Below are 56,784 nucleotides of genomic sequence, written 5' to 3'. Positions count from 1 at the left end.
GGGCCGCCCCCAGGTAAGCCGCAGGATCGAGCAGTTCGGCGTGGTCCTGCAGCGGGCCCTCCGTGGACAGGGCCTCGTCGAGCGCCTTGCGGTCGAGGTGGGCGGCCAGGCGCTCGGCGAGCAGCCGGCCGCCGGTCAGCTCGGCGTTGGCCCGCATCCGGTCGGGGAAGACCCGCAGCCCGGCCACCAGCTCGGCGGCGGTCTCGGCCGCGCCGCCCGTCAGGCGCAGCGCCTCGCGCAGGGGCAGCCACTCCGCCTGCCAGGCCCCCGCGGCCCGCTCGTGCTCGCCGACCTGCCCGAGGATCTGCGCGTACGCGGGCACCTGGAACGCGGCCGACCGGACCAGGACGGACAGGGCGGGATTGCGTTTCTGCGGCATGGCCGACGAGGAGCCGGCCGACGACTCGGCCACCTCCCCCACCTCGGTCTGGGCCATGAGGACGATGTCGGTGGCCGGTTTGCCGAGCGCGCGGGCCGTGGCGGTGAGCGCCGCGCCGAGCTCGGTGACGGGAGAGCGCTCCGCGTGCCACGGCATCGGGGGCGCCGCCAGCCCGATCTCCTCGGCGAACACCTCGGCCAGCAGCAGCGCCGTGCCCGCATCGGCACCCCGCGAGCCCGCTGCCGGGGAAGACGCGCCGGATGCCGGGGAAGAAGCGCCCGCGTGCTCGGCGAACGCGGCCAGGGTGCCGGCCGCGCCGCCCAGCTGGGCCGGCAGCCGCAGCTCCCGGAGCCGGGCGCGGGCGCGCATGAGACCGGCCAGCCACCCCGCCGCCTTCAGCCCGAACGTGGTCGGCACCGCCTGCTGCCCCAGCGTCCGCGCGGCCATCACCGTGTCCCGGTGCCGCTCGGCCAGCTCGCTGAGATCCCGCATGATCGCGCTCAGATCGCCCACGATGCCGCGGATCGCCCGCGTGGCCACCAGCATGGCGGCGCTGTCCAGGATGTCCTGGCTGGTCGCCCCCCGGTGCACGGACGACGCCGCGCCCGGCACGGCCCGCCGCAGGTCGGCCACCAGGGGCACGACCGGGTTGGCCGACTGACGGGCCCGCCGGGCCAGGTCGGCCGGGTCGAGCACCAGCGTGGCGGCCGTCCTGTCGATGGCCGCGGCCGCCTCGGAAGGGATGAGGTCCAGCCGTGCCTGGGCGCGGGCGAGCGCCCCCTCGGCCTCCAGCATGGCCCGCAGCCAGGCCGCGTCCGAGGTGATCGCCTCCGCCCGCGTCCCCGCCCAGACCGGGGCGAGCAAGCCGCCGTCAGAACCCACGCGGTCCACCTCCTCAGTCAAGCCATCATTCACGGCAGGCCCACGTAGTTCTCGGCCAGGGTGGTCGCCGCCGCCTCCGACGAGGTCACGTAGTCCAGGTACGACAGCTGCAGCCGCCGCGCGTACGGGTCCTCGTCCTCGAACGTGTGCAGCAGCGTCGTCATCCACCACGAGAAGTGCTGCGCCCGCCACACCCGCTTCAGGCACGCGTCGGAGTAGCCGTCGAGCAGCCCGGTCGAGCCGTCCGCGAAGTACGCGGCCAGCGCCTCGGTCAGCACGCGGACATCGGCCACGGCCAGGTTGAGCCCCTTGGCGCCGGTCGGCGGCACGATGTGGGCGGCGTCGCCGGCGAGGTAGAGCCGCCCGTACTGCATGGGCTCGGCCACGAACGCCCGCATCGGCGTGACGCCCTTCTCCATGATCTCGCCGGTCGTCAGCGTGAAGCCGGGCACGCTCTCCAGCCGGGCCTTCAGCTCGGCCCAGATCTGCTCGTCCGGCCAGTCCTCGACCCGCGCGTCCGCCGGGACCTGCAGGTAGAAGCGGCTGACGGTGGGCGAGCGCATGCTGTGCAGGGCGAAGCCGCGCTCGGTCCTGGTGTAGATCAGCTCTTCCGACGAGGGCGCCACTCTGGCCAGGATGCCCAGCCAGGCGAAGGGATAGTCCCGCTCGTAAACGCTCAGAACGCCCTCGGGGATGGCCGGCCTGGACACGCCGTGGAAGCCGTCGCACCCGGCGATCACGTCGCAGTCGAGCCGCTCGCCGCCGGAAGTCAGATAGGGATCGGACTCCAGCGAGTGCGCCGCCACGTCCTCGACCTCGAACCTGATGTCGCCGCCCGCCGCCAGCCTGGCCGCGATCAGGTCCTTGACCACCTCCTGCTGCCCGTACACGGTGATGGACCTGCCCGGCACGAGCTTCTCGAACGCGATGCGGTGGCCCGCGCCCCCGTACCTGAGCTCGATGCCGTGGTGCGGCAGCCCCTCGCGCAGCAGGCGCTCGCCGACGCCCGCCTCGACCAGCGTGTCCACCGTGCCCTGCTCCAGCACCCCGGCCCGCACCCGCCGCTCGACGTAGTCGCGGCTGCGCTTCTCCAGCACCACGGAGGTGATGCCGCGCAGGTGGAGCAAGTGGGAAAGGAGCAGCCCGGCGGGGCCTGCCCCGATGATCCCAACCTGAGTTCGCATGAGGGAAGCATGCTGCTTTGACCGCGATTGGCCGAGATCCTCCTTCCACTCAGTGGAAGAATGGCTCCATGGCAGGCGGGGCCCGGGAGGGCGGGCGCTCGGTGACGTCCAAGGTGCTGGCCATCCTGGGCGCGTTCGACTCCGCCCATCCGCAGCTCACGCTGACCGACGTGGCCCGGCGCAGCGGGCTGCCGCTGAGCACGGCGCACCGGCTGGTCGCCGAGCTGGAGGAGTGGCAGGCGCTGAGCCGCGCGCCCGACGGGCGGCTGCGGGTCGGGCTGCGGCTGTGGGAGCTGGGCCAGCTCGCGCCCGGCCGGCTCCACGACCTGGCCCATCCGTGGCTGCAGGAGCTGTTCGCGACCACGCGCGAGAACGTGCACCTGGCCGTGCGCGACGGGCTCGAGGTGCTGTACGTGGACAAGGTGTACGGCCGGCGGGCGGTGCCGATCGTGTCGCGGACGGGCGGCCGGCTGCCGATGCACCCGACGGGCGTGGGCAAGGCGCTGCTGGCGTACGAGCCGGACTGGTTCGTGAAGTCCTACCTGGCGCGCAAGCTCGAACGGCCCACCCCGCACACGATCACCGAGCCGGGCCGGCTGGCCAGGGAGCTGGCCGTCGTGCGGGCCCAGGGGTACGCGCTGACGTACGAGGAGATGACCCTGGGCACCTGCTCGGCGGCCGCGCCGATCCTGGTGGACGGACGGCCCGTGGCGGCCCTGGGCATCGTGCTGTCCTCACGGCGCGCCCGCGAGCTGCCCCAGCTGATCGACCCCCTGCTGAGCACCGCGGCGGCGATCGCGGCGGCTATTCCCCCAGCCGCTGGATCCGGTCCTTGAACAGGGTCGTGGCGATGGCCGCCTTGTGCGGCTGCCCCTTGAGGAACGCCTGCGCGAAGCTCTTCGCCTGCTCGTAGGTGACCTTGGCCGGCATGGGCGGCTCGTTCGGGTTCACGTCCACGTCCACCAGCGCCGGGCCGTCGTGCGCGAGCGCCTGGCCGATCGCCATGGCGACGTCCTCCGACTTGGTGACCTTGGCCCCGAACCCGCCGCACGACCTCGCCCAGGCCGAGAAGTCGGCCTCCGGCTCGGGGAAGCGCACCCCGTGCTCCGGGTAGCCGAGCACCATCTGCTCCCACAGGATCTGCCCGAGCGAGTTGTTGTTGTTGATGATCACCTTGACCGGCAGCCGCTGCTGGACCGCCGTCAGGAACTCGCCCATCAGCATCGTGAACCCGCCGTCTCCGACGTACGCGATGACCTGCCGTCCGGGGTAGGCGTGCTGCATGGCGATGGCGTACGGCAGCCCGGGGGCCATCGTCGCCAGCGTCCCGGACAGGTAGAACTGGCGCTCGCCGCGGATCGTCCAGTGCCGGGCGGCCCAGGTGGCGATGGTGCCGCTGTCGCAGGTCATGATGGCGTCGTCGGTGGCGAGCTCGTCCACGATGGACACGACGTACTGGGGCGCGATGGGATCCCGGTCCGGGTTCTCCAGGGCGTCCATGTCGGCCCGCCACTTGTCCATCATCTCCTGATATTTCCGCAGGTGGGCGTGGCGGTCCCGGGCGGTGAGCAGCGGCAGCAGCGCCCGCAGCCCCTCCTTCGCGTCGCACACCACGGGCACGTCGGTCGCGATCCGCGCCCCCGCCCTGGTCGGGTCCGCCTCGAACTGCACCACCCGCGCCTGCTCCGGCAGGAACTTGGAGTAGGGGAAGTTCGTGCCGACCATGAAGAGCACGTCGGTCTCGTCCATCAGCTCCTCGCTCGGCCGGGTGCCGAGCAGCCCGATCCCGCCCGTCGTGTACGGCGAGTCGTCCGGGATGACCGCCTTGCCGGGCAGGGTCTTGGCCACGGGCGCGCCGAGCGCCTCGGCCACGGCCAGCACCTCCTGCCGGGCGTGCAGCGCCCCCTGCCCGACGAGCATGGCGGGGCGCCGGGCGTTGTTGAGCACCTCGGCCGCCCATTCGATGTCCTCCTGGCGCGGCAGGCCGGACGGGCGCAGGTAGAGAGGCGCGGTCTCCGGCGGCCGCGCGGGTGCCACGGTCCGGTACGGGGCCATCCCCGCCTCGGCCACCTGCAGGTCGTTGGGCAGCGTGAGATGGGCGACCCCGCGCCGCGCGTAGGCGGTCCTGATCGCCAGGTCCACCAGCGAGGGCAGCTGCGCCGGGTTGGTGATCATCATGTTGTACTCGGCCACGTCCTCGTACAACCGGTCGAGGTGCACCTCCTGCTGGTAGCCCGTGCCCAGCACGGACGTCTCCTGCATGCCCGTGATCGCCAGCACGGGCACGTGGTCCAGCTTGGCGTCGTAGAGGCCGTTGAGCAGGTGGATGCCGCCGGGCCCCGAAGTGGCCAGGCACACGCCGATCCGGCCGGTGGCCTTGGCGTAGCCGGTGGCCATGAAGGCGGCCGCCTCCTCGTGGTGGACGAGGACGAAGCGCACCCGGTCGCGGTGGCGCCGCAGCCCTTCCATGATGCCGTTGATGCCGTCACCCGGCATGCCGAAAACGGTGTCGACACCCCACTCGGCGAGCCGCTCTACCAGGGATTCCGCTGCGATTCGAGCCATGGGAGCCGCTCTACCCCGCTCCGCAGGTCGCAGACGCTTTTACCAGATTCCTTGTCATTTCTAGGCATTCGCGGGTAGAGGGGCGTCATGCGCATTCTGGTCACGGGAGCAACGGGCACGCTGGGCGGCGCCTTGGTGCCCGCACTGCTCAGGTCGGGCCACCGGGTGCGGGCGCTGAGCCGTACCAAGCGCGAGACCCACGGGAACGTCGAGTGGATGTGGGGCGACCTCGTCTCCGGCAACGGCCTCGCGGAGGCCGTACGCGACGTGGACGTCATCGCGCACCTGGCCACCGGCGGCCGCAAGGGCCGCGGCGCCGTGGACGTGGCCGGGACGCGCAAGCTCGTCGCCGTCGCCCGCCAGGCGGGGTACCCGCACCTGTTGTACGTCTCGTGCGTCGGGTCCGACAGCGTGGCCAGCGGCCATCTCCGGCACAAGCTGGAGGCCGAACGGCTGATCTCGGAGAGCGAGCTGGGCTGGACGATCCTGCGCTCCACCCACTTCCAGCAGACGCTCGACCGGCGGCTGAGCGACTTCGAGTCGCTCCCCGTGCTCGCCGTGGACCGCTCGATGCCCTGGCAGCCGGTCCACACGGGCGAGGTGGCGGCCCGCCTCAACGAGCTGATCGCCGCGGGCCCCGCGATGGACGAGATCGAGTACGGCGGCCCCCAGGTGCTCAACACCGACGAACTGGTCAGGACCTGGCTGGAGGCCAAGGGCCTGCACCGCCCCTGCCTGCCCGTGCGCTTCCCCGGCAGCCTGTACGCGGCCCAGCGCGCCGGCGAGCTGCTGACCGACGCCGAGCCCAAGGGCCGGATCACCTGGCACGACCACCTCTTCCCGCAGCCGGTCGAGGTTTCCGACGACTTCGCCTCGGAGCACACCGCTTCGCCCACCAGCCCCGCCAACCAGCCGGAGCAGGACCCCGACCTGCACGTCTACGGAGGCGACGAGGGCTACGAGCGCCCCACCCGCGGCTGACTCCTTTACGTAGTCGTTACGTAACGCCCCCTTGATGGGCATTCGGCTACCTATGTACGGTCCTTTCATTGCCACTTAACAACTTGTTCAGTGCAGCCAATCGAGAGGTTCGATGACGGAGTCGGAGAACGCCCGCTTGGGTGCGCGAATCCGCGCCTACCGCAACATGCGCCGCATGACCGTGCGCGCACTCGCGGCGGAGGCCAGGGCGAGCGCGAGCTTCATCAGCCAGCTGGAGCGCGGGCAGACCAGCTCCAGCATCGGGATGCTCAGGCGAATCGCCTCGGCTCTCGGGCTCACGGTCGCGGATCTGTTCAACGAGGAGGACGAGGTCGGCCACCGGGTGGTGCGCCGCGACGCGCGTCCGGAGCTGCACACGGCTCCCGGCACGCGCAAGTTCCTGATCTCCCAGCGCCCGCTCCAGAACGTGGAGGTGTACGCCGGGGAATTCGATCCGGGCTCGTCCACCGGGGACGAACCGTACACCCACGGCGACTCCCAGGAGATCTTCCTGGTCATCCGCGGGCGGATCACTCTCTGGCTCGGACCCAACGGCTCTGCCGCCGCACACGTGCTGGAGCCCGGGGACAGCGTGGAGTACCGCACGTCGGTCCCCCACCGGATCGTCAACGAGAGTGACGAGACCGCCGAGGTCCTCTGGGTGGTCGCCCCACCTACTACATCCTCCTGAACCCCAGCTATACCTGCAACAAGGGGGTAACCCATGCCGAAGCACCCAGCGCGACTGGCCGCCATGGCCGGCGTCGCGGCTTCGCTCCTGCTCGCGACCGCCTGCGGAGCCGGCTCGGCGGCGCCCGCCTCGATCGATCTCGGATCGGGGCCCGCCAAGTCGGGCACGATCAAGAAGGACGCCCTGAGCGGCCTCAACATGACCTTCGTCTCCTACGGAGGCGTCTACCAGGAGGGCCAGCAGAAGGCGGCGGTGGACCCGTTCGCCCAGGAGTCGGGCGCCAAGATCCTCCAGGACGGCCCGACCGACTACGCCAAGATCAAGGCCCAGGTCGACTCCTCCAACGTCACCTGGGACGTGATCGACGCCGACTCCATCTGGGCCGATGCCCAGTGCGGCAAGCTGCTCCAGCCGCTGGACTACTCGATCATCGACAAGTCCAAGGTCCCCGAGGGCCTGTCCGGCCAGTGCACCGTCCCCGCGATGCAGTACGGCATGGTGCTCGCCTACAACAAGGACAAGTTCGGCGCCAACCCGCCCAAGGGCTGGAAGGACTTCTTCGACACGACGAAGTTCCCCGGCAAGCGCGCCATCTCCGGCAACCCCGGCGACTCGGCGCCCGGCCCGTTCGAGGGCGCGCTGATCGCCGACGGCGTGGCGCCCGACCAGCTCTACCCGCTGGACGTCGACCGGGCGACCAAGAAGCTGCAGTCGGTCCGCTCCAACCTGGTCTTCTGGAAGACCGGCGCCGAGGCCCAGCAGCTGCTGGAGTCCGGCGAGGTGGACATGGGGATGGTCTGGAGCGGCCGGGCCTACGCCGCCGTCAAGAACGGCGCGCCGTTCCAGATCGCCTGGGACCAGTGGATGCCGGTCATGGACTCGCTGGCCGTGCCGAAGAACGCCAAGAACCCGAAGGCGTCGATGGCGCTGATCAACTACTACCTGGGTGCTCAGCAGCAGGCCAAGCTGACGGAGCTGACCTCGTACTCGCCGATCAACACCGACGCCAAGCCGAGCCTCGACCAGACCGGCCAGGCGTTCCTGACCACCGCTCCGGGCGTCCCGGAGAAGGCACTCAAGATCGACTCCAAGTGGTGGGCCGAACACCAGCCGGAGATGATCGAGAAGTGGTCGGCCTGGCTCGGCGGCTGATCGCGGATGGCCTCCACCCTGCAGGCGGTAGCCCCGCCCGCCGCCGCCAGGCAGTCGGCGGACCCTGAGCGCCGCCCGGCGCTCCTGGTCCTGCCGGCGCTGGTGGCGCTCGCCGTCTTCTTCCTGTTTCCGCTGATCTCGATGGTGATCAGCGCGTTCACCGATCCGGTGCCCGGTCTGGGGAACTTCACCTGGTTCTTCAGCGAGTCCCAGAACCTGCGGGTGCTCGGGCGCACGTTCACCACCGCCCTGTGGGTGACGGTGGTCGCGCTGATCCTGTCGTACCCGTACGCGTACGCCATGACGATCGCCGGCCCGCGGGCCAGGGCTGTGCTGACGCTGCTGGTGCTGGTGCCGTTCTGGACCAGCCTGATGGTGCGGACCTTCGCGTGGGTGATCCTGCTGCAGGACACCGGCGTGGTGAATGACCTGCTCGGGACCATCGGGCTGGGTCCGTTCAGCCTGATCCGCACCCAGACGGGCGTCGTGATCGGGATGGTGCAGCTGCTGATGCCGTTCATGGTGCTGCCGCTCTACGCGGTGATGAGCGGGATCGACCGGCGGCTGCTCACCGCGGCGGGCAGCATGGGAGCGCGGCCCGTCAAGGCGTTCCTCGACGTCTACGTGCCGCTGTCGCTGCCCGGGGTGTCGGCGGGGTGCCTGACCGTGTTCATCAGCGCGCTCGGGTTCTACGTCACGCCCGCGCTGCTCGGCTCACCCACCGACGCGCTGCTCTCCCAGCAGATCTTCACGCAGGTCAACGGCCTGCTGAAGTGGGGGCGCGGCGGCGCCATGGGCGTGGTCCTGCTCGGGCTCACGCTGGCCATGATCGCGCTGCTGGCGGTCACGCTGCGCCGCGCAGGGAAGAAGGTGACCGGATGAGCGCCCGGGTGGGACGCGGGGCGCTGTGGGCGTTCTGCGCGCTGGTCGGCGTCTGGCTGGTGGCCCCCGCGCTGATCGTGGTGCCGCTCAGCTTCACCTCGAAGGCGTCGCTCAAGTTCCCGCCGGACGGCTGGTCCACCCGCTGGTACGAGCACTTCTTCGGCGACCCGGCCTGGATGTCGGCCCTGTGGACCTCGCTCGAGGTGGGCCTGCTGGTCACCGTCGTCGCCACCACGCTCGGCACGGCGGCGGCGCTCGGCCTGACCCGGGCCAGGATGCGCGGGCTCGCGCTGGTCCAGGGGTCGATGCTGGCCCCGATGATCGTGCCCGGGGTCGTGCTGGCCATCGGCGTCTACGCCGTGTTCCTGAAGCTGCAGCTCGTCGGGACTCTCATGGGCTTCGTCATGGCGCACACCGTGCTGGCGCTGCCGTTCGTGATGATCCCGGTGACCGCGTCGCTGAGCGGGTTCGACCGGCGGCTGGAGAGCGCGGCGGCCAGCCTGGGCGCGGGCCGCTGGACCACCTTCCGCACCGTGACGCTGCCGCTGGTCGCCCCCGGCGTGGCCGCGGGCGCGCTGTTCGCGTTCGTCACGAGCTTCGACGAGGTGGTCGTCTCGCTGTTCATCCAGAGCCCCTACCTGCAGACCCTGCCGGTGAAGATGTACGCGAGCGTCACCCGCGAGACCGACCCGACCATCGCCGCGGCGGCCACGATGATCATCGTGCTGACCACGAGCCTCGTCCTGATCGCCACCTTCTTCGTCGCCAGGAGGTCACGTGCCCACCAGTAACGATCTCGCCGCCCGCGGCGCCGGCATCGAGCTGACCGGACTGACCAAGCGCTACGGCGACTTCGTCGCCGTGGACGACGTCTCGCTGTCGATCAAGCCGGGCGAGTTCATCACGCTGCTCGGGCCGAGCGGCTCGGGCAAGACGACCACTCTGAACATCATCGCCGGCTTCGACCACCCCACCACCGGCGAGCTGACCGTGGACGGGACCGCCATCGCCGCGACGCCCGCCCACAAACGGGACATGGGCATGGTCTTCCAGCACTACGCCCTGTTCCCGCACATGACGGTCGCCGAGAACATCGCGTACCCGCTCAAACAGCGCAAGGTGCCCAAGGCCCGCCGCGCCGAGCTGGTCGCGGCCGCGCTGGCCACCGTCCACCTCGGCGAGTACGGCCACCGCTACCCGCGCGAGCTGTCCGGCGGCCAGCAGCAGCGCGTGGCCGTGGCCCGCGCCATCGTCTACAGCCCGCGCGTGCTGCTGATGGACGAGCCCCTGGGCGCGCTGGACAAGAAGCTGCGCGACTGGCTCCAGCTCGAGATCAAGCGCATCCACGGCGAGCTCGGCACCACGTTCGTGTACGTCACGCACGACCAGGACGAGGCGCTGGTGCTGTCGGACCGGATCGCGGTCTTCAACCGCGGCCGCATCGAGCAGGTCGGGCCCGCCGAGGAGCTGTACGAGCGGCCCGCCACGCTGTTCGTGGCCCGCTTCCTCGGCGAGTCGACGATCCTGCGCGGCGACGTCACGCCCGACGGCATCGGCGTGTGCGCGCGGCTGCTGCGGGCGCCCGGCAGTCTGCCCGACAGCCTGCCCGACGGGGCGGGCGCGCTCGTCGTACGCCCGGAGCGGCTGGCCGTGCGCGAGGCGGGTTTCTCCCCCGATCCGGAATGGAACGCCCTGCCGGCCACCGTCACCGGCGAGATTTACCTGGGCTCCAGCAGGAAGCTGGAGCTGAGGCTGCCCGACGGCTCGTCCGCGCTGGTGCGCGAGCAGGCCGGCAGCCTCAGCGACGCCCGTGGCGGCGACGAGGTCACCCTCACGTGGCGCGTCGCCGACTCCGTCCTGCTGCCCGACTCGCCCGATGTGGAGGCTGTGCTCACGTGAAAGGCATCCCGCTCACCAAGGACTTCGCCAACGGCGGCGTCTCGTTCTGGTACCGGCAGATCGGCCTGCCGGACCGGCGTCCCCCGCTGCCGGGGTCGCGCTCGTACGACGTGGCCATCGTCGGCGGCGGCTACACCGGCCTGTGGACCGCGTACTACCTGAAGAAGGCCGAGCCGGGGCTGCGGATCGCGATCCTGGAGAAGGAGTTCGCCGGGTTCGGCGCGTCGGGGCGCAACGGCGGGTGGCTGTCGGCGGAGTTCGCCGGGTCGCGCAAGCGGCACGCCAAGGCGCGCGGCCGGCAGGCGATGATCGACCTGCAGCACGCGATGTTCGATGCCGTGGACGAGGTCATCGAGGTGACCCGCGAGGAGGCCATCGACGCCGACATCCACAAGGGCGGCCTCATCCACGTCGCGACGAACCCGGCCCAGCGGCGCCGGCTGCGCGCTGAGCTCGATGACCTGCGCACCTGGGGGTACGGCGAGAGCGACCTGCGGCTGATGGACCGCGACGAGCAGCGCGAGCGCGTGCAGGTGGCCGGCACCCTGGAGGCCACCTACTCGCCGCACTGCGCCCGCATCCAGCCCGCCAAGCTGGCCGTCGGCCTGGCCGAGGCGGTCGCCCGGCTCGGGGTGGACATCTTCGAGGACACCACGGTCACGAAGATCATCCCGCGGCGGGACGGCAGCCAGGCGGCGGCGGTCACCACGCGCGGGGCGGTCACGGCGGACTACGTCATCCGCGCCACCGAGGGCTTCACCGCCTCGCTGGCCGGGCAGCACCGGCAGTGGCTGCCGATGAACAGCTCCATGATCGTCACCGAGCCGCTGCCGCCCGAGGTGTGGAAGCACATCGGCTGGCAGGGCAACGAGCTGATCGGGGACGAGGCGCACGCCTACATCTACGCGCAGCGCACCGCCGACGACCGCATCGCGATCGGCGGCCGGGGCGTGCCCTACCGGTACGGCTCGCGTACCGACGTGCGGGGCGCCACCCAGCCGCAGACGGTCGCGCTGCTGTGGCGGATGCTGGTCAAGCTCTTCCCCGCGGCGGCGGACGCGCGGATCCAGCACTCCTGGTGCGGCGTGCTGGGCGTGCCGCGCGACTGGTGCTCGACGGTGCACCTGGACCACGCGACCGGCCTCGGCTGGGCGGGCGGCTACGTCGGCAGCGGCGTCACCACCACCAACCTGGCCGGCCGCACCCTGCGCGACCTGGTGCTGCGCCAGGACACCGAGCTGACGGCCCTGCCCTGGGTGGGCCGCCAGGTGCGCCAGTGGGAGCCCGAGCCGCTGCGGTGGACGGGGGTGCAGCTCATCTACGCGCTCTTCCGCGCCGCCGACCGGCAGGAGAACGACCACGGCACCACGACGTCGCCGTTCGCGCGGCTGGCGAACCTGATCTCCGGCCGCTGACGCGCCTCCCCCGGAGCGTGCTCAACGCTCCGGGGACCCGGCACGTGCTCAGCGCTCTGAAGGCCCGGCTCCGCGCCAGGGGTCGTAGTCGACCTCCAGCGGCTCCTGCGGCGGCCGCTCGGCCTCCGGCACGTGCTGGAGGTTGACCCGGATGCGATACCACACGCTGCTGCGCCCCCGCATGCCATCGACCAGCACGTCGGCGGGCTCCAGCCGGGCCGCGACCTCCGGATGGCGGGCCTTCCACCGCTCGAACCCGGCCAGCGCCTCGTCCTTGTGCTCCGCCCGCGCGATCTCGATGACGGGCATGGTCTGCTGCCGGCCCCCCGTGCCCTTGGGTGGCTTGGGCGCGGGCCCGAGCTCCTCGGCCAGCGCCAAGAGCCCGTCGAGCGAGCCCGGATGCAGGTCCATGTCCTCCCACGGGTCGCCGGCCTCGGCCAGCCGCTTGGCCACGGTGTCGATCGTGAACGCCTCGGGGCGGCAGCCGGGCACCTCGTCCCAGGTCAACGGCGTCGAGACCCGGGCGTCGGGCACGGCCCGCACGGAGTAGGCGGAGGCCACGGTGCGGTCGTAGGCATTCTGGTTGAAGTCGACGAACACGCCGTGCCGCTCCTCCTTCCACCACCGGCTGGTGGCCAGCTCGGGCGCGCGCCGCTCGACCTCGCGGGCCACCGTCTCGGCCGCCTTGCGCACCTTCGCGAACGGCCAGCGCCGCTCGATGCGGGCGTAGACGTGGAACCCTCGCGAACCGGACGTCTTGGGCCAGGCGACCAGCCCGTGGTCGGCCAGCACCTCGCGCGCCACCTGCGCGGTGGCCAGCACGTCGGCCCACTCGACGCCCGGCACCGGGTCGAGGTCGATGCGCAGCTCGTCGGGCCTGGACAGGTCGTCGGCGCGCACCGGATGGGGGTTGAGGTCGACGCACCCGAGGTTGACCACCCACAGCAGCTGGGCCAGGTCGGTGCAGACGACCTCCTCCGCGCTCAGCCCCGAGCGGTATTTCAGCTCGGCCACCTCGATCCAGTCGGGCCGCTTGGCCGGGGCGCGCTTCTGGAAGAACGCCTCCTGCTCGATGCCGTGCACGAACCGCTTGAGCACCATCGGCCGCCCGTGGACGCCCCGCAGCGCCGCCTCGCCCACGGCCTGGTAGAAGCGGATCAGGTCGAGCTTGGTGTGGCCGGACTGCGGGAAGACCACCTTGTCGGGGCTGGTGACGCGGACCTCGTGACCCGCGACCTCGATGTCAGGCATACGGTCACGATACGCGGGGCCACCGACAAGGCTCGGAGCACTGGTGCGGCGGGCGCTAAAGCTCAACGGGCGCGAAGGCTCAGGGCGCCAGCTCGGCGCGGCGGGCGCGGCTGCGCGACTCCAGGTAGGCCAGGCCGAGCTGCCGGTGCCTGGCGATGGCCGCCCGATTGTGGTCGAGCGCCTGCTCCGTACGCCCGAGCCGGAGCGCCAGCTCGGCCAGCACGTCCTGCACGCAGCCCAGGGCCGCGCTGCCCGTGCCCAGGACGATGGGCTGGTCGGCGATCGGCAGCAGCCGCTCGTACATCTCCCCGGGGTCGGGGGTGCCGAGCTGGGCGGCCACCAGACCCCAGACCGGGAAGAAGAAGTCGGCCGACCAGTCCTCCCGCAGCTCCACGCCCCACCGCCCGAGGAGTTGTCGCGCCTGTTCGGTGTGGCCGACGTCCAGGGAGGCCAGGATGGCGAGCGGGCGCACCATGCTCATGAGCGGCTGATCGCCCGCGGCCACCAGCTCGTCCAAGAGCTCCGCCACCCGGCCCTGGCCGCGCCGGCAGGTGTAGAGGACGCCGAGGCGGCGCGCCTCCTGGCCCCACAGGCTCGCCCCGAAAGAGATCTTGGGGAAGTGCTCGGCCAGCGCCTCCGCCTCCGCCCATCGGCCGTGCAGGGCGTGGTCGGCGGTCTGCGCGACGCGGACCATGGCCTCCAGCTCGGGCCGGGCGACCTCGTGCAGCAGCTGCTCGCAGCGGGCCAGGTCCCTGCTCCACTCGGCCAGCTCGCCCGCGCGCAGCAGGCACGACATGCGCAGCACCCGCGCCACCAGCCTGGCCTCCCTGGGCAGGCCGGGGACGGCCAGCATCTCCTCGGCCGCCGCCAGCCGCTCGGGGTTGCGGCCGGGTACGAAGCTCGCGATCACGTAGTTGTTGAGCGCCCTGGCCAGCAACATGGGGTCACCGGAGCGGCGGGCCAGGCCGACCGCGTCGAGCGCCAGCCGCTCGCCCTCGGCGCGCCGGGGGCCGTAGTGCAGCTCGATGCCGAGCGTGCCCAGGAGCGCGGCCCTGGACCGGTCGTCGAGGTCGCCCGCCAGGAGGTCCTCCAGGATCGCGACCATATCCTCGTCCACGATGCCGTACGGGCGCCAGTTCCACACCGACAGGCCGCCGAACACCGAGACCGCCGCCACCAGCGCGTCCCGGTCGCCGAGCCGCTGGGCCTGGGCGACGGCCTCGGTCAGGTCGCGGTAGGTGCCTTCGGCGTCGCCCGTGGTGCGCCGGGCCTGGCCCAGCTCGGTGAGCACGCGGCAGCGCTCGGGCGAGTCGCCGGGCGGCAGGTGGTCGAGCGCCAGCTCCCACAGCTGCACGGCCTCCTGGTAGCCGTGGCGTTCCGCGGCCTGCGCGGCGGCCCGGGCGGCGTACGTGACGGCCTTGGGCGCGCCGCCCAACCGGGCCGCGGCGGCGAAGTGGCCGGCCAGGATCGCCGGGTCGGCGCCGGGCAGGGTCTCCAGGTGCCCGGCGGCCCGCAGGTGCAGGCGGGCGCGGTCGAGCCGGGTGAGGCCCTGGTCGAGCGCCTGCCGTACGAGGGCGTGGGAGAAGCGGTAGTCGGCGGCCCCGGCCGGCAGCTCGGCCAGCAGCCCGGCGGCCAGCGCGGGCTCCAGCCGCGACATGACCTCCTCGACGGGGCGGTCCACGAGGGCGGTCAGCAGGTCCAGCTCCACCTCCCGGCCCGCGACCGCGGCGGCTCCGAGCAGGTCCCGGGTGGGCTCGGGGAGGCGGGCCAGGCGGCGTTCGATGACGTCGCGGGCTCCGGGCGGGACGAGGTGGCGCTCGCGTTCCGGCAGGCGGAGCAGCTCCGTCAGGTAGAACGGGTTGCCGCCCGAGCGGTCGAGCAGCTCCTGCGGATCGGCCGCCACGTCGCGCAGGAGCAGGTAGTCGCGCACGCCCGAGGCGTCGAACGGCGCCAGCGGCAGCCGGCGGCCCTCCCTGGCCAGCGCGCCCAGGGTCTCGCGCAGCTGCTCGGGGTGGTCGCCCGGCTCGGGCCTGAGCGTGGCCACGACGAGCGCGGAGGTCCTGGCCAGCTCGCCGGCGACGTGGCCGAGCAGCTTCAGCGAGGAGGCGTCGGCCCAGTGCAGGTCCTCCAGCACCACGAGCAGGGGGCCGGTCCGCAGCTCCGCCAGCACGGCGTCGTACAGGTCGAACAGCTCGGCCTGCGGGGACGGCGGGATCAGGCCCGCGCGGGTCCACGGCCAGAACGCGGGGGCCGTGCCGCCGTCGAGGCAGCGGCCCCACTCCACCCGGAAGCCCCTGGCCGTGGCCAGGTCGGCGACGGCCCTGGCCAGGCTCGTCTTCCCGATGCCCGCCTCGCCGGTGACCAACGCCAGCCCGCCCCTGCCGTGTCGGGCCCGCGCCAGCAACTCCTCCAGGATCCGCAGCTCACCCTCCCTGGCCACGAGCCTGTCGGATCCCGGCCCTGCGGGAACGGGCGCGGGAGCGGGGTCCTGAATGTGCGCCGGGTTGAGCTTGGGGCCCGGGTCGAGCTCGGGCGCCTGCTCGAACACCGCCTGCTCCAGCCGCCTCAGCTCGGGCCCCGGCTCGATGCCCAGCTCGTCGGCGAGCAGAGCCCGCACCTTGCGCAGCGCCGCGAGCGCGTCGGCCTGGCGGCCCGCCCGGTACAGCCCGAGCACCAGCAGCCCCCACGCCCGCTCCCGGTACGGGTGCGCCTCCGTCAGCGCCTCCAGGTCGGGCACGCTGGCCTCGCCGAGCGCCAGCCGGGCCTCCAGCCGGTCCTCCTCGGCCACGAGCCGCAGCTCGTCCAGCCGCGCGGACGCCGCCGGCGCCAGATCGGGGAACTCGGCCAGCGGCTCCCCCCGCCACAGCGCGAGCGCCCGGTCGAGCGTCCGCGCACCCTCCGCGTGCCGCCCCTGCCTGACCAGGCGCGCCCCGTCGACGGCCCACGCGGCGAAGCGGCCCACGTCCGTCTGGCCGGGCGTGACGTCCAGCACGTAGCCGGGCTCGCGGGTGAGCAGCACCCGGGGCGGCGTGCGCGGCTTGCGGTCCGGCTCCAGCACCCGCCGCAGATGCGAGACGTACGCCTGCAGCGTCGCCGTGGCCTTGGCCGGCGCCTCCCCCGCCCACAGCTCCTCGATCAGCCGGTCGAGCGGCACAACGCGGCCGGGCTCGAGCGCCAGCCTGGCCAGGACCGCCCGCTGCTTGCGGGTGCCGAGGTCGATCCGGTTGCCGTCGCCGTCGTCCACCTCAAGCGGACCGAACAGTCTGAACTCCACGAACCCCAAGTCAACCTCAAATACTTCCCAAGTGCCGAAACGCATGCTTGATCCATGAACGAACTGAAGAACTTGACCACCGGCCGCGTGCTCCTCCCCGGCGACGAGGGTTTCGACGAGGCGCGCAGGCCGTGGAACCTGGCCGTCGACCAGCGGGTGCGCGCGGTCGTCGAAGCGGCCGACGCCGACGACGTGGCGGCCGCGGTCGGCTACGCCCGCCTGCACGGGCTGGCGGTGACCGCGCAGCCGAGCGGCCACGGCGCCTCCGGCGACACCGAGGGCACGATCCTGCTGCGGACCGGCGGCCTGGGCGGAGTGGAGATCGACAACGGGGTGGCGCGCGTCGGCGCGGGTGTGAAGTGGGGCGAGGTGCTGGCGGCGGCGAGCCCGCTCGGGCTGACCGGCCTCGCGGGCAGCTCCCCCGTGGTCAGCGTGACCGGGTACACGCTGGGTGGCGGGCTGAGCTGGTTCAGCAGGAAGTACGGCTTCGCCGCCGACAGCGTGCGGGCCTTCGACGCGGTGGACGCCGGGGGCCGGCGGATCCGGGTGACGGCCGAGCGGGACCCCGAGCTGTTCTGGGCGCTGCGGGGCGGCGGCGGCGACTTCGCGGTCGTGACGGCGATGGAGTTCGACCTGCGGCCCGCCCCCTTCCTGTACGGCGGGCGGATCACGTGGCCGATCGAGCGGGCGCCCGAGGTGCTGGCCGCCTACCGCGAGGTCACCGCGACCGCGCCGGACGAGCTGACGGTCTGGTTCGACCTGCTGCAGATCCCCGGCGGGCCGGGGTTCGTCATGATCGACAGCACGTACCTGGGCCGGGACCCGGGCACGCTGCTGCGGCCCTTCGAGCTGATCGGCGGCGCACTCAGTGACAACCGGCGGCTGCTGCCGGTCGCCGAGCTGGGCTCCATCTGCGACGAACCCACCGATCCCCAGCCCGGCACCAGCCGGTGCGAGCTGCTGACCGGGCTCGACGACCAGGTGGCCGGCGTGCTGCTGGGCGAGCCGATCGACCCGATGATCAGCGTGCAGATCCGGCACCTGGGCGGCGCACTGTCCAGGCCCGCCGACGGGGGCGGCGCCGCGGGGCACCTGGACGAGCCGTACCTGATCTACGCGATCGGCGCGCCCACTGAGGCCACGGCCGAGCGCCTGGAGCGGCTGGGCAAGGCGCTGGTGCCGTTCAGCAGCGGGCGCAGGCCGTACACGATGCTGCACGGCGGCGAGCAGGCCGCGGCGGCGTTCCCGAGCGAGTCGCTGGCCCGGCTCCGCGACCTCAAGCGCTCCCGCGACCCGCACGGCGTCATCCGAGCCAACTTCCCCGTGCTGGGGTAGAGCCGGGCGGCGCCGCTCAGGACCGGATCTGGTGCGTGATGGACGGGTCGGTGATCGCGGTGTCGGCGGCCAGGAGGAACGCCTTCGACAGGACGATCGACAACATGCCGCCGTCCTCCTCGAAGGGCAGGAAGACCGGGTCGCCGGAACCGCGGCGCGGGACGATGCACAAATAGGCGTCGTTGGGTTCCATGAGGATGTTGCCCGAGCCGAGGTGGATCTTGTAGGTGCGCAGGTCACCGCGGACGCGCAGGAACCGGTCGGCGACGGTGCAGCGGTCGGCGATGGCCAGGCGCGGCAACAGCCGGGCCAGCGCGTCACGGCGGATGCGGGCGGTCTCGGTCAGGTCGCCGAAGCCGTAGGACTGCCAGTACTCGCCGTCGCCCTCGGGGTCCAGGCCGGTGGAGGTGACGCCGACAGCCAGGTCGGCGTCACGCAGCACCTCCGACAACGTCAACGGGGCCACCTCGGCCAGCGGGACTCGGCGCCCGCGGGCGTCGGTGAAGTGGAGATCGCCGCTGACGCAGATGGACACCGTGCCCAGGTCATCTCGCTCGAACGAACCCTCATCCAGATGAAAGCCCCAGTGGGCGACCAGGCCGCCGGGGAGCTCCTTGGTGGCTTCGGCCTGGTCGGAGCCGTACTCCCAGCCCCAGTGGCCCAGTGACATCCCGGTCCAGCCGCGTCCGGTCAGCAACGCCTTCGCCTGGCCGTAACGCAGCAGATGACCGGTGAAGCGGCGCGAGTGGTCGAGAGTCTCCTCTTCGGCGGGGGTCAGCAGGTAGACCTCGCGGAAGGCCTGCTTGAACGGCTGGCGCAAGCCGTACTCCATGAGGTGGTCGCGCCAGGCGCGCACTTCTTCCATGCTGTGGGAGATGGGGTGCCAGAGGAGCACCGGGGTGTCAGAGTTGGGCCGGATGCGGCGCCCTGCCGGGTCGGTCAGCTCCCAGGTGCCGTCCACGAGCACCGGACGCCCGGCCGGTCCCTGGAGGATCTCCCAGATCAAGGTCCTGCCCATGGAACCGGTGACCGGGTGGTCGAGGTAGTACTCGCACACCTCGCTCCAGCGCCAGATGCGTTCGGTGGCCAGTGCGCGCTCGATCCGGAAGCGCTCGGCCGGCAAGACCTTCTTGATCTCCTTGGCGGTGGCCTTGAGCTCGGCCAGCAGCTCCTTGTGCTCCTCGCGGACGGCCTTGGGGATCGTCTTGCGGATCTTGCCGGAGGGGTCGACGAAGCCCACGACGCCATCGAGAGCCAACCGCAGGCCGTGTTCGGTACGGGTGCCGTCGGTGCCCAGCCCGAAGGACGGGACCGTGCGCTCCAGCAGTTGCTCGGGCGACAGCCCGCTCTGCTCAGCGACCGCGTCCAAGGTCTTGGTCACGCCCGCCAGGATGGTCTTCTTGCGCACCTTGGCCTGCACCCGGGCCAGCTGGGCGACCACCTCCAGACCGCCGCGCCGGGCCAGCACCCCTATCGCGGCGTTGGCCAGCATCTCGCTGCGCGCGTTGGCACCGGAGCCGCCGATCCCGGTGCCGGTCGCCACGGCGACGTCGCCCAGCAGCGCGGTCACCCACGGCTCGCCGATCAGCTCGCAGGTCCACACCATGCCGCGCAGCGGTACGGCGGTGCGCTCGCGCAGGAAGACGGTCTCGGTCCATTCGCCGTCGCGGGTGGGATGCCGGAGCGTGACCTCACGGTGGGTGGTGACCTGGCCGAGGATGTCTTTGATCAGTTCTGCGGCCTGCGGGGTCAGCAGCTCGGTAGCCCGCCTGGTCCACCTGGCGCTGGGTTTGGAGGCGGTGGCGGTGGTCCAGTGCCGCAGCAGCGGCAGGACCTCGGGAACGGTCAGGCGGGTGGCGTGATCGGCGATCATCCGGGTGGCGAACGCGTCGTCCTCCCACATGATGTTGCGGACCGTGGCGCCGGGATCGCCGGTCTCCGGTTCGGTGAGCAGCGCCTCCAGCGGCTCGCGGAGGACCTCCCAGGCGGGCTTCCAGTGCTGGGCGAACCACCTGGGCAGGGAGTTCAGCACGTCGCGCCGCTCGTGGTAGGGAAGCCGGGCGGTGGCGGCCAGTGGCAGCCGGTACAGCTCGGCGTAGTTGGTGTGCCGCCAGGTCATCAGGCCGTTGGCCGCGTGCCACAGCTGGGCGACCTCCGCCTTGGGAAGCTCCGGCAGGTGGCCGATCACCTCGCGGAGGACGTCGAGCCGGCGTTCGTCGTGGTCGTGGCCGCCGTCCCAGCCGAGGCTGAGCCGCATCTGCGCCCACACGGCGAAGAGGCGTAACTCGCTCTCGTCGCAGTCCTCGACCTTCAAGGCCTGATGAGCGGCGAAGGCGGAGTCGAACCGCTCGAACACCTCTTTGTGGTCGTTGGCCAGATAGACGAAGCCGTACTGGTTGTTGAGTGGAGAGTCCTTAAGAATGTCCCAGTTCACGTCAGCCTCCGACCACCAGCAGCAGGAATCCGTTGCGGGCGAACGCGGCCTCGGCCTGCTTCTCCCAGTCCAGCCTGCGAGCGGTGCGCGTCTCCAGCTCCCGGCCTGTCGCAGTCTCATCGCGAAACGTCACTGATGCCATCGAACGCCCTGTTTCTCGAAATGTCAGATGATGACGCCATCTATAGCAACGCAGTGCGACAAAACATCAGCGACAGTGGGCTCTGATGATCTTCGAGATGTGGGCGCGAACCCGGACGTCTTAAAGGTCGCCGAAGTCGCCGTGGCGGCCCGCGCCCGCGGCGAAGCGGGCGGCGCCGCCCACCGCGTCGGGCAGCGAGACGAGCCCGTGCCGCAGCTCGTTCAGCATCGCCTCCTGCTCGCTCAGCCCTTCCTGCTCCAGCGCCGACAGCCGGTCGCCGCGCAGGCAGGTCTGCGGGAAGCGGGCGATCTCGCGGGCCAGCTCCTCGGCCTGCCGCCGGGCGGTGCCGGTGGGCACGAGCCGGTTGGCCAGCCCCCACTCGTACGCCTCCCGCCCCTCGACGGGCCGGCCGGTGAGGATCATGTCCATCGCCCGGGAGGCGCCGACGAGGCGGGGCAGCCGTACGGTGCCGCCGTCGATGAGCGGCACCCCCCACCTGCGGCAGAACACTCCGAAGACCGCTCCCTCCTCGGCCACCCGCAGGTCGCACCAGAGGGCCAGCTCCAGCCCGCCCGCGACGGCGTGCCCGGCCACGGCGGCGATGACCGGCTTGGACAGGCGCATCCTGGTCGGGCCCATCGGCCCGTCGCCGTCCTCGCCGACGTGGTTGTCCAGCGCCTTGAGGTCGGCGCCGGCGCAGAACGTGCCACCCTCGCCCCACAGCACCGCCACGGCGGCATCGGAGCCCTCGAAGTCACGGAACGCGGTCACCAGCGCGTCGGCCGTCTTGCGATCGACCGCGTTACGCGCCTCCGGCCTGCTGATCACCACGGTGGTGACCGGTCCCTCGCGCTCCACGCGTACGGTCATGCGGCCCTCCTCGGGGAAGTCCTCGGGGAACGGGCCGAGCGTACGTCCAAGCCGGGGTTCCCGGCCAGCAACTCACCGTCAGTGGTGGCCGAGAGACTCCAGACGGACAGGTTCCATCAAAGCGACCTTGGCACCCTCGAAGCCCGCCAGCCGGAATCTCGCAACGGGCCCAGCGGATGGTGGCAGAATGTGACCATGCGGCCACCCCGAGCGAAGTACTTCAACACCACCGGCCCGTGCGGCCCGCAGGACCACTACATGGTGCCTCCCGCGCAGCGGCTCCCGGAGGCACGGACGCTCATCGACATGGACCGCTACTTCGTGCTGCACGCGCCCCGGCAATCCGGGAAGACGACCGCGCTGCGCACCTTGGCGTCCGAGCTCACCGCCGAGGGCGATGTCGCCGCCCTGATGTTCTCCTGCGAGCGTGCCAAGGCCGCCGGCGACGACTACGCCGCCGCGGAGTCGATTTTGTTGAAGTCCATCCGCGAAGCCGCCGAGTGGTCGGGATGGCCGAACGAATTGCTGCCGCCGGATCCCTGGCCGCAGTCGCCTCCAGGCACCCAGTTCAGTGCGGCATTGACCGAATGGTGCCATCGCTGCCCGCGCCGGGTGGTGCTGTTCTTCGACGAGATCGACGCCCTGCAGGGCACCAGCATGATCAGCATCCTCAGCCAGCTCCGCGACGGTCACAACGCGCGGCCAGGGGGTCGTCCGTTCCCCACGTCCGTAGTGCTGTGCGGGGTCCGCAACGTGCGTGATTACAAGGTCGCCTCGGGCAGCGATTCTGACGGGTCGAACCCGGCCAGCCCTTTCAACATCATCACCGAGTCGCTACGCCTGGGCGACTTCACCGCCGATCAGATCGCCGAGCTGTACGACCAGCACACGCAGGCGACCGGCCAGGAGTTCACCAAGGACGCGGTGGATCGGGTCTTCGAGCTGACGCAGGGACAACCGTGGCTGGTCAACGCGCTCGCCTTTGAAATCACCCTTGAGACAGGGGTGACCAGTGCCATCACCGCCCGGCAGGTGGAAGGGGCCAAGGAACGGTTGATTCGGAAGCGTGCCACTCATCTGGACGCGCTGGTGGCCCGGTTGCACGATCCCCGGGTCAAGCGGGTGATGGAGCCCGTGGTGGCCGGGTCGTTCCCCGACCTCGACCTCACCTTCGACGACGACCTGTCCTACGTCCGCGATCTGGGCCTGATCAAGCAGAGAGCACCACTCGAAGTGGCGAACCCGATCTATCGGGAGGTCATCCTGCGGGTGCTGGGAGGCCCGTCGGAGCAATACGTGATGGCCAATCCGCGTAGCTTCGTGTTGCCGGACGGCCGGTTCGACCTGGACCGACTGCTGAAGGAGTTCGTCGTGTTCTGGCGCGAGCACGGCGAGGTGCTCATCCGCCAGGAGGGTTACCACGAGGCCGCCTGCCAGATCATCCTCATGGCCTTCCTGCACCGGCTGGTCAACGGCGGAGGCTATCTCGACCGGGAGTACGCCGCGGGCACCAAGCGCCTGGACGTGCTGATCCGCTGGCCTTACACCGGCCCGGAAGGAGAGCGGCTGATGCAGCGGGAGGCGATGGAGCTGAAGGTCTGGCGGGCAGGCGGGGACGACCCGTTGCCCGACGGCCTCGCGCAGCTCGACCGGTATCTGGACCGGCTCAGCCTCGACACCGGCGTACTGGTGGTCTTCGACCGGCGCCCACAAGCCCCACCCTGGAAGGAACGAGGCGCTTTCGAGCAGGCGACCACGCCCTCCGGCCGCCGGATCACCGTTCTGCGTTCGTGACGGGTTGCCTCCGGAACCTGCTGGGACACAGGCGCGACAGAGCCGGGAACCCGAATTCGCTGTCGAGGGCTGGCCCTCGCACTCGCCACGGGGCCGCTCACGGCTCAGGTCGTGGCCGCCGGGGCGTCTCCCGCCGCCGCGTCGCCGCGTCGCCGCAGGACTGTGAGGGGGGCGCCAACGGCTTCCGCGACATTCCCGACACCTTGCGGGGCACGCCGGCGCCGGTGGCACCGGTCGGCATCTTCGGACGGACCGCCGCCCTCTACTACGGCCAGGTCGGTGGTGTCACCCGCGGTTGGGCTCACCTGGGAGGGGACACCCTGTGGGGTGACAGCGTATGGATGGACTGGACCAGGGACGGCGGCAGGACCTGGCTCCAGTGCGGCCCGTTCGAGGTGACCTCCGGCGGGCAGACCAAGACCAGCGCCGCACAGCGCACCCGCGTGCTTGAGGTGGGCCGCCACGACCCGCTCTCCATTCGCTGCACCAATTGGTGGTGATCGCCGGCTGGGGTGAGCGAGCCCACCCCAGCGGTCGTCAGAGCGTGACAGCCCCCGAGATGAGCTCGTCGAACAGCTCCGAGCCCTCCGCCGGGCGGTCGATCCCGCGCAGCGGGCCGTGCTCCACGAGGTGGGCCTCGGCGTAGAGCCGGGCCACCAGCGCCTTGCGGCCGTCGTCGAGCCCCCAGGCGGCCTGGTCCTCCAGGAGGGCGGCGGCGTACACATCGGCCATGAACTGCGCCAGCGGATACAGCCGCTCCTCCGCCGCCGAGGGCTCCAGCGCGGCCCACGCCGTGACGGCCTTGGCGAGGTCGTCGATGCGGGCGTGCACCAGGTCGGAGGTGGCCAGGTCGCGCAGGCGGTCGAGGAAGGGCAGGTGGGCCTGCTCCTTCACCATGGCCCGCCGGACGTCGAGGCAGAGGATGTTGTCGCCGCCCTCCCAGATCGGGTTGACCTGGGCGTCGCGCAGGAGGCGGGCCACCGGCCACTGCTCGATGTAGCCGTTGCCCCCGTGCACCTCGATCGCGTCGCTCGCCGCCGTCACGCCGAGGCGGGCGGCGCGCAGCTTGATCAGGGCGGGGGCGATGCGCAGGCGGGGGCCGGCGAGGCCGTCGAAGGCGAGCGCCTGGGCGGCCTCGACCTCGACGATCAGCTCGCTCAGCTTGCGGCGCATGAGCGGCTGCTCGATGAGCGGCCGTCCGAACGCCTCGCGGGACCGGGCGTAGCAGATCGACTCCACGAGCGCGCGCCTGGCCACGCCGACGCCCATCATGGCCACGCCGAGCCTGGAGGCGTTGGTGAGCTTCATCATGGTCCCGAGCCCGGAGCCGGAGCCCTCTCCCGAGAGAGGGAAGGCCTCCGCGTCGCTGAACTCGACCTCCGCCGAGGCGACCGAACGGGTGCCGAGCTTGTCCTTGAGCCGCCGGATCCGCACGCCGTTGCGGCTTCCGTCCCGCCGGTCCCACAGCACGAGGAACGGCGACACGTTCCCGTCGGGGCGCCTGGCCAGCACCACGAACGCGGATCCGTTGGCGTTGGAGGCGAACCACTTGAAGCCCGTCAGCAGCCACGCGTCGCCCGCGGGCTCCGCCGTGGCCTCCAGCGCGGCCAGGTCGGAGCCGCCCGTCCGCTCGGTGAACATCTGAGCGGCCTCGCCGGAGTAGTAGCCGTTGGCGAAGATCTCCCGCACCCGATCGCGTACGTCCTCGGGCGCGTACTTCTCGGCGAGGGAGACCACCATGTCCCCTCCGGTGCCGAGCGCGCAGCCCATCCCGATATCGGCCTGATCGAGCAGGTACGTCCAGGCGGCGGCGAGCGCGGCCGGGTTCGCCCCGTGCGCCCGGGCCTCGGCGGCGAAGGACGGAGAGGTGAAGTTGTCCTCCATGAGCGCCCGCCGGGCCGCGTGGAACGACGGCGGCATGACGACCTCGCTGACGTCCCTGCCCCACTTGTCGTACTTCTCCAGCCGCGGCGGGTTGCGGTCGGTCTCCTCGGCGCACTCGGCCACGAGCCCGCCCATCAGCGCGCCCAGCCGGTCCAGGCGCGGCTCCGCCCAGGCGAAGCCCTCGCCCAGGTGGCGCCGCATGAGCAGGCGCAGCGTGGGATCGCAGGTCCACCAGTTGCGCCCGGCGGCGCCCTGGTAGCGCTCGGTGGCGTAACGGTCGCTGCGGTCGAAAGGTTCGATGAGATAGCGCCCCATACTCGCGAGTGTTACATATACTCGACACGCGATGGAAGAGCGTAACACCCTGAGCGCCAGATCGGCCGTGCTGAGCGCGCTGCTGGGCAGCCACCCGCCCCGGCTGCCGGCCCGGCAGCTGGTGCGCATCGGCGCGCTGTTCGGCATCGCCGAGGGCACCGTACGGGTGGCGCTGTCGCGCATGGTCGCGGCCGGCGACCTCCTCCAGGACGGCCGCTTCTACACGCTGTCGGAGCGGCTCGCCGAGCGCCAGGCCAGGCAGGACGAGAGCCGCGACCCGCACACCAGGCCGTGGGACGGCATGTGGGAGGTCGCCGTGGTCACGGCGGAGCGGCGCGCGCCCGCCGACCGGGCCGCGTTCCGGGCCACGATGACCGCGCTGCGCCTGGCCGAGCTGCGCGAGGGCACCTGGATGCGGCCCGCCAACCTGGTGCGCGCGTGGCCGGAGGCCGTCACGGCGCAGTGCACGCTGATCGACGGCCGCCCGCACGACGACCCCACTCCCCTGCTGTGGGACCTGGACGGCTGGGCGGCCGAGGCCCGCAAGCTGGAGCGGGCCCTCGACCGCGCCTTTGACCGGGCCGGCGGCCTGGCCGAGGGCTTCCTGGTCTCGGCCGCCGTGCTGCGCCACCTCCTGGCAGACCCGCTGCTCCCGCGGGAGCTGCTGCCGACCGGCTGGCCGGGCGCGGAGCTGCGCGCCCGCTACGACGACTTCGACCGCCACTACCGCGAGGTGCTGTACGAGCACCTCAAGGACTGAAAACCGTTAGAGGGGCACGCCGAAGATGATCCGGCGGTTCCTGAACTCGGTGACGCTCCACAGCTTGCCGCCCTGCACCGTCAGGTCCTCCGGCCCGATGGGGAATCCCCGCGTCTCCAGCTTGCCGTCGGTCTGGACGAGCAGCTTGCCGTTGGCGTTCGCGCCGGCCGCCTGGCTCAGGTACCACTTGCCGCCCCACGAGATGGCCCCCTGGATCTTGGGCTGTCCCATCACGAAGGCGTCCTCGGGCTCGCCTCCGGCCAGGCCCAGGGGCCAGCGGCCCACCCAGCCGCCCGGGTCGTTCTCGCGGTACTCGCCGGTGACCAGCCGCGGCGTGCCGCCGCTGCGGTCGATCGAGACGAACGAGAAGAGCGGCCCCGGCTTCGCGACCTTCCAGAAGTCGGTCTGCGGCATCACGTACCGGTAGCCGAAGGCGTGGAACTTGCCGCCCTGCCGCCCGACCCGCGTGGGGTCGCCCAGGTCGTTCTGGGCGGTGCGCAGGTCGAGCACGTGCTTCAGGTCGAAGACGCGCAGCCCCCGCTTGGTGTCGGCGATGTAGACCAGGTCGCCGTCGCACGCGATGCCGCCCGCGTGGATGTTGATGGGCCCGTACGAGCCATCAGGCTTCGCCTCGACCAGCAGCGCATGCTGATATTTCAGGGTTTTGGGGCTGAGAAAGGACACCCTGATGCCCCGCTCACCCACCTCCGGCTTGAAATACCAGGATGCCAGAAACGCCGGCACCCCGATGGAGCCCGACTCGTCCGAGCAGGTCAGCCCCTGCGGGTACCAGTCGACCGTGTCCTGGTCCTTGACGTCGAACGCGTACCACTCGGACGGTTTCGGGCTCATCGCCCCGAGCGCGCCCGATGCCCCCTTGCGGGTCGCCATCCTGTTCGCCTGCGCCAGCACCGCCTCGACACCGGCGCCGCCGATCTCCCCCGCCAGCTTCGCCGCCCCTTCGGCCAGGTCGCCCGTTTCCCTGCGCAAGGCGAAAGGTGCCTTGTTCGTGGGTACCATCCCCGTTGCCGCCATAACTTCCTCGCTTTGCCGTCCCTTGACCTAGTCTGACGGACGGAGTGCGAGAGAAGTTTGCCTTCAGGGCCACATATGCACCGGAAGTCCCGACAGCGACAGCTCACGGTAACGCTGTACGAGTCGTTCCCTGTCGCCCTGGAAACGTTCCAGAGCCTCCCGCTGCCAGGCCGCGCCCGTGCGGCGCAGCCGGGTGCGCTGCGCGATCACGTCCAGCGCGCCGTCGGCGTCCGACGGCGTCACCCCCGCCGCGAGCAGCCCTTCCCGCGCCTCGGGCAGCAGGCGGAGCACCAGGTCGGCGGCCTCGAAGTCGACGTCGGAGCCGGGCCAGGAGAGCTTGGCGTCCAGCCCGTGCATGGCGGCGCGGTAGAAGTTCTGGTACGCCTCCCCGAACCGGAAGCCGGTCAGGTCACGCTCCGCCTGCGACAGCGTGAGCCCGAGCAGGAACGCGGTGTTGGCCGCCATGTCCGCGCACGACGGGCCCGCCGGCAGCGCCCGCATCTCGATCCGCAGGTGACCACCGTCGGCCGGGTCGTAGACGGGCCGGTTCCACTGCCAGATCGTGCCCTGGTGCAGCCGCAGCTCCGGCACCTCGTACGGCTCCGCGTCGTCCCTCAGATCCGGCACCACGGGGTCGTAGTCCCGCACGTACCGCTCGAACAGCTCATACGCCCCCTCACGCACCCAGTCGGAGCCGAACGTGACCCGCCCGTCCCTGCGCTCGCGCCGCTGCACGTCCCGGTCGTCGGCGGCCTCCTCCATCAGCGCAATGCGCGTCTCCTCCCACAGTCGCCTGCCGAGGAAGAACGGCGAATTCCCGCAGGCGGCCAGCACCGGGCCGATGGCCAGCTGGGCGGCGTTGAACAGCCGGGCGAAGCGGTCGGGCGGCGTGCGGATGTGCACCTGCCAGGAGGTGTTGGCGCTCTCGAGGATCACGTCCTCCACCGACAGCTCCAGGTCGTCGATCTTGACGAGGAACGGCTCCAGCCGCAGCCGCCTGATGCCCCTGCTCATGGCCCGGTAGCGGTTCTGGTCGCTCATCGCGCCGACCGTGAAGTCCTCGGCGTCGAGCGTGGGCAGGATGCCGATGGGCAGCGCGCCCCCGCCGTCCACCGCCCCGTCCACCTTCAGGATCGTCTCCTGCACCTCGCCGCTCAGCCGCTCGAAGGGCCGGCCGGCCAGCGGCGTCGGGGTCAGGTTCACCTCGATGTTGTAGCGCCCCAGCTCCAGCACCACGCGGGGGTCGTCGAGGGCTTCGAGCACCTGGCTGTTGCGGGGCAGCGGCCGGCCCCGCTCGTCGATCAGGAAGAGCTCCAGCTCGGCCCCGACCGTCGCCGGGCCCTGGCCGAAGCCGGGGGTGGCGAGCAGCTCGCGCAGGACACCGAGCTGCTCCCGGATCCGCTCCCCGAAGGCGGCGTACTCCGCCTCGGAGAAGCGCTCCTTATCTAGATCTCGTCCCATCACCCCCTTCTGTCCTATTCACCAGGGTTGACACCTCACCAATGGATAGATCCCCTGTCCTCCAGGAACGCCCCGGTGGGGCCGTCGGTGTCGAGGGTCGCGAGCCGCACGGCGATGGCCGCGCCCTGCTCGGCGGTCTGGAACCCGCTGTGCCCGTTGAGGTCGGTGGCGCAGTAGCCGGGGTTGGCCGCGTTCACCTTGATCGGGGTGTCGATCAGCTCCTTGGCATAGCTGACGGTGACCATGTTGAGCGCGGTCTTGGAGGAGTTGTAGGGCATGATGTTGATGTCCCAGAAGGGGCTCTCCCGGTCCATCGCCATGGTCAACGAGCCCAGCTCGGACGTCATGTTCACGATCCGGCCGGCCTCCGACTCCCGCAGCAGCGGCAGCATCGCGTTGGTGACCGTCACCACGCCGAACACGTTCGTCTCGTAGACCTCCCTGAGCACCCCGGCGGGGGTGGCGCTGGGGCGCGGGTCCATGAAGCCGCCGGTGATCCCGGCGTTGTTGACCAGGATGTCCAGCCGGCCGTACTCCTGCTCGACCCACTTCGCGGCCGCGGCCACGCTCGCCTCGTCGGTCACGTCGAGCCGCACGTACGGCTGCCCCAGCCGCTCCGCGGCGGCCCGCCCGCGCTCCTCGTCACGCGCCCCCACGATCGTGGTGACACCCTGCTCGGCCAGCAGCCGCGCGATCTCGTAGCCGATTCCCTTGTTGGCGCCCGTGATGAGGGCAATCTTCGTCATGCGTCCACGTTCGCCCAGGTCACAGCGGGTCCGGGAGAGGTCTGGAGAGGCTGGTATCACCGGTACCACCCACGCACGGCCGGACATCACTGAGGATGGAGGCATGAACCGCGACGAACTCGCCGACTTCCTGCGCGTCAGGCGCGCCCGTGTCACCCCCGCCGAGGTGGGCCTGCCGGGCGGCGAGCGGCGCCGCACGCCGGGCCTGCGCAGGCAGGAGGTCGCGCAGCTCGCCGGCATGTCGATCGACTACTACATCCGGCTGGAGCAGGGCCGGGGCCCGCACCCGTCCAGGCAGGTGCTCAACGCGCTGGCCCGGGCGCTCATGCTGGGCCGGGACGAGCGCGCCCACCTGCTCCACCTGGCCGGACACGCGGTGGAGACGCCCCGGATCAGGGAGGACGTGCCCGAGAGCCTGCTGCACCTGATCGGGTTCATGGAGGAGGTCCCCGCGTACGTGCTGGACGCCAGGTACGACATCCGCGCCTGGAACCCCCTGGCCAACGTGCTCATGGGCGACCTCGACACCGTGAGCCCGGACGACCGCAACGTCATCCGCTGGGTCTTCATGTCCCCCCACATCGCCGAGTACCTCAGCGACGAGGAGAAGGGCCGCTTCGCCCGCTCCTCCGTCGCCGACCTGCGCGCCGCCGCGGGCCGCTACCCCGACGACCGCAAGATCCAGGCGCTGGTGGCCGAGATGCTCGCGCTCAGCCCGCACTTCGCCGAGCTGTGGGCCAGGTACGAGGTCGAGATCCGCAGGGAGCAGCGCAAACAGGTCACGCATCCGCTGGTCGGCACCATCGACGCGATCTGCCAGGTCATGCCCGTGCCCGACCGCGACGACCTCCGCCTCGTCCTCTACACCACCGAACCCGGTTCGCCCTCCCACCAGGCCTTGCGCGACCTGCGGCAACTGACCCTAAGCTCATGAGATGCGAGCCGTTGCATTTGACATCTTCGGTGGTGAGCTCGACGTGCGCGAGCTGCCCGACCCGTCCCCCGCCCCGCACGGAGCGGTGATCAGGGCCGAGGCGACGGGGCTGTGCCGGTCCGACTGGCACGGCTGGCAGGGGCACGACCCCGACATCAAGATCCTGCCCCACGTGCCGGGCCACGAGCTGGCGGGCGTCGTCGAGGCGGTCGGCTCCGACGTGCGCGGCTGGCTGCCGGGGGCGCGGGTGACGGTCCCGTTCATCTGCGCCTGCGGCTCGTGCCCGTCCTGCGCCACCGGCGACCAGCAGGTGTGCGAGCGGCAGACGCAGCCCGGCTTCACCCACTGGGGCTCGTTCGCCGAGTACGTGGCCATCGACCACGCGGACGTCAACCTGATCGCGATCCCCGAGGACATGGACTACGCCACGGCGGCCGGGCTCGGCTGCCGCTTCGCCACCGCCTTCCGCGCCGTGGCGCAGGTCGGCGAGGTGCGGCCGGGCGAGTGGGTCGCGGTGCACGGGTGCGGCGGCGTGGGCCTGTCGGCCGTGATGATCGCGACGGCGGCCGGGGCCCGCGTGGTGGCCGTGGACATCAGCACCGACGCGTTGCACCTGGCGGAGCGGGCGGGCGCCACGCACTTCGTCAACGGCTCGGCCGGGGACGTGGCGGCCCAGGTCAGGGAGCTGACCAGGGGCGGCGCCCACGTGTCGATCGACGCACTGGGCAGCCCGCAGACCTGCGCCGCCTCCATCGAGAGCCTGCGCCGCAAGGGCCGCCACGTTCAGGTGGGGCTGCTGCCGGGAGGGCCGACGCCGGTGCCGATGGGCCGCGTGATCGGCCATGAGCTGCGGCTGCTGGGCAGCCACGGCATGGCCGCGCACGCGTACCCGCCGATGCTGGAGATGATCAGGGCCGGGATCCTCCATCCCGACCAGCTCGTCACCCGCACGATCGGGCTGGCCGACGCCGGCAAGGCGCTGGCCTCGATCGGCTCGGTGCCGGGCGTCACGATGATCACTCCTCGAGCTCCACTCTGAGCGTCCTGAGCACGAGCGCCAGCATGGTGTAGTGGGCCACCAGCACGACCAGCTCGATCCGGCCCGGCTCGTCGTAGCGGTCGCAGAGCGCCGTCCAGGTGGCGTCGGACAGGTCGCCGATGGAGTGGAGGTCGTCGGCGACCTGGAGGATGAGCTGGTCCTCGACCGGCCAGAGGGCGTCCGGGTGGCTCACCGAGGCGATCTCCAGGTCGGTGAGCCCGGCCGCGCTGCCCAGGCGCGCGTGGTGGGCCCACACGTAGGCGCTGCCGGTGTGGTAGGCGGTGCGCAGGATGGCCAGCTCCCGGTCGCGGGCGGGCAGCGTGCCGTCGAGCAGCGCGCCGCCGAAACCGAGCCACTCCTTGTAGAGCGCGGGGTGGCGGGCCAGCGTGGTGAACACGTTCTGCGGGTTCGCCTTCGTGAAATCGTCCCATTCTTCGGGCGGGAGGGGGCGTACGCGTGGTTCCATGTCCATGACCATTCCACAAAAGCGCATGTTTGGCCTGACGGTTATTTGGCAGGACTTTTCACATCCGGGTCAATAAGTCAGGATTGGGAAGCCCGCAGACGTTGCAAGCCGGCCGACGCAAGGACGCATGGTGATTCGAACGTTGCTCGCTGAGGACATGAACCTGGTACGCGGGGCGATCGTGGCGCTGCTGGCTTATGAGGAAGACATCGAGGTCGTGGCCGAGGTCTCCAGGGGAGATCGCATCCTGGCCGCGGCCAGGGCCACCCGGCCCGACGTCGCCGTCATCGACATCGCGTTACCCGGCAAGGACGGGCTCACCGCCGCCGGCGAGCTGCACGCGAAGCTGCCCGAGTGCGGGGTGCTCATCCTGACCGGCGTGGGCACGCCGGGCCTGCTCAAACAGGCGCTCGACGTGCACGTACGGGGCTTCATGGCCAAGGACGCCCCGCCCGACCGGCTGGCGGACGGGATCCGCCGGGTGGCCGAGGGAGAGCGGGTCATCGACTCGGAGCTGGCCATCGCGGCCATGCGGCCGCCCGAGGCGCCGCTGACGCCGCGCGAGCTGGACGTGATCGGGGCCGCGGCGGACGGGGCGTCGATCGGGGAGATCGCGGCGTCGCTGTTCCTGTCGGAGGGCACGGTACGCAACTACCTGTCCAAGACGACGGCCAAGCTGGGTGCCCGCAGCAGGATCGACGCCATCCGCATCGCCAGGGAGTCAGGCTGGATCTAGGCCGATCACCTCCAGACCCGTGTGCGCGGCCAGGAAGGCGAGGGCGTCCGCCGCCAGCGCGACCGACCTGCTGGCCGCCCGCGCGCCGTGGCCCACGTCCGGCTCGTGCCGGAGAAGGATCGGCCGGTCCCCGCCGGCCGCCCACTGCAGGGCGGCGCACATCTTGCGCGCGTGCATCGGATCGACCCGTGTGTCGCCCGCCGAGACCGTGAACAGCGTCGCCGGGTAGTCCATCCCTTTTCTGACGTGGTGGTAGGGGGAGTAGGCGAGCAGCCAGCCGAGCTGTTCGGGGTCGTCGGGGTCGCCGTACTCGCCGGTCCAGGAGGGGCCGAGGCCGCCGAGGTGGTAGCGGGCCATGTCGAGCAGGCCCGCCGAGCACACCGCCGCCGCGAACAGGCCGGGCCGCTGGGTGAGGGCCGCGCCGACGAGGAGGCCGCCGTTCGACTCGCCCCAGATGCCGAGCTGCCCGGGGGTCGTCCAGCCGTCGGCGATGAGCTTGCCGGCGGCGGCCGCGAAGTCGTCGAAGACGTTCTGCTTGCGCTCCAGCATGCCGTCCCGGTGCCACTCCTCGCCCTCCTCGCCGCCGCCTCTGAGGTTGGCGACGGCCAGCACGCCGCCCGCCTCGACCCAGGCCAGGGAGTCGGCGGCGTAGCCGGGCCGCAGGGGGATGCCGAAGCCGCCGTACCCGGTGAGGATCGTGGGACGGGGGCCGCCCGCCGACGGGCCCGCCACCACGACCATGCGGACGCGGGTGCCGTCGGCCGAGGCGTACTCGATGTGGTGGCTGCGCACGGCGGGCCGGCTCACGCGGCCCGGCGGGGCCGACCAGAGGGTGGTCTCGCCGGTGCGGACGTCGTGGCGCCAGACCTCGGGGGGCGTGACGGCGTCGGTGTAGGCGAACCACGCCTCGGAGCCGCCGCCGGGGCGCGAGGTCAGCGAGGCGATCGTGCCGCTGCCGGGCAGCGGCACGGAGCCCAGCCGCTCGCCCGTGCGGGCGTGGTGGACGGCGATCTCCCCCACGGCGTGGCGGGTCCGGGCGACGAGCAGCCGGTCGCCGTCGAGCACGGTGAACGCGCCCAGCACCGCCTCCGGGTCCTCGGGGATCAGCTCCCGCCACGCACCGGGCTCCGCCGGATCGGCCACGCAGAGCCTGCGCCGCGGCGCGTCCCGGTCGGTGACCAGGTAGAGGCGGCCGTCGCAGGCCACCGCGGCGGCCAGAGCGTCCGGTACGGGGCAGGGCTCACCCCGGCCGCCCGGCTCGGCGAGCCAGAGCGAGCCGCCGGCCGAGATCGTCAGCCAGCGGCCGTCGGCGCTGATCTGCACGCCGTACCGGACCGGCCCTCGCGTGAAGACGGGGACGTCCGCCGCGTCGCCGATCGTGTGCAGGTAGACGCCCTCGTGGAAGCGCACGTAGTAGAAGGCCGCGCCGCCCGGCAGCCAGGCGACCGCGGAGTAGCGGCAGCCGCCGATGGGCCCGTCCACGACGGCCCCGGTGTCGACGTCCCTGACGTACAGGTCCGCCTTCTCGTCGCCCCGGCGCGAGATCTGGTACGCCAGCAGGCGCCCTTCCAGGTCGGGCTGCCAGTCGTCCAGGGTCGTGAGGCCCGTGGGGTCGAGGTCCATGGGGTCGAGGACGACGCGGTCGCCGCAGTGGAGGACCGGGTGTTCCTGGGAGGTGGTCTGGCGCAGGTGGAAGCTCCGGTCGCCGCGCCAGAGCGGCGGGGTGACCAGGCCCGTCTCCCTGAGCTCGGTGAGCCGGGCGAGGAAGCGCTCGCGCTGGGGCAGCCGGGCGGCGCTGTCGTGCCAGAGCCGGTCCTGCTCGGCCAGCCAGGTCTTGGTGGCGGGGTCGTCGGGGTCTTCGAGCCCGCGGTACGGGTCGTCTATCTCGCCAGGTGTCGAGCTGCCGGGGAGGCGCTCGGCGCGCGGATACTTGTCCAGAAATTTCATGACACGGGCTCCGGGTGCCAGTGGCCGGCCAGGTCGGCGTAGAGCGGAGAGGTCCTGATCAGTTCGTCGTGGGTGCCGATGGTCACCCGGGTTCCGTCCATGAGGAGGATGCGGCGGGCGCGCAGCGCGGACGTGAGGCGGTGCGCGACGACGACGAGCGTGCCGCCGCGCCGCGCGAACGCGGTCTCCGCACGTGCTTCGGCGGCGGGGTCGAGGTGGCAGGTGGCCTCGTCGAGGATGACCAGGGGGGCGGGGGTGAGGTAGGCGCGCACGAGCGCGATGAGCTGGCGCTGCCCGGCCGACAGCGCCGCCGGGTCGAGGCGGGCCTCGTAGCCGCCCAGCTCGTCCACCAGCTCGCGGGCGCCGACGGCCGTGACGGACTCGTCCAGCTTCCCGGCGAGATCGGGGACGTCCTGCGTGCCGAGGGCGATGAGGTTCTCCATGAGGGTGCCGCGGAAGACGTACGCCTCCTGGGGGATCAGCACGCGGGCGGCGGGGTCGAGCCGGTCGGCGGGGACGCCGCCGACCAGCGCCTCGCCCGTATCGGGCTGGAGCATGCCGCTGACCAGGGCCGCGAGCGTGGACTTGCCGGCGCCGCTGGGCCCCACGACCGCGAGGTGGTCACCCTCGGGGATGGTGAGGTCCAGGCGGTCGACGACGGGGGCCGAGTGCGGGCCGTACGCGAAGGTGACGGCGGAGAGCCGCACGTCGCAGGCGCTGGGGCGGATCCGGGGCCGGGGCGGCCCGATGGACGGCCCGATGGACGGCCCGATGGACGGGGTGGACGCGGCGATGCGGCCGAGCGTGGCGGCCAGCCGGATGCCGCTGACGCCGAGGCCCTGCACGAGGCCGCCGAGCGCGGGGGCCAGGGACTGCGTGACGTACGCGAGCGTGCCGGCGATCACGCCGGGGCCGAGGCCGCCGTCCAGCAGCCGTGGGGTGCCGGCCAGCACGAGAACGACCGGCAGCCAGCCGCCCACGGCCAGGGCCGCGGTGCGGGCGGCGGTCACCCGGGCGAGCGCGCGGGCGGCGGCGGCCTGCGCGCGGACCTGGCGATCCAGCCGCGCGGCCACGGGTTCGCGCAGGCCGCACGCCTCGATGTCGCGCAGGCCACCCGCCGTGGCCGTCATCTCGTCGGCCAGCCGTTCGTCGGCCAGCAGGAACGCCCGCTGCCTGCGTGCGAGGGCGGGCAACGAGGCCAGGAACAGCCCGAGCCCGATCGCGAACGGCGGCAGCACGAGCGCGAGCGCCTGCGGGGCCAGCGTCGCCAGGCCCAGCACCACGCCGGCCACCGTGAACACGAACCCTCTGACGGTCGTGACCACGGCCGCGAAGGCGTCCCTGGCCAGCTCGACCTGGAGCGTCGCCCTGGCCACCGCGGCGCTGTCGCGGCTCGCGCCCCGGTTCAGGGTCCCCTCGACGACGTGCGTCAGGAGGTCGTCCCTGAACGGCTCCGCCACCGCCGCGACCCCCAGCACGACCTGCCGCGCGGCCACCGCCCCGACCAGCCACGCGACGCCGAGCGCGGCCAGCCACGCCAGCCCGGTCGCGGGTTCGGCCCTGGCGAACCCGTCCTCGATGGCGCGGGCGACGGCGTGCCCGATGAGGAACGCGGGCGCCGCCTCGAGCACGGACCAGAACCCGATCGCGGCCAGCCGCCGCGGCTCCCGCCCCAAGGCCCGCCAGAACACACCCCGCGCCGCCTGCCGCCGTCGGACGAGCGCCTTCATGGTGTCGCTCCCTGGAAGACGGCCCGGTAGGCCGGGTCCCGCCACAGCACGTCGTGCGGCCCCCGGGCGCGCACCCTCCCGCCCTCCAGCCAGACGACCTGGTCGGCGCGGGCGGCCGTGGCGAGCCGGTGGGCCGCGATCAGCCGGGTACGGCCCCGCCGATCGGTGGTGAGCGCCCGGCCGACCTCGCGCTCCGTCACGGTGTCGAGGCTGGAGGTGGCGTCGTCGAGAACCAGCAGCCGCTCCCCCTGCGCGAACGCCCTGGCCAGGCCGATCCGCTGCCGCTCGCCACCAGACATCGGGGCCTCGCGCAGGGGTGTGCCGTAGCCGAGCGGCAGCCGCCGGACGAACGCGTCCGCGCACGCCGCCTTCGCCGCCTCGACGGCAGGAGGCCCGGCGGCCGCCGTGATGGCCTCCGCCACGGTCTCGCCCACCAGGACCGGGCGTTCGAAGGCGTACCCGATGGCCCTGCGCAGCTCCTCCCGCGACAGCTCCCGCAGCGGGACCCCGTCGAGCAGGACCGTGCCCCGCTCCGGGTCGGTCAGGCGGCCTGCCAGGGCGGCCAGCAGGGACTTGCCCGCGCCGGACCGTCCGACGACGGCGGTCACCGAGCCCCCGGGCAGCGTGAGGTCGCCGACGGTCAGGCCGTCCACCGCCACGTCGCGGAACTCGACCGTGCCCCGACCGGGCGGGAGTGTCCGCGTGCCGTGCGCGACGGGGGCGAGTTCGAAGATCTCGGCCACCCGTCCGGCGGCCGCCCGGGCCCGGGCCAGCCCGCCGACGTAGCCCAGGGAGGTGCTCAGGGACGCCCCGAGCACGGCGTAGCGGGCGGCGGCGTACAGCTCCCCGACCGTGAGCCGACCGGAGGCGAGCATGAACCCCCCGACGATCAGCACCGCCACCTCCAGCAGCGGCACCACGAGCCCCGACTGGACCGCGGCCCCGGCGTTGGCCCGCCACAGCGACATGCCGTGGGCCCGCAGCCGGGGCAGCGGCTCCAGGACGCGCCGCGCCTCCTGGGCGGCGGTCCCCGCCGCGGCGATCGTGCGCGCCCCCTCCATGGCGTCCACGAGCCGGGCGGCGATCTCCCCCTGCACCTCCTGGTACCCGCCCGAGATCACCGTCGTCGCGCGGAGGAAGGCGCGCAGCACGAGCAGGATGACGACGATACCCACCCCGAGCGTCAGCGTCAGGACGGGCGCGATGAGCGTGAGCGCGACGAGCGCGCCTGCCGTGGGCACGAGCAGCGCGAGCGCGCCGGTCACCGTCTCGGGGGCCCGGCCCGCCTCCTCGGCGTTCAGTCCGGCCCGGGTGACCAGCTCGCCTTCCGGGAAACGCCGGGTGGCCGCCGGCCCGGCGCCGAGCACGTGGCGCAGGACGCCCAGCCGCAGCCTGGCCGCGGCGAACGCGCCGCAGGCGCCGCGGGCCCAGACGCCGAGGCTCTCGCAGAGCACGACGGCGGCGACGGCACAAGCGGAGAGCGCCAGCCAGGACGAGCCGTCCGGCCGGCGCAGGACTAAGGCGTCCACGGTGCGCCCGACGAGGTACGGGACCGCCAGCTCACCGGCCGCGCCCACGAGCGCCGTGACGGCCAGGACGGCGGGCCAGGGGCCGCTACGCCGTACCGTCCCGATCACCAGCCGGTCACCCGCTCGGTCACCCGCTAGCACCCGATGCCTCCTTGAAGTCGGCGTCCCCGCGCCGTGTGACACGGCGCGGGGACTGATATAGCGATCAGTGGCAAACCGCAACGCTGAGGTTGCTGGGCTTGCCCGAGTGACACGAGAGAACCGTCAGCGTGCTGCCACCACTGGCGACATCGCTGGCCGCGGGCGCCTCGAGACCCTGCAGGTCGAGAAGTACCATCCGTTACACCTCCTTCCGTGACTCGTAGGGGGCGGGCCGCCCGGGAGCGGCCGCCAGGAACGGCAGGTGGCCAGGCTGGTCGCCCAGGGCCGTGCCGAGGGCGAAGAGCACGCCCGCCGTTCCGGTCGCGAAATCCATGGAGAGGCGCAGCAGCTGGTCGCCGGGGAACGCCAGTCCCCCGCCGTACGGCAGCGCGTGCCATCTCAAGCCCTTGATGTGCTCCCGCGGGTCGCCCGCGCGGGCCGCGAGCATGCCCGCCCGGCCGGTGAACAGCCCCGACTGGACGAAGAAGCCGGCGTGCCCGGCCAGCCGCAGCTCGGCCAGCGCCGTCGCGAGCTCCTCGTCATGGTGGTGCGCGAGGTAGCGCTCCAGCACGAGGGCGATGCCGGCCGACCCCTCGTCCAGGTACGGCAGCACCCGCCAGCCCTGGTTCACCTGGAGCGAGCCGTCCGCGGCGTGCCGGCAGCGCCGCAGGTCCTGCCGGAGCGCGGTCGCCGCCAGGTCGAGCAGGGCCCGGTCGCCGGTGTGCTCGTACGCGTGCAGGAACAGCAGCGCGGGCCCCGACGAGCCGTACATGAGCCCGGCCCTCGGATGGGGGCCGCCGCTGAGCTCGGGGACGGGTTCGGCGAGCCGCTCGGCGCAGATGTCCACGGCGCGCAGGGCGAGGTCGGCGCGGCCGAAATTGAGGAGGTTCAGCCCGATGCCGGACAGGCCGGAGAACAGCGCCGACTCCATCCGCTCCCATTTCTCGCGCAGGCAGACGTCGACCAGCTCGTGCGCGTGCTCGTGGTGTCCGAGCAGGCCCAGGACGTACGCGATGCCGTGCAGCCCGTCGTACAGGCCGAGCCCGGAGCCCTGGACGGGGCGCAGCGCCCGGTCGCGTAACCAGCGCTCGTACTCGGGGAACGGCCCGAGGCCGGCCCGGTGGAGCGCGAAGAGCACGCCGGCCGCGCCGTAGGCCAGGTTGAGCCCGCCGCCCGGCCGGAACTGGGCCACGTCGCCGGGGAAGAGCCGGTCGTCGCGCGCGGGCGTGGCGCCGGCCACGATGGCCCGGCACATCGCGTCCCGCAGCTCGGGCCAGGTATCCGGCATGATCACGGGCTCGCCGTCCCCGCCGATGGCCGCGACGGCGGCGTCCACCGTCGTCTCCGGCACGGGGAACGTCTCCTTGACGATCTCCCCCAGCTGGACCGCCTTCCCCCGGTGCAGCGGCAGCATGATCGTGCACTGCGGCGCGAACAGGCCGAGCCGCAGGCAGGCCAGCGCGTAGCGGTCCACGTCCACGCCCTGGCGGTCGGGGGGCGCGATGAAGGCGGGGTGGGCCAGCGCGGCGCGGGCCCCGTCCGCGACGAGGGTGGCGACCTCGTAGTCGATCAGCGCCACCCGGCCCTCGGCGGTCAGCAGGATGTTGTCCGGGTGCAGGTCGCCGAAGACGACCCCGCGCTCGTGCAGCGACTCGACGGCCCGCTCCACGCTCTCCAGCGTCTCGACCGCCCATGTCGTGTAGTCGGCCAGGTCCGGCTCGGTGCGGTCGGCGCGGGTCAGCGGGTAGCGCTGCACGAGCCGCCGCTGCAGCGGCGTCCCGTCCACGAACTCCTGCACGAGGAACTCGTGCTCGCCCAGGGCGAAGTAGCCGAGCAGCGCGGGCACGGCGGGCAGGCCGTCCAGGCGCCGGAGGATGTCGCGTTCGTGGCGGAGCCGGGTGAGGGCGTCGCGTCCGGCCGCGTCGAGCCCGGCGTGCGGCCTGGCCTCCTTGAGCACGACCCGCTCCTCCGTACGCGTGTCCCGCGCGAGGTAGACGCCGCCGCCGTTGGAGAAGTGCAGCACGCTCTCGACCCGGTACGGCAGCCCGGTCGTCGTCACGGCGTTGCGCGCGGCCAGATGCGGCTCCAGGAACCCGGGCAGCGTCGTCCACGGCGGCACCGAGAACGTCGCGCCGCGCACGTCGGGGACCAGCCGCCCGTCGCCGTCCTCGACGGCCAGCACGCGCTCGCCGGAGCCGGACAGGCAGTGCCGCTCGGCGAACCCGCCGTACCTGACGAACAGCGGGCCGGCGCCGTAGCGCAGGTCGCTGAGGATGTACGGGCCCTCGACGCCGCGCAGCAGCTCGTCGAGCTCCTTCAGGACGAGCTCCAGCTGGCCCTCGTCCCTCGGGTAGACGGTGATCAGCTTGCCGCTGGACGCCCGGGAGGCGGCCTTGGAGTTGACCATGATCAGGACGGGGGTGCCGCGCAGGAACTTGAACGCGATCCGGCGCTGCAGGCAGTAGTCCCACACGGCGGCGATGGCCTGCTCGGCGTCCTCCACGCGGGCGGACACGTGGATCTTCCAGCCTTGGGCGGGCAGGGGCGGCTCGTTGTCGGGGGCGTAATAGCACCACGTGTCGGTCAGGGCGGTGGACCAACCGTCGGGCAGGGGTTCACGCAGGATGGGAAAGTCGGCGTCTTCGGCCGTGCTGTGTTCGAGCGAGTCGTAAAAACGCGGATCCACCAGGCAGTACAGCTCGTACTTGTCCATCTGGCGCCGACCTCCAAGGCGTTGTCCCTTAGAGATTGCCGCCGGGGAGGCGATTCGGTCTAGTTACACGCAACAACACCAAAATATGGTTATTGAAATTGCATTTGTGTGTTTTTCACAATTGGCTATTTCTTTCGTGGAACGTACGCACTGAAGGTGAACTGCCCGGTCCGGGAGGAGGTGGCCTCGAGCCAGCCGCCGAGGCCGGAGACGCGTTCGGCCAGGTTGAGCAGGCCCTGTCCCGCGTCTTCCGGGCGGCGCGGCGGGCGCACGCCGTCGTTCCTGATCGTCAGGCGGACGAGCTGGTCGCGTTCGAGGAGCTGGATCGAGCACTGCCGGGCCTCGGCATGTCTGAGGACGTTCGTCACACCTTCACGCAGGGCGTGTGTGAGCGCCTCCTCCACATCGCCCGGGAGATCGGGGCAGGACATCTTGATCTGGCAGCGGACCCGTACCGACTCCAGGAGCGAGCGCGCCGAGCCGAGCTCCGCCGCCAGGGAGGAGCTGCGCAGGCCGTGGGCGACGGCCCGGACGTCGGCGGACAGGCTGCGCAGCAGCTCCAGCGTCTCGGACGACTCGTCCCGCGCCCGCCGGTCGCCCTCGGCCACGAGCCGCTCCAGGAGCTGCGCCTTCAGCACCAGGACGGTGAGCCGGTGGCCGACCAGGTCGTGCAGGTCACGGGTGAAGCGGCGGCGCTCCAGGGCGACGGCCTTGCGCATGACCTCGGTACGCGCCTTCGTCAGCCGCGTGACCTGCCTGCCCAGCGTCACCAGCGCGTACTCGACCAGGCCGAGCACCGGGCCGGCGAGCGCCCAGGCGGGATCGATCATCGCCCGCTCCGGCGCGGCCAGGATCACCGGACCGCAGGCCAGGGCCAGCGCCACCAGCACGATCGAGCGGATCCGGGCCGCCGTCACCAGCAGCGCGCCCGACAGCAGGGCGCACACCGGGGTCCACGCCGCGCCGAACACCGTCAGCGGCAGGTACGTCAGCCACGCCTGCACGGCCACGATCCACCACGAGCCCGCCCGCCGTACCGGGGTCTCCATGATGAACCTGACGTGCAGCGTCAGCAGGACGAACAGCGTCACCCCGCCCGCGATCCCCATCCCCGACCGCACCAGACCGAGCTGGACCGGCACCGTCACGCCGACCATCCCCGCCGCCAGCCCGAGGCCGCCCAGCCAGCCGGGGTTCTTCAGTTTGGAACGTGCCCACGACAGGAGCGCACGGTGTGTGGCTTCCACCTCACCCCCGGTATGCGGTTGGGCGCCGGATGCGGCCGTGTCGCGAGAGCCCGCCCGCCGTTGTCTCGCTTCTCCCTAATCGACCCGATCGGGCCCGCCCTGTAAAGGTCATTTCCGCTTTTGGCCACCCATGACTTCCCGTCGGACCGCCGGTTAACCAGACCAATCCGGCTCCTGCCCCTCGTCACCGTCCAGCCTGCCCGCAGACCACCGCAATGCCGCCCCTATGGTGGGCCCATGGATTACACCCGACTTGGCAACACCGGCTTGAAAGTTTCGAGGATCTGCCTGGGCATGATGAGCTACGGCGACCCCGCCAGGCAGGAGTGGGCGCTGGCGCGCGACGAGGCCGAGCCGATCATCCGCAGGGCAGCCGACGCGGGCGTGACCTTTTTCGACACGGCGGACGTCTACAGCCAGGGCGCGAGCGAGACCGTGACCGGCGAGGCGCTGCGCGCGATCTTCCGCCGTCGCGAGGATTACGTGCTGGCCACCAAGGTCTACTTCCCCATGGGCAAGGGCGTCAACGACCGGGGCCTGTCGCGCAAGCACATCCACGCGGCCATTGACGCCTCGCTCGATCGGCTCGGCACCGACTACGTGGACCTGTACCAGATCCACCGGTGGGACGACGAGACGCCCATCGAGGAGACCATGGAGGCGCTGCACGACGTGGTCAAGGCGGGCAAGGCCCGCTACATCGGCGCGTCGAGCATGTGGGCCTGGCAGTTCTCCAAGGCGCAGCACGTGGCGGAGAAGAACGGCTGGACGAAGTTCGTCTCGATGCAGAACCACTACAACCTCCTCTACCGGGAGGAGGAGCGGGAGATGCTGCCGCTCTGCGCCGACCAGGGCGTGGGCGTGATCCCGTGGAGCCCGCTGGCGCGCGGCGTGCTGGCCAGGGCCGGCTCGTCCGCGACGACCGCGCGGACCGGGTCGGACGGGCGCATCGACTTCCTGTACGACCCGGAGAACGACAAGACGATCCTCGACCGGGTTGCGCACGTGGCCGGCGAGCGCGGCCTGCCGGCCGCCCAGGTGGCGCTGGCCTGGCTGCTCCACCAGCCGGCCGTGACCGCGCCCATCGTGGGGGCCACGAAGGACCGGCACGTGGACGACGCGGTGGCGGCCGCGTCGGTGTCGCTCTCGGAGGCGGAGCTGGCCCACCTCGGTGAGCCGTACCGCCCCCGTGAGGTGCGCTTCTGACGGTCCTGGATTGTCGGGGCCGACCTTTAGGGTTGTGCCATGCGGGCAAATGAGGAGGCGGCGTCGGCGCTGCAGGAGTACGCGGAGCTGTTCGCGCTCTGCGGCGGCGACGCCTTCCGGGTGCGGAGCTACCAGAAGGCGGCCAAGGCCATCGCGGGGTTCCCCGAGGACATCTCGGTGGTCGACGTGCGCAGCGTCCCCGGGGTGGGCGAGGCGATCGCCAAGAAGATGGAGGAGTTCCTGCAGCGCGGGAGCTTCCGGCAGCTCGACGACCTGCGCGGCCGGGTGCCCGACGGCGTGCGCGCGCTGACGCGGGTGCCGACGCTGGGGCCCAAGACGGCGATCATGCTGTTCGAGGACTACGGCATCGACTCCACGGTGGCCCTGCGCGAGGCGATCACCTCCGGCCGCCTCGACGGCGTCAAGGGCCTCGGCCCCAAGACGCTGGCAAACCTGCTCAAGGGCATCGAGCAGCTCGAGCAGTCCGGCCGCCGCGTCCACGTCGGGGTCGCCATGTCGCTGGCGGAGCAGGTGATGGCCTCGCTGGAGGCCGAGCGCATCGCGTACGCGGGCTCGCTGCGGCGGATGAAGGACACCATCGGCGACATCGACATCCTGGCGGTCGCGCCCGAGTCCATCATGACCGCCTTCCGCGCCCAGCCCTACGTCGCCGAGATCATCGCGGCGGGCGACAAGAAGACCTCGATCCGCACGACGTCCGGCATCCAGGTCGACCTGCGGGTGGTGCCCGCCGAGTCGTGGGGCGCGGCGATGCAGTACTTCACGGGCTCCAAGGAGCACAACGTCGCCATCCGGGAGATGGCGGTGAAGAAGGGCTGGAAGCTGTCGGAGTACGGGCTGTTCGAGGGCGAGCGGGTGATCGCCGCCGCCTCGGAGGAGGACATCTACGCCGCGCTCGGCATGCAGTACGTGCCGCCGCCGATGCGCGAGGACGGCGGCGAGGTCAAGGCGGCCCTGCGCGGCGAACTGCCGGAGCTGGTGGAGCTGGGTGACCTGAAGGGCGACCTGCACACCCACACCAACCTGACCGACGGCATCGCCTCGCTGGAGGACATGGTGGCGGCCGCGCACGCCCGCGGCTACGCCTACTACGCGGTCACCGACCACGCCCCCGACCTGGCGATGCAGCGGATGACGCTGGACAAGGCGCTGGAGCAGCGGGGGCAGGTATCCGAGCTCCAACGGAAATATCCGGACATGCGGATCCTGCACGGCACGGAGCTCAACATCGCTCCCGACGGGTCGGTCGACTGGCCCGGGGAGGTGCTGGCCGGGTTCGACGTGTGCGTGGCGTCGGTGCACTCGCATTTCGGGATGTCGCGCGACGAGATGACCCGGCGTTTCATCGCCGCCTGCGAAAACCCGTACGTGGACATCATCGGGCACCCGACGACCCGCAAGATCGGCAAGCGTCCGCCCGTGGACGCCGACTGGGACGCGATCTTCCGGGTGGCCGCCCGCACCGGGACCGCCATGGAGATCGACTCCTTCCCCGACCGGTCCGATCTGCCGTCGGACCTGGTGCGGCTGGCCAAGCACCACGGGGTGAAGTTCTCGATCGACAGCGACTCGCACGCGATCCCGCACCTGGCCAACCAGCGGTTCGGGGTGGGTCTCGCGCAGCGGGCCTGGCTGACCACGGACGACGTCATCAACACCTGGCCCCTGGACCGTCTCCTGACATTCCTCGGCCGCTGACCGCCACGCCGCCCTCGGCCGAGCGGGGGCGGCGTTACGGCGCGGACGACTTTCGGTCGGGGGCGGCCTCGCGGCGCGGACGGCTTTCCGGCGCGGACGGCTTTCCGGCGCGGGCGGTGGAGGCACCGATGTGCTCGGGCCTCGGGAGGTTCTTCGTCGTCGAGGTACCGCCGTCGGCTGCGGACTCGGACGGACGCGACGATGAACTTTCTGATCAGCCATCGCTCAGGGACCGCTGTGACGGGCGAAACGCGAGTCGGAGGGATCGGCCGCGTCGCGATTTTCCGGCCGTGTCGATCCGCGGGCCGACCGGCTGCTGCGCCCCGACGTCGCGTACGAGGCGATCCGGCTGGCCCGCACGCTGGCCGCGCTGCAGCCGGACGAGCCGGAGGTGCACGGCCTGCTGGCGTTGTGCGAGCTGACGGCCGCGCGTTTCCCGGCCCGGACCGCCCCGGACGGGTCCCCGATCCTGCTAGACGAGCAGGACCGGCGGCTGTGGGACTTCTCGGCGATCCGCCGTGGACTGGCCGCGCTGGCCAGGGCATCGACTCACGGCCTCGGCCCCTACGGCCTGCAGGCCGCGATCGCCGCCACCCACGCGTCGGCGCCCTCGGTCGAGGCGACCGACTGGGACCGGATCGTGGTGCTCTACGAGGCACTCGGCCGTGTCGCACCCTCGCCGGTGGTCGAACTCAACCGGGCCGTCGCCGTCGCCATGGCCTCGGGCCCGGCGCAAGCCCTGGCCATCGTGGACGAACTGGTCGTCTCGGACCGGCTCCCCGGTTCGCATCTGATCCCGACCGTACGCGGTGAGCTGCTGGCCCGACTCGGACGGCGACCGGAAGCGCGCGCCGAGCTGGAGCTGGCGGCCCGGCTGTGCGCCAACCAGCGCGAACGCTCGGTGCTGCTGGGCAAGGCGGCCGCGCTGGGCTGACGTCTCCAGCTCGGCCGGCCGGCTCGTACTGTACTGATGCCGCGCCTTGTTGTTGCTGTGGTGAGCGGATTCACGGGGCCGGTTCACCAGTACGCCGGGTGATCGCCAGAATCGCCATGTCGTCATCGCGCGGACCGCCGATCCAGCGCTCGACATCTCGTACCAGCACCTCGACCACCTCCTCCGGCTGCCGGAACGGGCCCCGGCCGGCGAGCCGGCTCACCGGGTCGTAGAACGTCCCGGAACGGCCTCGGGCCTCCGTCACCCCATCGGTGACGAGCAGGAGCGTGCTCCCGGCGGGGAAGGGCCAGTGGTCGGGTCGTGCCCGCGGTACACCCAGGCGGCTCATGCCCAGGGGAAGACTCGGCTCCGCGGGATCCAGACAGGACACCGTGTCACCCTGAAGGAGGAACGGCGAGGGGTGGCCGCAGTTCAGCAGCCGTACCCGGTCCGCGTCCGAGGTGATCTCGCCGAGCACCGCGGTGACGAACCCCTCCATCCGGTCGTTCTCCTCGCGCGAGGAGGCTTCCCTGATCAGTGCGCGCTCCATGCGCTCGGCCAGCATCCCGAGGTCGGCTTCCTGGTCTGCCGCCTCTCGGAACGTGCCGAGCAGGACGGCCACCGTGCCGACCGCGTCCAGGCCCTTGCCTCGCACATCCGCGATCAGCAATCGGGTGCCGTACGGCGTGTCTTGGACGGCGTAGGCATCTCCGCCGATCAAGGCCTCGATCTGCGCGGCCTTGTAGACCGCGGCGATGGCCAGCGGACCTACCCGTACCGGTGGTGCGGGCAGCACGGCGCGCTGGACGGCCTCGGCGACGGAACGCACCACTTGCAGCCGGCGGCTGTGGCCGGCGACCACGCGGTTCACCCCGAGGCCTATGAGCGCGGTGAACACCGCGCTGATCAAGGAGAGCGTGCCGATGGCATGACCGAAGTAGCGATCCTTGATCAACAACACCAGTTGGACCAGGACAACGGCCGCCGCGACCGCGATCGTGTGCCGTCGCGACAGCAGCGCCCCTGCCACCACGACCGCGGCGCCCAATAGGTAGTCGCCCCAGTAGTAGCGCGGGGAGAGCAGGTTGAAGACGGAGCCGATGACGATCATGGCGGCCGGTATGAAGGAGACGTACCGGGGCAACCTCGTGGAGAGTGGGTTCATCCGCGCCCCGATCCCGCAGCCGATCGACCTGTGGGGGAAGGCCGTATGACGTCCTCTGGTGGTCCCTGCACGCCATTCCCTCAGGTGCCGGATCTGATCCTTTTCTAGTGAATGTCGAATCGCCTGTCGAGGCGACACTCCCAGGGCGCCCTGGGAGCCAGCCTGGAGATCGCGGTCGGCGAGACCGCTGCCGCCGCCTATTGGAACAGGGACGTGTCTCCCGTGCCCCGGCGGAGAATCTCGGGTTCCTCCTGCGAGAAGTCGACGACGGTCGTCGGAGTGGCGCCGCATTCGCCGGAGTCGATGACCGCGTCCACCACGTGGTCGAGCCGCTCCTTGATCTCCCAGCCCTGCGTCGAAGGTTCGGTCTCGTCGGGCAGCAGCAGGGTGCTGGACACCAGCGGCTCGCCGAGCTCGGCCAGCAGCGCCTGGGTGACGACGTGATCTGGGATGCGGACGCCGACCGTCTTCTTCCGGGGATGCAGCAGTCTCCGCGGCACCTCCTTGGTCGCGGGAAGGATGAACGTGTAACCGCCGGGAGTCGCCGCCTTGACCTGGCGGAACAGGGCATTGCTCAGGTGGACGAACTGGCCGAATTGGGCGAAGTCACGGCATACCAGGGTGAAGTGGTGGTCGCTGCCAAGGCCGCGGATCTCCCTGATCCGGTCGAGGCCCTCCTTGTTGCCCGGTCGGCATCCGAGGGCATAGCACGAGTCGGTGGGGTAGGCGATGAGCCCGTCCGCCCGCAGGATCTCGACGATCTGGCTGATCAGGCGAGGCTGGGGATTGTCCGGATGAAGATCGAAGTATCTGGCCACGCCTCGGATCCTAGGGTCCGGCAAACCGTGGCATGACAGGCGACCCCAGGGCGGCACCGTCTCGCCGCCCGGCAGCGTCTCCTGATTCAGGTGGTTGACGTCGGCGAGGAGGGCCCCATGGGCCGTGCCGTGGGTCGGGATGAGGGGTACGAGGCTCATCTCATGAGGGCTCCCAGCCCAGCGGCCACGTACCCACGCCCTGCGCGACGGCCCGTAACCTGGTCCGCGATGTCCTCGTCGCCGAGTTCCGCCGAGCGCGCCACCGCGGCACTCGCACGCCTGGACGAGCCCGCCGTCCACCCCGCCTGGCCGTCCGGCGGATCAGTACGGGTGGTGGTTCGGCTTGTTCGCCCAGGCGGCGTAGGCCTGGGCGCCGAGCTCGGGATAGATCTGCTCGATCCGGATCTTGCGCTGGTCGAGGGGCCGCTGGAAGTCCTCGTACTGGAAGGCGTCGTCGAAACCGATCTTCCTCGTCGCCTCGAGGTCGGAGCTGAAGTGGACCGCGTCGATCCGCGACCAGTAGATGGCGCTCATGCACATCGGGCACGGAGCCCCGCTCGAGTAGAGGGAGTATCCCATGAGCATCCGGGCCCGCTCGGGCAGGAGGTCGGGCGATCCTTCCGGGCGCGGCACGAGTTCGAGCGTCGAGGTGTTCAGGCGGTCCTCCGCAAGGGAGGGCGCCTCCGGGTTCAGGATCTGGATGGCCTTGCGGATGGCCTCGATCTCGCCGTGCGCGGTCGGGTCGCCGGTGAGCAGGACGCGGTTCTGCCCGCGGGCGAGAATCTCCCCGTCCTTGGTGATGACCGCGCCGAACGGGCCGCCCCAGCCGTTCACAACGGACTCCGTGGCGAGTCGCACGGCTTCGGCCATGAATTCCTTCGGTCCCATCTCATAACCTCCGGCAGGTAAATTACGGCTGAAATTTCTTCATGATCGACTGCCGTGCCGAGCCATTGCCGCCATGCTTCTCCGGGCGGCCGTGGACTATACTTTCCCAGGTGAAGCCTGGTTCGAACCGTGGGGCCTCTGATCGCGGCGTGACCGTGGTCATTTCGTCAAAGGTTCGAGAAGGCCGCGAGGATGATTATCGCCGCTGGCAGCAGAAAACAAATGAGAGCATGCGCTCATTTGCCGGCTTCGAGGGGGCGGAGGCTTATCCGCCGATTCCCGGCGAGCAACCCTCCTGGGTGTCTGTTTTTCGTTTCTCGAGTATCGCCCGGCTGACCGGGTGGCTGAATTCGGAGTCGCGCAGGGCACTGCTCGACGAGGTCCGGCCGCTGCTGGAGGAGCCGCCGGCGATGGAGGTCCTCGCGGGAAGGACGCCCGACAGCGAAGCGGTCACGGCGGTGATCTCCCACGACGTGCGGCCGGGCCGCGAGGGCGAGTACACGCGCTGGCAGGACAGGGTCCACAAGGCAGAGGAGAGGTTTCCCGGCTTCCTCGGATTCGAGGCGTTCGCGCCCGTGCCGGGCGTACAGCCGCACTGGGTGGTCATGACCCGGTTCGACACCCGCGAACACCTTGAGAGCTGGCTCGCGTCCGACACCCGCAGAAAGCTCCTGGACGAAGGTCGCGACTGCGTCATCGACTTCGACGTGCGCACCGTCAAGTCGGCGTTCGGCGGCTGGTTCCGGTTCGGCGGCGGAGCTGCCGGGGAGGGCGCTCCGCCCAACTGGAAGCAGGCCATGTGCGTGCTGCTGGCCCTCTATCCGACCGTGATGGCGCTGAACCTGACGGTGAGCCGGGTGCTGACTGGCGCGCGCCTGCCCCCCTACCTCGTCCTGTTCATCGGCAACGTGCTGAGCGTCGCCATCCTCACCTGGGTCCTGATGCCGCTCGTCAACAGGGCCTTCGCGGCATGGCTGCGCCCCGGTGTGCCCCGCTCGTTCCTCGCCGGCGCCGCCGGAGCGCTCGTGATCGTGCTGTGCTACGCGCTGTCCGTCGCCGTCTTCGCCGTGATCACCCGTTAGCGGCGACACACCACCCTGTACCGGCCGTGACCCCCCACCCTCCCCCGGCGGAAACGGTCAGGAAACACCCCCCGCCCTACAAAGGATCCCGCACATCATGAAGGGATCATCACCATGAGTCACGCCATTACGACACGCCTCGCCGGTCTGGCCTGCGCGATGCTGACGCTGGCCGCCGCCACGCCCGCGACCGCCGTCACCCCCGAGGTAGCCAATGTGCAGCAGGCCCTGGACGCACTCGCCCGGACCAGCGGGGTGGTGGGGACGATCGGGGAGGTGTACGTGGACGGGAAGCGCGTCGGCCAGGGCTCGGCGGGTTCGCGGCTGCTCAACGGCAAGGGCGGGCGCATCCCCGCCGGTTCCCGCTACCGGATCGGGTCGCAGACCAAGCTGCTGACGGGGACGGTGGCGCTCCAGCTGGTCAAGGAGGGCAAGCTGGGGCTGGAGGACAAGCTGAGCGATCTCCTGCCGGAGGTGGCGAGCCAGGACATCGTGGAGCGGGCCGACGAGATCACGGTACGGCAGCTCATCCGGCACACATCCGGCATCCCGAACTGGTTCACTCCCGATCTGGTCGACATATATGACTTCACCACCTATTACCCGCCGATCGACCTGGTGAAGAAGTCACGCAGCCAGCCGCGTACCGGGGAGCCGGGCGAGAAGTTCTCCTACTCCAACACCAACTACACGCTGCTCGGCATGATCATCGAGAAGGTGACCGGCCGCTCGCTGGCCTCCGAGCTCGCCCGCCGGCTCTTCGTACCGCTCGGGATGAGCCGTACGTACCTGGCGGTCAAGCCGCCGCAGGGCATCGAGGGCCCGCACGGGCACGGCTACAGCACCGACGACCAAGGCCAGGTGCACGACATGGACCGGCTCAACGCCAGCTACGGGAACGGCTCCGGAGGCGTGATCTCCACCTCGCGCGACATCAGCGCCTTCTACCGCGCCTTCGGCCAGGGCAAACTCCTCCCGCCGACGCTGCAGAAGCTGCTCACCGACCCGCCGGAGAACGCCCCTTCCCAGCCGCCCCTGTGCGGAGGCGAGCCGGAGCTGCGGGTCATCGCGGGCGGCACCACCAGCTTCACCTCCGTCACCTTCAGCTCCCCTGACGGCCGCATCCAGTTCGCGACGTCCACCACGACCAACACCGAGGACCCGGCCGCCATCGGCCGAGCCATCAACCAGACGGCGAAGGCCGTCCTCTGCCCCGGCAAGTAGGACCGACCGCCTGCCCGCCGCCCAGGTGAGCACACGCGCCCCCGCGAGGCCGAAGCCCACCGAGTCGGCGCCGACCCGGGCGACACCGCACCCCATCCACCCGAGCCGAATCCGGCCGAGCCCGATCCAGCCGACGAGGAGGCGCGACTCGCCGCCTGTAGAGCGCAGCCGGCCAACACCCGTGCGACACCCGCCCGCCGCCCGCGCCTCTCGCACGTCGCCACCTCCGACCCCAGCGAGCTGACCGGGCGCCGGACGGCCGGACGCGGGGAGATGAACGCGAGCCTGCGGACGCGGGACGGCCGGACGCGAGCCGACCGGACGCGAGCCGACCGGACGCGAGCCGACCGGACGCGAGCCGACCGGACGCGAGCCGACCGGACGCGAGCCGACCGGACGCGAGCTGACCGGACGCGAGCTGACCGGACGCGAGCTGACCGGACGCGGGACGGCGAATGCGGGGCGGCGAATGCGGGGCGGCGGGACGCGAGCCGGGCGGATGCGGAGCGGCCGGATCCGAGCGGGCGGACGCGTGCGAAACGGACTCGTGCGAACGGGCGGGTGTGTGGGCTGGTGGGAGCGGTGCCCGGGGCTCGTTGTGGGAGCGGCGGCTGAGGGTAAGGGGCGGGGTGGAGGAGTGGAACGTTCCCGTACCGGTCGGACAGAATTCGGCAACGAGGGGCGCCACAGGACAGCGTGAAGGGATTAAATGGTTTACAGGTAGGAAATAGCTCTTACGGAGGCGGTGTCCATGAAGCAAGCACTGGCGACGATCGTGAAGCCGCTGCCCGACCACCTGTTCAGGGTGCACGGTGCGAGCGCGGAGATGCGGTGGGAGGCCATGTCGGGGCAGGGATACCACACTCCGAACGACCGCTTCTTCGTGCGCAACCACACCGCCACGCCGATCATCGACGTCACCACCTGGCGCCTCCTGGTGCACGGGGCGGGCGTTCGATGTCCGCGCGAGTTCGGCTACGACGAGCTGCGGGCCATGCCGTCCCGCACGCTCGACGTGGCCATCGAGTGCGCCGGGAACGGGCGGCGCTTCTACGGCACGCAGCAGCACGAGGCCGCGCCCGGCACGCAGTGGGGACTCGGGGCGATCGGCGTCGCGCGGTGGCGCGGGGTGCCGCTGAAGTACCTGCTCAAGCAGGCCGGGGTGCTGCCGAGCGCGGTGGACGTGCTGCCCACGGGGCTGGACGCGCCGTTCGAGGGGTACGGGCACGTACGCCGGCCGCTGCCGATCGACAAGGCCATGGACGACGTCCTCGTCGCCTATGAAATGAACGGCGAGCGCCTGCCGCCCGACCACGGATTTCCGGTGCGGCTGGTGGTGCCGGGATGGGTGGGAATAGCATCGATCAAATGGCTGGGTGAAATAGAAGTTTCAACGAAAGAGCTCTGCACGCCGTGGAATACAGTCTTTTACCCGGACGTCACGACGCAGCCGGTGAAGAGCGCGTTCGAACTCGCCTGGAATGCGCGCCTGCCCCGCTCCGGCCCGCACATCGTGCGCGGACGGTCATGGTCGGGGCAGGGCAGGATCGTCCGGGTGGAGGTCAGCTTCGACGCCGGGCTGAGCTGGCGGCCGGCCGAGCACCACGGACAGCACCTGGTCAGCGCCTGGCTGCCATGGCACATTTCATGGGCTCCCCGGCGCACGGGGGCGCACGTGCTCATGGCGCGCGCCACCGACGAGACCGGGGCCACCCAACCCCTGGTCACGCCGCGTCATCCGTTCGGGTACCACTTCGACGCGGCCGTACGGCACCCCGTCGACGTGGTCAATGGATAGGTAATTGTCACCGACCGAGGCTGAGCTGGACATTCGCTAAAAGCTGGTACGGCGTACCTGAATTCATCTGAAAGACTCGCGCGGAAACCTTCCAGAAATCCCATCGTGCGACGCTGCACAGATCACGGGAAAAAGGAGAGCAGATGCGCCAGCTGACCGCACTCGACGCCCAGTTCCTCAATGTCGAGACCGCGACCACCGCCGCTCACGTGGCCGGGCTGGCGATCCTCGACCCGGCCGACGGCGCGGTCAACAGGGCCGCGCTGGCCGAGCTCCTCCTCGAACGCCTGCACCTGTCGCCCGCCCTCAGCCTCCGGCTCGCCGCGGTGCCGCTCGGGCTGGACCATCCGTACTGGGCGGAGGACCCCGCGTTCGACCTCGGCAACCACCTGTTCGAGCTGACGCTGCCCGCTCCGGGGGACGACTGGCAACTCGCGGACGCGGTGGCGGAGATCCACGCGCGGCGGCTGGACCGGGCGCACCCGCTCTGGGAGATGCACCTGATCAACGGGCTGGTGGACGGCCGGGTGGCCGTCTACACCAAGGTCCACCACGCCGCCATCGACGGCGTCTCGGGCGCGGAGACGCTCGCCACCCTGCTCGATCTCACCCCGGACGGCCACCTCAAGAGGCGCGACATCCCGACCGCGAGCCCCGACCGCCTCCGCCGCTCCGGCCCCCGTCCGACGCCCGCCGCCGTCCACGTCCAGGTCGCGAACGACACCCGCCCGACACCCGTCCCCGTCCCCGTCCCCGCCACGAACGACTCCCGCGCCCCGGAGGGCGTCCCAGGGCTGGCCGCGATGCTGGCCGGGGCGGCCATGCGGACGGCGACCCACCCCGTGCGGGCCGTCCAGTCGGTCGTCAGGGCGGCCGAGGACCTCGACGCCATCCCGCTGGCGGCGGGCATCCCGGGCGCGAAGCTGATCGCCAAGGCCGCGCGGCTGGTCGCCGGCGACCGGCACGAACGCCCCGAGCTGCCCAGCCTCACCGTCCCCCGCACCCCGTTCAACGGCCCGATCAGCGCCCGCCGCCACCTCTCGTTCGGCTCGCTGTCGCTCAAGGACGTCAAGAACGTCGCCAAGGCCCACGGCATGAGCGTCAACGACATCGTCATGAGCCTGTGCACCTCGGCCCTGCGGTCATGGCTGCGCGAGCGCGACGCGCTGCCGGAGGCGCCGCTCATCGTCGCCGTGCCCGTGGCGATCCGTACGGCCGGGGCCAAGGACCTGGTCGGCAACCAGATCTCGGCCATGGTCGCCCCCATGCCCACGAACGTCCCCGACCCCAAGGAGCGGCTGCAGGCCGTCGGCTCCGTCATGGGCCGGGCCAAGCGGCGTTTCGCGCTGGCCCCGGCGACCTGGCTGAGCGAGCTGTGCTCGGTGCTGCCCGCCCCGCTCACCAGCCTGGCCACCCCGGCGATCTTCCGGCTGGCGGGTATGGCGTTCCCGCCCATCAACCTCATCATCAGCAACGTCCCGGGCCCGCAGTTCCCGCTGTATCTGTGCGGCGGGCGGGTGCTGTCGTACTACCCGCTGTCCGTGCTGACCGACGTGAGCGGCGGCCTCAACATCACCTGCTTCTCCTACGACGGCATGCTCGACTTCGGCATCGTGGCCTGCCCCGAGCGCATGGACGACGTGTGGGGCCTGCTCGGCCACCTGCGCACGGCGCTGGACGAGTTGCTAGACGAGCGAGTGGGCGATGAGTTCCGCGACGGCGTCGGGATCGATCTGGTGGCCCGTTAGCTGGCAGAGATTTTCCTGATAGAGGAGGACGGCGGCGAACGTGGCCGCCGCCACCTCCAGCCGGGCCAGGTCCCCGCGCGCCCCGGGCAGCGCCAGCTCCAGCGCGAACCTGGAGCGCCTGATCAGCTCGCCGTTCAGCCGCCCGAGCCGTTCCTTGACCGAGCCGTGCGTGTCGGCCTCCCTGAACAGGATGCGCCGCATCGCCGGCGAGGCCCGCAGCGGCAGGCCGCGGGCGAGCTTGGACAGGGTCCGCGCCGGATCGCCCGGCACGGCGTCGACCTCTCGCCCCTCCTCGACCAGCGTGCGCTCGTCAACCAGAGCCACCAGGACGTCGATCTTGCGCGGGAAGTAGTGGAAGATCAGCCCTTTGGGCACTTTCGCGAGCCGCGCGATGACCGCGGTCGGGGTGGCCTCATAGCCGCCGCCCGCGAACAGCTCCTCGGCCGCGTCCAGGATGCGCGTGCGCGCGTCACCGATCACCACAGCTCGCACCATAGCGTCACCCGCGACCGCCCCGCCATCCCGCGGAAGCGAGACACCCGTGTCCACCCGGCGCCGATCGAGGGGGTGCCATCGGGCCTGCTCAAGGGAGGTGCGGATAATGGCGGAATGAGATCGATAGGCACCACGGAGCTGTCCGTTTTCCCGATATCGCTCGGTACGAATGTCTTCGGCTGGACCGCCGACAAGGAGTCCTCTTTCGCCGTCCTGGACGCGTACGTCGAGGGCGGCGGCAACTTCATCGACACCGCCGATGTCTACCCGTACTGGGTGACCGGCGAGTCCACGTCAGAAATGATCATCGGCGAGTGGATGCACGTGCGCCGCAACCGCGACTCGCTCGTGCTCGCCACCAAGGTCGGCATGCTGGAGGGCCTGACCGGGCTGTCCCCCGCGACGATCCGGACGGCGGTCGAGGACTCGCTGCGCCGGCTGCGTACCGACTACATCGACCTCTACTGGGCACATGTGGACGACCACGACACGCCGCTGGTGGAGTCGCTGGCGACGTTCGACGCGCTGGTCCACGAGGGCAAGATCCGGTACGTCGGCGCGTCCAACTACGGCGCGGACCGGCTGGCCGAGGCCCTCAAGACCTCCAGCGACGAGGGGCTGACCCGGTATGTGGCGCTGCAGCAGCAGTACAACCTGGTCGAGCGCGGCTACGAGAGCGAGCTGCGGGACGTGGTGGCCCAGGAGGGGCTGTCCAGCACGCCGTACTTCGGGCTGGCGCGCGGCTTCCTGACCGGCAAGTACGCGCCCGGGGTGACGATCGACAGCCCGCGGGCCGGGATGGCGGCCGAGTACCTGCAGAAGGAGCATGGGCGCCGGGCGCTGGAGGCGCTGCTCAAGGTGGCGGCCGAGCAGGAGGTGGCCCCGGCCACGGTGGCGCTGGCCTGGCTCGCCGCCCAGCCGACGATCACGGCCCCGATCGCCAGCGCCCGGGACGTGACGCAGCTCCAGCCGCTGCTGGCGGCCGCCGAGCTGACCCTGACGGAGGAGGAGCTCGCCCTCCTGAACGAGGCCTCCCAAGCCTGACGCATCCGACGGGCCGTGCCTGCGGTCAGCGGGCGCGGTCCGCCAGGGAGACGCACAGGGCGCGCAGGTCGGCGGCGTCCGGCAGGTGCTCGTCCATCACCGCCACCGCCGCCGCGACGTACCGCTCCGCCTGGGCCTGCGCGGCGGCCCGGCCGCCGGCCTCCTCGACGAGGCGGGCGGCGTGGTGCACGGAGTCCTCGTCCGAGACCCCCTCCGCGAGGAGGTCGGAGAGCTCGCGGGCGGCGGGGTGGTCGGCGGCGAGGGCCGCGAGGACGGGGAACGTCTTCTTGTCGCGCCGCAGGTCGGAGTAGACGGGCTTGCCCGTGACGCGCGGCTCGCCCCAGATGCCCAGCATGTCGTCGACGATCTGGAACGCCACCCCCAGATCGCGCCCGGTCTTCCACATGAGGTCGCCCAGCTCGGGGGCGCCGCCCAGGGCCACCCCCGCCGCCGCGGCGGCCGCCAGCAGGCCGCCCGTCTTGCCCGCGACCATCTCCGTGTATTCGGCGATCGTGACCGCCTTGGGCCCGCGCCACGGCCGGTTCTCGAAGGCCATGTCCGCGGTCTGCCCGTTGACGAGCTCGATCAGCGCCGTCGACAGGTACGTCATCGCCTCGGGCCGCCCGGCGAGCTGGCCGACGGCCAGGGCCAGGAGGGCGTCGCCGGTCAGGAGCGCCGGCCCGACCCCGTAGGCCTTCCAGAGCGCCTCCCGGTGCCGCCGCCGCTCGTCGTGGTCGATGATGTCGTCGTGCGCCAGGGAGAAGGCGTGCACCAGCTCCACCGCCACCGCCACCGGGAGGGCCGACTCGGCGGTGCCGCCCACGGCCTCGGCGCTGAGCATCGCGATGGC

General features: G+C 71.6%; 46 protein-coding genes and 1 pseudogene (2 of these 47 cut by a window edge). 23 read left to right on the top strand and 24 right to left on the bottom strand.

The features are described from left to right. On the bottom strand, positions 1-1,261 hold the 5' portion of the coding sequence (locus ABZX61_RS16140; protein ID WP_355195088.1) for a lyase family protein. The gene continues 47 nt to the left of window position 1, outside the view; 1,261 of the gene's 1,308 nt are visible here — the first part of the coding sequence; its start codon is at positions 1,259-1,261; the stop codon falls past the left edge of the window. A 29-nt stretch (positions 1,262-1,290) separates the two neighbouring features. After that, on the bottom strand, positions 1,291-2,445 hold the full coding sequence (locus ABZX61_RS16135; RefSeq protein ID WP_355195086.1) for a 4-hydroxybenzoate 3-monooxygenase: 1,155 nt from the start codon (positions 2,443-2,445) through the stop codon (positions 1,291-1,293). Between the two features lie 68 nt (positions 2,446-2,513). Here ABZX61_RS16135 and ABZX61_RS16130 point away from each other — a divergent pair, with 68 nt between their 5' ends. Next, a complete protein-coding gene (locus tag ABZX61_RS16130) occupies positions 2,514-3,281 on the top strand; it encodes an IclR family transcriptional regulator (protein ID WP_355195084.1) in 768 nt (255 codons plus the stop codon). On the opposite strand, the gene ABZX61_RS16125 is transcribed toward ABZX61_RS16130, so the two are convergent. Then, positions 3,250-5,010, bottom strand: coding sequence for a thiamine pyrophosphate-dependent enzyme (locus ABZX61_RS16125; RefSeq protein WP_355195083.1), 1,761 nt, complete (start codon positions 5,008-5,010; stop codon positions 3,250-3,252). The two genes, ABZX61_RS16130 and ABZX61_RS16125, sit on opposite strands and share 32 nt — an antisense overlap. An 87-nt stretch (positions 5,011-5,097) precedes the next feature. Between ABZX61_RS16125 and ABZX61_RS16120 the strand changes: the two genes are divergently transcribed. The 7 genes from ABZX61_RS16120 (at position 5,098) to ABZX61_RS16090 (ending at position 12,030) form a co-directional block, all read left to right on the top strand. After that, entirely contained in the window at positions 5,098-5,991 is an 894-nt protein-coding gene (locus tag ABZX61_RS16120; RefSeq protein WP_350722082.1) for an NAD(P)H-binding protein, read from the top strand. 112 nt (positions 5,992-6,103) lie between these two features. After that, positions 6,104-6,682, top strand: a complete 579-nt coding sequence (locus tag ABZX61_RS16115) for a cupin domain-containing protein (RefSeq protein ID WP_319711353.1) — start codon at positions 6,104-6,106, stop codon at positions 6,680-6,682. Positions 6,683-6,715: 33 nt separating this feature from the next. Then, positions 6,716-7,834 (top strand): ABC transporter substrate-binding protein, encoded by a 1,119-nt coding sequence (locus ABZX61_RS16110; RefSeq protein ID WP_350722084.1) that lies wholly within the window; start codon positions 6,716-6,718, stop codon positions 7,832-7,834. A gap of 6 nt (positions 7,835-7,840) precedes the next feature. Then, positions 7,841-8,716: an ABC transporter permease gene (locus tag ABZX61_RS16105; RefSeq protein ID WP_355195079.1), complete on the top strand. Its 876-nt coding sequence runs from the start codon at positions 7,841-7,843 to the stop codon at positions 8,714-8,716. Next, positions 8,713-9,507 (top strand): ABC transporter permease, encoded by a 795-nt coding sequence (locus ABZX61_RS16100; RefSeq protein ID WP_192786195.1) that lies wholly within the window; start codon positions 8,713-8,715, stop codon positions 9,505-9,507. Before ABZX61_RS16105 ends, ABZX61_RS16100 begins: the two co-directional genes overlap by 4 nt. Next, positions 9,494-10,615, top strand: a complete 1,122-nt coding sequence (locus tag ABZX61_RS16095) for an ABC transporter ATP-binding protein (RefSeq protein WP_355195077.1) — start codon at positions 9,494-9,496, stop codon at positions 10,613-10,615. The genes ABZX61_RS16100 and ABZX61_RS16095 overlap by 14 nt, the downstream gene beginning before the upstream one ends. Beyond that, entirely contained in the window at positions 10,612-12,030 is a 1,419-nt protein-coding gene (locus ABZX61_RS16090; protein ID WP_355195075.1) for an FAD-binding oxidoreductase, read from the top strand. Before ABZX61_RS16095 ends, ABZX61_RS16090 begins: the two co-directional genes overlap by 4 nt. Before the next feature lie 48 nt (positions 12,031-12,078). Here ABZX61_RS16090 and ligD read toward each other — a convergent pair whose 3' ends face one another. After that, positions 12,079-13,281: a non-homologous end-joining DNA ligase gene (gene ligD / locus ABZX61_RS16085; RefSeq protein WP_355195073.1), complete on the bottom strand. Its 1,203-nt coding sequence runs from the start codon at positions 13,279-13,281 to the stop codon at positions 12,079-12,081. A 79-nt stretch (positions 13,282-13,360) separates the two neighbouring features. Next, complete coding sequence (locus ABZX61_RS16080; protein ID WP_355195071.1) at positions 13,361-16,555, bottom strand: BTAD domain-containing putative transcriptional regulator; 3,195 nt, start codon at positions 16,553-16,555, stop codon at positions 13,361-13,363. Between the two features lie 54 nt (positions 16,556-16,609). On the opposite strand from ABZX61_RS16080, the gene ABZX61_RS16075 reads away from it, so the two are divergent. Next, positions 16,610-17,890: an FAD-binding oxidoreductase gene (locus ABZX61_RS16075; protein ID WP_355195069.1), complete on the top strand. Its 1,281-nt coding sequence runs from the start codon at positions 16,610-16,612 to the stop codon at positions 17,888-17,890. 16 nt (positions 17,891-17,906) lie between these two features. Here the strand turns inward: ABZX61_RS16075 and ABZX61_RS16070 are convergent, their stop codons facing one another. The 3 genes from ABZX61_RS16070 to ABZX61_RS16060 all read right to left on the bottom strand — a co-directional run bounded on the left by ABZX61_RS16070 (position 17,907) and on the right by ABZX61_RS16060 (position 21,336). Then, positions 17,907-20,324 carry a DUF4132 domain-containing protein gene (locus ABZX61_RS16070; protein WP_355195067.1) on the bottom strand — a complete coding sequence of 806 codons (2,418 nt, stop codon included), beginning with the start codon at positions 20,322-20,324 and terminating at the stop codon, positions 17,907-17,909. Position 20,325: 1 nt separating this feature from the next. Further along, positions 20,326-20,457: a hypothetical protein gene (locus ABZX61_RS16065; RefSeq protein ID WP_355195065.1), complete on the bottom strand. Its 132-nt coding sequence runs from the start codon at positions 20,455-20,457 to the stop codon at positions 20,326-20,328. A gap of 129 nt (positions 20,458-20,586) precedes the next feature. Beyond that, positions 20,587-21,336: a crotonase/enoyl-CoA hydratase family protein gene (locus ABZX61_RS16060; RefSeq protein ID WP_350722101.1), complete on the bottom strand. Its 750-nt coding sequence runs from the start codon at positions 21,334-21,336 to the stop codon at positions 20,587-20,589. A 195-nt stretch (positions 21,337-21,531) separates the two neighbouring features. Here ABZX61_RS16060 and ABZX61_RS16055 point away from each other — a divergent pair, with 195 nt between their 5' ends. After that, positions 21,532-23,130: an AAA family ATPase gene (locus ABZX61_RS16055; RefSeq protein ID WP_355195063.1), complete on the top strand. Its 1,599-nt coding sequence runs from the start codon at positions 21,532-21,534 to the stop codon at positions 23,128-23,130. Positions 23,131-23,354: 224 nt separating this feature from the next. Then, on the top strand, positions 23,355-23,630 hold the full coding sequence (locus tag ABZX61_RS16050) for a hypothetical protein (RefSeq protein WP_355195061.1): 276 nt from the start codon (positions 23,355-23,357) through the stop codon (positions 23,628-23,630). Between the two features lie 37 nt (positions 23,631-23,667). Here the strand turns inward: ABZX61_RS16050 and ABZX61_RS16045 are convergent, their stop codons facing one another. Next, positions 23,668-25,329: an acyl-CoA dehydrogenase family protein gene (locus ABZX61_RS16045; RefSeq protein ID WP_355195059.1), complete on the bottom strand. Its 1,662-nt coding sequence runs from the start codon at positions 25,327-25,329 to the stop codon at positions 23,668-23,670. Between the two features lie 31 nt (positions 25,330-25,360). Here ABZX61_RS16045 and ABZX61_RS16040 point away from each other — a divergent pair, with 31 nt between their 5' ends. Further along, the gene (locus ABZX61_RS16040) at positions 25,361-26,089 is read left to right on the top strand and encodes a PaaX family transcriptional regulator C-terminal domain-containing protein (protein ID WP_355195057.1); all 729 of its coding nucleotides are present in this window, start codon (positions 25,361-25,363) and stop codon (positions 26,087-26,089) included. Between the two features lie 6 nt (positions 26,090-26,095). On the opposite strand, the gene ABZX61_RS16035 is transcribed toward ABZX61_RS16040, so the two are convergent. The 3 genes from ABZX61_RS16035 to ABZX61_RS16025 form a co-directional block, all read right to left on the bottom strand. After that, a complete protein-coding gene (locus ABZX61_RS16035) occupies positions 26,096-27,079 on the bottom strand; it encodes a hypothetical protein (RefSeq protein WP_350722108.1) in 984 nt (327 codons plus the stop codon). A 108-nt stretch (positions 27,080-27,187) separates the two neighbouring features. Further along, on the bottom strand, positions 27,188-28,585 hold the full coding sequence (locus tag ABZX61_RS16030; RefSeq protein ID WP_355195055.1) for a glutamate--cysteine ligase: 1,398 nt from the start codon (positions 28,583-28,585) through the stop codon (positions 27,188-27,190). Positions 28,586-28,620: 35 nt separating this feature from the next. Continuing rightward, positions 28,621-29,331, bottom strand: coding sequence for an SDR family oxidoreductase (locus ABZX61_RS16025; protein WP_355195053.1), 711 nt, complete (start codon positions 29,329-29,331; stop codon positions 28,621-28,623). Positions 29,332-29,434: 103 nt separating this feature from the next. On the opposite strand from ABZX61_RS16025, the gene ABZX61_RS16020 reads away from it, so the two are divergent. After that, complete coding sequence (locus ABZX61_RS16020; protein WP_355195051.1) at positions 29,435-30,265, top strand: helix-turn-helix transcriptional regulator; 831 nt, start codon at positions 29,435-29,437, stop codon at positions 30,263-30,265. A gap of 1 nt (position 30,266) precedes the next feature. After that, positions 30,267-31,304: a zinc-dependent alcohol dehydrogenase family protein gene (locus ABZX61_RS16015; RefSeq protein WP_355195049.1), complete on the top strand. Its 1,038-nt coding sequence runs from the start codon at positions 30,267-30,269 to the stop codon at positions 31,302-31,304. Here ABZX61_RS16015 and ABZX61_RS16010 read toward each other — a convergent pair. Next, a complete protein-coding gene (locus tag ABZX61_RS16010) occupies positions 31,282-31,776 on the bottom strand; it encodes a carboxymuconolactone decarboxylase family protein (RefSeq protein ID WP_355195047.1) in 495 nt (164 codons plus the stop codon). The two genes, ABZX61_RS16015 and ABZX61_RS16010, sit on opposite strands and share 23 nt — an antisense overlap. Positions 31,777-31,900: 124 nt before the next feature. Here ABZX61_RS16010 and ABZX61_RS16005 point away from each other — a divergent pair, with 124 nt between their 5' ends. Continuing rightward, positions 31,901-32,506 carry a response regulator transcription factor gene (locus tag ABZX61_RS16005; RefSeq protein ID WP_350723215.1) on the top strand — a complete coding sequence of 202 codons (606 nt, stop codon included), beginning with the start codon at positions 31,901-31,903 and terminating at the stop codon, positions 32,504-32,506. Here the strand turns inward: ABZX61_RS16005 and ABZX61_RS16000 are convergent. The 6 genes from ABZX61_RS16000 to ABZX61_RS15975 form a co-directional block, all read right to left on the bottom strand. Further along, positions 32,492-34,453, bottom strand: a complete 1,962-nt coding sequence (locus ABZX61_RS16000) for a prolyl oligopeptidase family serine peptidase (protein WP_355195045.1) — start codon at positions 34,451-34,453, stop codon at positions 32,492-32,494. The genes ABZX61_RS16005 and ABZX61_RS16000 overlap by 15 nt on opposite strands. After that, a complete protein-coding gene (locus ABZX61_RS15995; protein ID WP_355195043.1) occupies positions 34,450-36,183 on the bottom strand; it encodes an ABC transporter ATP-binding protein in 1,734 nt (577 codons plus the stop codon). The genes ABZX61_RS16000 and ABZX61_RS15995 overlap by 4 nt, the downstream gene beginning before the upstream one ends. After that, positions 36,180-37,853: an ABC transporter ATP-binding protein gene (locus ABZX61_RS15990; protein WP_355195041.1), complete on the bottom strand. Its 1,674-nt coding sequence runs from the start codon at positions 37,851-37,853 to the stop codon at positions 36,180-36,182. Before ABZX61_RS15990 ends, ABZX61_RS15995 begins: the two co-directional genes overlap by 4 nt. A 64-nt stretch (positions 37,854-37,917) precedes the next feature. Further along, positions 37,918-38,049: a SapB/AmfS family lanthipeptide gene (locus tag ABZX61_RS15985; RefSeq protein ID WP_355195039.1), complete on the bottom strand. Its 132-nt coding sequence runs from the start codon at positions 38,047-38,049 to the stop codon at positions 37,918-37,920. A gap of 3 nt (positions 38,050-38,052) precedes the next feature. Continuing rightward, a complete protein-coding gene (lanKC, locus tag ABZX61_RS15980) occupies positions 38,053-40,566 on the bottom strand; it encodes a class III lanthionine synthetase LanKC (protein ID WP_355195037.1) in 2,514 nt (837 codons plus the stop codon). 125 nt (positions 40,567-40,691) lie between these two features. After that, positions 40,692-41,813 carry a histidine kinase gene (locus tag ABZX61_RS15975; RefSeq protein ID WP_355195035.1) on the bottom strand — a complete coding sequence of 374 codons (1,122 nt, stop codon included), beginning with the start codon at positions 41,811-41,813 and terminating at the stop codon, positions 40,692-40,694. 237 nt (positions 41,814-42,050) lie between these two features. On the opposite strand from ABZX61_RS15975, the gene ABZX61_RS15970 reads away from it, so the two are divergent. The 3 genes and pseudogenes from ABZX61_RS15970 to ABZX61_RS15960 form a co-directional block, all read left to right on the top strand. After that, positions 42,051-43,019, top strand: coding sequence for an aldo/keto reductase (locus tag ABZX61_RS15970; RefSeq protein WP_350722129.1), 969 nt, complete (start codon positions 42,051-42,053; stop codon positions 43,017-43,019). Positions 43,020-43,058: 39 nt separating this feature from the next. Next, positions 43,059-44,738: a DNA polymerase/3'-5' exonuclease PolX gene (polX, locus tag ABZX61_RS15965; RefSeq protein ID WP_355195033.1), complete on the top strand. Its 1,680-nt coding sequence runs from the start codon at positions 43,059-43,061 to the stop codon at positions 44,736-44,738. A 313-nt stretch (positions 44,739-45,051) separates the two neighbouring features. Beyond that, positions 45,052-45,672 (top strand): annotated as a pseudogene (locus ABZX61_RS15960) (DUF6596 domain-containing protein); the annotation flags it as partial. A gap of 70 nt (positions 45,673-45,742) precedes the next feature. Here ABZX61_RS15960 and ABZX61_RS15955 read toward each other — a convergent pair. The 3 genes from ABZX61_RS15955 to ABZX61_RS15945 all read right to left on the bottom strand — a co-directional run bounded on the left by ABZX61_RS15955 (position 45,743) and on the right by ABZX61_RS15945 (position 48,543). After that, positions 45,743-46,783 (bottom strand): PP2C family protein-serine/threonine phosphatase, encoded by a 1,041-nt coding sequence (locus ABZX61_RS15955; protein ID WP_355195031.1) that lies wholly within the window; start codon positions 46,781-46,783, stop codon positions 45,743-45,745. Between the two features lie 251 nt (positions 46,784-47,034). Further along, positions 47,035-47,655 carry an L-threonylcarbamoyladenylate synthase gene (locus ABZX61_RS15950; protein ID WP_355195029.1) on the bottom strand — a complete coding sequence of 207 codons (621 nt, stop codon included), beginning with the start codon at positions 47,653-47,655 and terminating at the stop codon, positions 47,035-47,037. Between the two features lie 321 nt (positions 47,656-47,976). Beyond that, positions 47,977-48,543: a nucleoside deaminase gene (locus ABZX61_RS15945; protein WP_350722136.1), complete on the bottom strand. Its 567-nt coding sequence runs from the start codon at positions 48,541-48,543 to the stop codon at positions 47,977-47,979. Positions 48,544-48,692: 149 nt separating this feature from the next. Between ABZX61_RS15945 and ABZX61_RS15940 the strand changes: the two genes are divergently transcribed. The 4 genes from ABZX61_RS15940 (at position 48,693) to ABZX61_RS15925 (ending at position 54,395) form a co-directional block, all read left to right on the top strand. After that, a complete protein-coding gene (locus ABZX61_RS15940; protein WP_355195027.1) occupies positions 48,693-49,625 on the top strand; it encodes an antibiotic biosynthesis monooxygenase in 933 nt (310 codons plus the stop codon). A 114-nt stretch (positions 49,626-49,739) separates the two neighbouring features. Next, complete coding sequence (locus ABZX61_RS15935; protein ID WP_355195025.1) at positions 49,740-50,849, top strand: serine hydrolase domain-containing protein; 1,110 nt, start codon at positions 49,740-49,742, stop codon at positions 50,847-50,849. Between the two features lie 751 nt (positions 50,850-51,600). Then, on the top strand, positions 51,601-52,647 hold the full coding sequence (locus ABZX61_RS15930; RefSeq protein ID WP_355195023.1) for a sulfite oxidase: 1,047 nt from the start codon (positions 51,601-51,603) through the stop codon (positions 52,645-52,647). Between the two features lie 143 nt (positions 52,648-52,790). After that, positions 52,791-54,395 carry a wax ester/triacylglycerol synthase family O-acyltransferase gene (locus tag ABZX61_RS15925; protein ID WP_355195021.1) on the top strand — a complete coding sequence of 535 codons (1,605 nt, stop codon included), beginning with the start codon at positions 52,791-52,793 and terminating at the stop codon, positions 54,393-54,395. Here the strand turns inward: ABZX61_RS15925 and ABZX61_RS15920 are convergent. Next, the gene (locus ABZX61_RS15920) at positions 54,333-54,878 is read right to left on the bottom strand and encodes a TetR/AcrR family transcriptional regulator (protein ID WP_350722143.1); all 546 of its coding nucleotides are present in this window, start codon (positions 54,876-54,878) and stop codon (positions 54,333-54,335) included. The two genes, ABZX61_RS15925 and ABZX61_RS15920, sit on opposite strands and share 63 nt — an antisense overlap. 126 nt (positions 54,879-55,004) lie before the next feature. Here ABZX61_RS15920 and ABZX61_RS15915 point away from each other — a divergent pair, with 126 nt between their 5' ends. Continuing rightward, entirely contained in the window at positions 55,005-55,934 is a 930-nt protein-coding gene (locus ABZX61_RS15915; protein ID WP_355195019.1) for an aldo/keto reductase, read from the top strand. A gap of 25 nt (positions 55,935-55,959) precedes the next feature. Here ABZX61_RS15915 and ABZX61_RS15910 read toward each other — a convergent pair whose 3' ends face one another. Next, positions 55,960-56,784, bottom strand: partial view of a polyprenyl synthetase family protein gene (locus tag ABZX61_RS15910; protein WP_355195017.1) — the 3' portion only. The gene runs 186 nt beyond the window's last position; the window shows 825 of its 1,011 coding nt (coding positions 187-1,011); its start codon lies off the right edge, out of view — the gene reads right to left on this strand; the stop codon is at positions 55,960-55,962.

The sequence above is a fragment of the Nonomuraea sp. NPDC003709 genome, from assembly GCF_040610775.1.
GTDB classification, from domain to species: Bacteria; Actinomycetota; Actinomycetes; order Streptosporangiales; family Streptosporangiaceae; genus Nonomuraea; species Nonomuraea angiospora_A.
The sequence above is the reverse complement of the archived record's forward strand: the minus strand, read 5'-3'. Positions and strand labels throughout refer to the sequence as shown.

Bases quoted from the DNA above. Each gene is read 5' to 3' on its own strand.
- ABZX61_RS16135 (WP_355195086.1), bottom strand. From the start codon at position 2,445: ATGCGAACTCAGGTTGGGATCATCGGGGCAGGCCCCGCCGGGCTGCTC.
- ABZX61_RS16130 (WP_355195084.1), top strand. From the start codon at position 2,514: ATGGCAGGCGGGGCCCGGGAGGGCGGGCGCTCGGTGACGTCCAAGGTG.
- ABZX61_RS16125 (WP_355195083.1), bottom strand. From the start codon at position 5,010: ATGGCTCGAATCGCAGCGGAATCCCTGGTAGAGCGGCTCGCCGAGTGG.
- ABZX61_RS16120 (WP_350722082.1), top strand. From the start codon at position 5,098: ATGCGCATTCTGGTCACGGGAGCAACGGGCACGCTGGGCGGCGCCTTG.
- ABZX61_RS16115 (WP_319711353.1), top strand. From the start codon at position 6,104: ATGACGGAGTCGGAGAACGCCCGCTTGGGTGCGCGAATCCGCGCCTAC.
- ABZX61_RS16110 (WP_350722084.1), top strand. From the start codon at position 6,716: ATGCCGAAGCACCCAGCGCGACTGGCCGCCATGGCCGGCGTCGCGGCT.
- ABZX61_RS16105 (WP_355195079.1), top strand. From the start codon at position 7,841: ATGGCCTCCACCCTGCAGGCGGTAGCCCCGCCCGCCGCCGCCAGGCAG.
- ABZX61_RS16100 (WP_192786195.1), top strand. From the start codon at position 8,713: ATGAGCGCCCGGGTGGGACGCGGGGCGCTGTGGGCGTTCTGCGCGCTG.
- ligD (WP_355195073.1), bottom strand. From the start codon at position 13,281: ATGCCTGACATCGAGGTCGCGGGTCACGAGGTCCGCGTCACCAGCCCC.
- ABZX61_RS16075 (WP_355195069.1), top strand. From the start codon at position 16,610: ATGAACGAACTGAAGAACTTGACCACCGGCCGCGTGCTCCTCCCCGGC.
- ABZX61_RS16060 (WP_350722101.1), bottom strand. From the start codon at position 21,336: ATGACCGTACGCGTGGAGCGCGAGGGACCGGTCACCACCGTGGTGATC.
- ABZX61_RS16055 (WP_355195063.1), top strand. From the start codon at position 21,532: ATGCGGCCACCCCGAGCGAAGTACTTCAACACCACCGGCCCGTGCGGC.
- ABZX61_RS16045 (WP_355195059.1), bottom strand. From the start codon at position 25,329: ATGGGGCGCTATCTCATCGAACCTTTCGACCGCAGCGACCGTTACGCC.
- ABZX61_RS16040 (WP_355195057.1), top strand. From the start codon at position 25,361: ATGGAAGAGCGTAACACCCTGAGCGCCAGATCGGCCGTGCTGAGCGCG.
- ABZX61_RS16030 (WP_355195055.1), bottom strand. From the start codon at position 28,585: ATGGGACGAGATCTAGATAAGGAGCGCTTCTCCGAGGCGGAGTACGCC.
- ABZX61_RS16025 (WP_355195053.1), bottom strand. From the start codon at position 29,331: ATGACGAAGATTGCCCTCATCACGGGCGCCAACAAGGGAATCGGCTAC.
- ABZX61_RS16020 (WP_355195051.1), top strand. From the start codon at position 29,435: ATGAACCGCGACGAACTCGCCGACTTCCTGCGCGTCAGGCGCGCCCGT.
- ABZX61_RS16015 (WP_355195049.1), top strand. From the start codon at position 30,267: ATGCGAGCCGTTGCATTTGACATCTTCGGTGGTGAGCTCGACGTGCGC.
- ABZX61_RS16010 (WP_355195047.1), bottom strand. From the start codon at position 31,776: ATGGACATGGAACCACGCGTACGCCCCCTCCCGCCCGAAGAATGGGAC.
- ABZX61_RS16000 (WP_355195045.1), bottom strand. From the start codon at position 34,453: ATGAAATTTCTGGACAAGTATCCGCGCGCCGAGCGCCTCCCCGGCAGC.
- ABZX61_RS15995 (WP_355195043.1), bottom strand. From the start codon at position 36,183: ATGAAGGCGCTCGTCCGACGGCGGCAGGCGGCGCGGGGTGTGTTCTGG.
- ABZX61_RS15985 (WP_355195039.1), bottom strand. From the start codon at position 38,049: ATGGTACTTCTCGACCTGCAGGGTCTCGAGGCGCCCGCGGCCAGCGAT.
- lanKC (WP_355195037.1), bottom strand. From the start codon at position 40,566: ATGGACAAGTACGAGCTGTACTGCCTGGTGGATCCGCGTTTTTACGAC.
- ABZX61_RS15970 (WP_350722129.1), top strand. From the start codon at position 42,051: ATGGATTACACCCGACTTGGCAACACCGGCTTGAAAGTTTCGAGGATC.
- polX (WP_355195033.1), top strand. From the start codon at position 43,059: ATGCGGGCAAATGAGGAGGCGGCGTCGGCGCTGCAGGAGTACGCGGAG.
- ABZX61_RS15955 (WP_355195031.1), bottom strand. From the start codon at position 46,783: ATGATCGTCATCGGCTCCGTCTTCAACCTGCTCTCCCCGCGCTACTAC.
- ABZX61_RS15945 (WP_350722136.1), bottom strand. From the start codon at position 48,543: ATGGGACCGAAGGAATTCATGGCCGAAGCCGTGCGACTCGCCACGGAG.
- ABZX61_RS15935 (WP_355195025.1), top strand. From the start codon at position 49,740: ATGAGTCACGCCATTACGACACGCCTCGCCGGTCTGGCCTGCGCGATG.
- ABZX61_RS15930 (WP_355195023.1), top strand. From the start codon at position 51,601: ATGAAGCAAGCACTGGCGACGATCGTGAAGCCGCTGCCCGACCACCTG.
- ABZX61_RS15925 (WP_355195021.1), top strand. From the start codon at position 52,791: ATGCGCCAGCTGACCGCACTCGACGCCCAGTTCCTCAATGTCGAGACC.
- ABZX61_RS15915 (WP_355195019.1), top strand. From the start codon at position 55,005: ATGAGATCGATAGGCACCACGGAGCTGTCCGTTTTCCCGATATCGCTC.